Origin of the sequence: Chryseobacterium tongliaonense, from assembly GCF_041224435.1 — a bacterium.
GTDB classification, from domain to species: domain Bacteria; phylum Bacteroidota; class Bacteroidia; order Flavobacteriales; family Weeksellaceae; genus Chryseobacterium; species Chryseobacterium tongliaoense.
Window position 1 is genome coordinate 180,772 of sequence record NZ_JBGFFD010000004.1, and the last position, 57,671, is coordinate 238,442.

63 protein-coding genes (1 of these 63 running past the window's edge) are annotated in these 57,671 nt (G+C 37.4%); 39 read left to right on the forward strand and 24 right to left on the reverse strand.

The genetic code is table 11. The annotated features are described in order from the left end of the window. Positions 1-512, forward strand: a 512-nt coding sequence (locus AB8P06_RS10750) for an isocitrate/isopropylmalate family dehydrogenase (RefSeq protein ID WP_369841392.1), incomplete at its 5' end; no start/stop codon positions are given. Positions 513-569: 57 nt separating this feature from the next. Here AB8P06_RS10750 and AB8P06_RS10755 read toward each other — a convergent pair. From AB8P06_RS10755 to AB8P06_RS10795, 9 genes are all read right to left on the reverse strand, one after another. Next, positions 570-761 carry a hypothetical protein gene (locus AB8P06_RS10755; protein WP_369841395.1) on the reverse strand — a complete coding sequence of 64 codons (192 nt, stop codon included), beginning with the start codon at positions 759-761 and terminating at the stop codon, positions 570-572. A 12-nt stretch (positions 762-773) separates the two neighbouring features. Then, complete coding sequence (locus AB8P06_RS10760; protein WP_369841398.1) at positions 774-1,379, reverse strand: DUF4230 domain-containing protein; 606 nt, start codon at positions 1,377-1,379, stop codon at positions 774-776. A gap of 3 nt (positions 1,380-1,382) precedes the next feature. Then, positions 1,383-1,949: a thioredoxin family protein gene (locus tag AB8P06_RS10765; protein ID WP_369841400.1), complete on the reverse strand. Its 567-nt coding sequence runs from the start codon at positions 1,947-1,949 to the stop codon at positions 1,383-1,385. A gap of 1 nt (position 1,950) precedes the next feature. Further along, the gene (locus AB8P06_RS10770; RefSeq protein WP_369841403.1) at positions 1,951-2,418 is read right to left on the reverse strand and encodes a pyrophosphohydrolase domain-containing protein; all 468 of its coding nucleotides are present in this window, start codon (positions 2,416-2,418) and stop codon (positions 1,951-1,953) included. Positions 2,419-2,562: 144 nt separating this feature from the next. Next, positions 2,563-2,982 carry a hypothetical protein gene (locus AB8P06_RS10775; RefSeq protein WP_369841404.1) on the reverse strand — a complete coding sequence of 140 codons (420 nt, stop codon included), beginning with the start codon at positions 2,980-2,982 and terminating at the stop codon, positions 2,563-2,565. A gap of 10 nt (positions 2,983-2,992) precedes the next feature. Further along, positions 2,993-3,700, reverse strand: coding sequence for a hypothetical protein (locus AB8P06_RS10780; RefSeq protein WP_369841407.1), 708 nt, complete (start codon positions 3,698-3,700; stop codon positions 2,993-2,995). Positions 3,701-4,134: 434 nt separating this feature from the next. Beyond that, positions 4,135-7,065, reverse strand: coding sequence for a reprolysin-like metallopeptidase (locus tag AB8P06_RS10785; protein WP_369841410.1), 2,931 nt, complete (start codon positions 7,063-7,065; stop codon positions 4,135-4,137). 203 nt (positions 7,066-7,268) lie between these two features. Beyond that, entirely contained in the window at positions 7,269-7,766 is a 498-nt protein-coding gene (locus AB8P06_RS10790; protein ID WP_369841412.1) for a DinB family protein, read from the reverse strand. Between the two features lie 16 nt (positions 7,767-7,782). Further along, positions 7,783-8,922 carry an acyl-CoA dehydrogenase family protein gene (locus AB8P06_RS10795; protein ID WP_369841415.1) on the reverse strand — a complete coding sequence of 380 codons (1,140 nt, stop codon included), beginning with the start codon at positions 8,920-8,922 and terminating at the stop codon, positions 7,783-7,785. A 191-nt stretch (positions 8,923-9,113) separates the two neighbouring features. On the opposite strand from AB8P06_RS10795, the gene AB8P06_RS10800 reads away from it, so the two are divergent. The 5 genes from AB8P06_RS10800 to purF all read left to right on the forward strand — a co-directional run bounded on the left by AB8P06_RS10800 (position 9,114) and on the right by purF (position 14,997). Further along, positions 9,114-10,988 carry an endonuclease gene (locus AB8P06_RS10800; RefSeq protein WP_369841418.1) on the forward strand — a complete coding sequence of 625 codons (1,875 nt, stop codon included), beginning with the start codon at positions 9,114-9,116 and terminating at the stop codon, positions 10,986-10,988. 333 nt (positions 10,989-11,321) lie between these two features. Then, complete coding sequence (locus AB8P06_RS10805; protein WP_369841421.1) at positions 11,322-11,927, forward strand: SatD family protein; 606 nt, start codon at positions 11,322-11,324, stop codon at positions 11,925-11,927. Positions 11,928-11,929: 2 nt separating this feature from the next. Beyond that, positions 11,930-12,625: a DUF3307 domain-containing protein gene (locus AB8P06_RS10810; protein ID WP_369841424.1), complete on the forward strand. Its 696-nt coding sequence runs from the start codon at positions 11,930-11,932 to the stop codon at positions 12,623-12,625. 33 nt (positions 12,626-12,658) lie between these two features. Then, on the forward strand, positions 12,659-13,378 hold the full coding sequence (gene purC, locus AB8P06_RS10815) for a phosphoribosylaminoimidazolesuccinocarboxamide synthase (RefSeq protein WP_007839969.1): 720 nt from the start codon (positions 12,659-12,661) through the stop codon (positions 13,376-13,378). 119 nt (positions 13,379-13,497) lie between these two features. Next, positions 13,498-14,997 carry an amidophosphoribosyltransferase gene (gene purF, locus AB8P06_RS10820; RefSeq protein ID WP_369841427.1) on the forward strand — a complete coding sequence of 500 codons (1,500 nt, stop codon included), beginning with the start codon at positions 13,498-13,500 and terminating at the stop codon, positions 14,995-14,997. 86 nt (positions 14,998-15,083) lie between these two features. Here purF and AB8P06_RS10825 read toward each other — a convergent pair whose 3' ends face one another. The 5 genes from AB8P06_RS10825 to aroB all read right to left on the reverse strand — a co-directional run bounded on the left by AB8P06_RS10825 (position 15,084) and on the right by aroB (position 19,971). Further along, positions 15,084-15,797, reverse strand: a complete 714-nt coding sequence (locus AB8P06_RS10825) for a porin family protein (RefSeq protein WP_369841429.1) — start codon at positions 15,795-15,797, stop codon at positions 15,084-15,086. A 410-nt stretch (positions 15,798-16,207) separates the two neighbouring features. After that, on the reverse strand, positions 16,208-16,972 hold the full coding sequence (locus tag AB8P06_RS10830; RefSeq protein WP_369841432.1) for a phage tail-like protein: 765 nt from the start codon (positions 16,970-16,972) through the stop codon (positions 16,208-16,210). A 352-nt stretch (positions 16,973-17,324) separates the two neighbouring features. Beyond that, positions 17,325-17,882, reverse strand: coding sequence for a porin family protein (locus AB8P06_RS10835; RefSeq protein WP_369841434.1), 558 nt, complete (start codon positions 17,880-17,882; stop codon positions 17,325-17,327). Between the two features lie 152 nt (positions 17,883-18,034). Further along, positions 18,035-18,670, reverse strand: coding sequence for a porin family protein (locus AB8P06_RS10840; protein ID WP_369841437.1), 636 nt, complete (start codon positions 18,668-18,670; stop codon positions 18,035-18,037). A 254-nt stretch (positions 18,671-18,924) separates the two neighbouring features. Continuing rightward, the gene (gene aroB, locus AB8P06_RS10845; RefSeq protein ID WP_369841439.1) at positions 18,925-19,971 is read right to left on the reverse strand and encodes a 3-dehydroquinate synthase; all 1,047 of its coding nucleotides are present in this window, start codon (positions 19,969-19,971) and stop codon (positions 18,925-18,927) included. Positions 19,972-20,072: 101 nt separating this feature from the next. On the opposite strand from aroB, the gene AB8P06_RS10850 reads away from it, so the two are divergent. Next, positions 20,073-21,200 carry a pseudouridine synthase gene (locus AB8P06_RS10850; RefSeq protein ID WP_369841442.1) on the forward strand — a complete coding sequence of 376 codons (1,128 nt, stop codon included), beginning with the start codon at positions 20,073-20,075 and terminating at the stop codon, positions 21,198-21,200. Positions 21,201-21,434: 234 nt separating this feature from the next. On the opposite strand, the gene pncA is transcribed toward AB8P06_RS10850, so the two are convergent. Next, positions 21,435-22,040, reverse strand: coding sequence for a bifunctional nicotinamidase/pyrazinamidase (pncA, locus tag AB8P06_RS10855; protein WP_369841445.1), 606 nt, complete (start codon positions 22,038-22,040; stop codon positions 21,435-21,437). Between the two features lie 110 nt (positions 22,041-22,150). Here pncA and AB8P06_RS10860 point away from each other — a divergent pair, with 110 nt between their 5' ends. From AB8P06_RS10860 to AB8P06_RS10875, 4 genes are read left to right on the forward strand one after another with little or no spacing between them, the layout of a single operon-like run. Continuing rightward, positions 22,151-22,687, forward strand: a complete 537-nt coding sequence (locus AB8P06_RS10860; RefSeq protein ID WP_369841446.1) for a YfiT family bacillithiol transferase — start codon at positions 22,151-22,153, stop codon at positions 22,685-22,687. Next, positions 22,681-23,142: a DUF1569 domain-containing protein gene (locus tag AB8P06_RS10865; RefSeq protein WP_369841449.1), complete on the forward strand. Its 462-nt coding sequence runs from the start codon at positions 22,681-22,683 to the stop codon at positions 23,140-23,142. Before AB8P06_RS10860 ends, AB8P06_RS10865 begins: the two co-directional genes overlap by 7 nt. Continuing rightward, complete coding sequence (gene ytxJ, locus AB8P06_RS10870) at positions 23,139-23,519, forward strand: bacillithiol system redox-active protein YtxJ (protein ID WP_369841452.1); 381 nt, start codon at positions 23,139-23,141, stop codon at positions 23,517-23,519. Before AB8P06_RS10865 ends, ytxJ begins: the two co-directional genes overlap by 4 nt. Further along, complete coding sequence (locus tag AB8P06_RS10875; RefSeq protein ID WP_369841455.1) at positions 23,516-24,109, forward strand: Crp/Fnr family transcriptional regulator; 594 nt, start codon at positions 23,516-23,518, stop codon at positions 24,107-24,109. Before ytxJ ends, AB8P06_RS10875 begins: the two co-directional genes overlap by 4 nt. 5 nt (positions 24,110-24,114) lie before the next feature. Here the strand turns inward: AB8P06_RS10875 and AB8P06_RS10880 are convergent, their stop codons facing one another. Further along, positions 24,115-25,527, reverse strand: coding sequence for an aminotransferase-like domain-containing protein (locus AB8P06_RS10880; RefSeq protein ID WP_369841458.1), 1,413 nt, complete (start codon positions 25,525-25,527; stop codon positions 24,115-24,117). An 86-nt stretch (positions 25,528-25,613) separates the two neighbouring features. Here AB8P06_RS10880 and AB8P06_RS10885 point away from each other — a divergent pair, with 86 nt between their 5' ends. From AB8P06_RS10885 to AB8P06_RS10970, 18 genes are all read left to right on the forward strand, one after another. Then, complete coding sequence (locus AB8P06_RS10885; protein WP_369841461.1) at positions 25,614-26,498, forward strand: DMT family transporter; 885 nt, start codon at positions 25,614-25,616, stop codon at positions 26,496-26,498. 162 nt (positions 26,499-26,660) lie between these two features. Further along, on the forward strand, positions 26,661-26,885 hold the full coding sequence (locus tag AB8P06_RS10890) for a hypothetical protein (RefSeq protein WP_369841464.1): 225 nt from the start codon (positions 26,661-26,663) through the stop codon (positions 26,883-26,885). 211 nt (positions 26,886-27,096) lie between these two features. Next, complete coding sequence (locus tag AB8P06_RS10895) at positions 27,097-27,693, forward strand: Crp/Fnr family transcriptional regulator (RefSeq protein ID WP_369841466.1); 597 nt, start codon at positions 27,097-27,099, stop codon at positions 27,691-27,693. A 38-nt stretch (positions 27,694-27,731) separates the two neighbouring features. Continuing rightward, entirely contained in the window at positions 27,732-28,346 is a 615-nt protein-coding gene (locus AB8P06_RS10900) for a Crp/Fnr family transcriptional regulator (RefSeq protein WP_369841469.1), read from the forward strand. A gap of 202 nt (positions 28,347-28,548) precedes the next feature. After that, positions 28,549-29,247, forward strand: a complete 699-nt coding sequence (locus AB8P06_RS10905; protein WP_369841471.1) for a KGG domain-containing protein — start codon at positions 28,549-28,551, stop codon at positions 29,245-29,247. Between the two features lie 79 nt (positions 29,248-29,326). Beyond that, positions 29,327-29,929, forward strand: coding sequence for a ferritin-like domain-containing protein (locus AB8P06_RS10910; protein WP_369841473.1), 603 nt, complete (start codon positions 29,327-29,329; stop codon positions 29,927-29,929). A 65-nt stretch (positions 29,930-29,994) separates the two neighbouring features. Beyond that, positions 29,995-30,297, forward strand: a complete 303-nt coding sequence (locus AB8P06_RS10915; protein WP_369841475.1) for a hypothetical protein — start codon at positions 29,995-29,997, stop codon at positions 30,295-30,297. After that, positions 30,294-30,698: a hypothetical protein gene (locus AB8P06_RS10920; protein ID WP_369841478.1), complete on the forward strand. Its 405-nt coding sequence runs from the start codon at positions 30,294-30,296 to the stop codon at positions 30,696-30,698. Before AB8P06_RS10915 ends, AB8P06_RS10920 begins: the two co-directional genes overlap by 4 nt. Before the next feature lie 28 nt (positions 30,699-30,726). Then, entirely contained in the window at positions 30,727-32,862 is a 2,136-nt protein-coding gene (locus tag AB8P06_RS10925) for a catalase (protein WP_369841480.1), read from the forward strand. A 244-nt stretch (positions 32,863-33,106) separates the two neighbouring features. After that, positions 33,107-33,610, forward strand: coding sequence for a CinA family protein (locus AB8P06_RS10930; RefSeq protein WP_369841482.1), 504 nt, complete (start codon positions 33,107-33,109; stop codon positions 33,608-33,610). Between the two features lie 4 nt (positions 33,611-33,614). Further along, a complete protein-coding gene (locus AB8P06_RS10935) occupies positions 33,615-34,412 on the forward strand; it encodes an SDR family NAD(P)-dependent oxidoreductase (protein WP_369841485.1) in 798 nt (265 codons plus the stop codon). 7 nt (positions 34,413-34,419) lie between these two features. After that, positions 34,420-35,172 carry an SDR family oxidoreductase gene (locus AB8P06_RS10940; protein WP_369841487.1) on the forward strand — a complete coding sequence of 251 codons (753 nt, stop codon included), beginning with the start codon at positions 34,420-34,422 and terminating at the stop codon, positions 35,170-35,172. A gap of 49 nt (positions 35,173-35,221) precedes the next feature. Then, on the forward strand, positions 35,222-35,380 hold the full coding sequence (locus AB8P06_RS10945) for a hypothetical protein (protein WP_369841489.1): 159 nt from the start codon (positions 35,222-35,224) through the stop codon (positions 35,378-35,380). Positions 35,381-35,435: 55 nt separating this feature from the next. Continuing rightward, entirely contained in the window at positions 35,436-36,956 is a 1,521-nt protein-coding gene (locus AB8P06_RS10950; RefSeq protein WP_369841490.1) for an FAD-dependent oxidoreductase, read from the forward strand. 22 nt (positions 36,957-36,978) lie between these two features. Next, positions 36,979-37,635, forward strand: coding sequence for a DUF6766 family protein (locus AB8P06_RS10955; RefSeq protein ID WP_369841491.1), 657 nt, complete (start codon positions 36,979-36,981; stop codon positions 37,633-37,635). A gap of 64 nt (positions 37,636-37,699) precedes the next feature. Then, positions 37,700-38,377, forward strand: a complete 678-nt coding sequence (locus tag AB8P06_RS10960; RefSeq protein ID WP_369841493.1) for a response regulator transcription factor — start codon at positions 37,700-37,702, stop codon at positions 38,375-38,377. Between the two features lie 119 nt (positions 38,378-38,496). Further along, positions 38,497-39,783 carry a sensor histidine kinase gene (locus AB8P06_RS10965; RefSeq protein WP_369841494.1) on the forward strand — a complete coding sequence of 429 codons (1,287 nt, stop codon included), beginning with the start codon at positions 38,497-38,499 and terminating at the stop codon, positions 39,781-39,783. A gap of 234 nt (positions 39,784-40,017) precedes the next feature. Further along, complete coding sequence (locus AB8P06_RS10970) at positions 40,018-40,803, forward strand: phosphatase PAP2 family protein (RefSeq protein WP_369841496.1); 786 nt, start codon at positions 40,018-40,020, stop codon at positions 40,801-40,803. Positions 40,804-40,808: 5 nt separating this feature from the next. On the opposite strand, the gene pdxR is transcribed toward AB8P06_RS10970, so the two are convergent. Next, on the reverse strand, positions 40,809-42,236 hold the full coding sequence (gene pdxR, locus AB8P06_RS10975) for a MocR-like pyridoxine biosynthesis transcription factor PdxR (RefSeq protein ID WP_369841499.1): 1,428 nt from the start codon (positions 42,234-42,236) through the stop codon (positions 40,809-40,811). A gap of 101 nt (positions 42,237-42,337) precedes the next feature. Here pdxR and AB8P06_RS10980 point away from each other — a divergent pair, with 101 nt between their 5' ends. The 3 genes from AB8P06_RS10980 to AB8P06_RS10990 are packed head-to-tail and all read left to right on the forward strand — an operon-like array spanning position 42,338 to position 43,950. Next, entirely contained in the window at positions 42,338-42,793 is a 456-nt protein-coding gene (locus tag AB8P06_RS10980) for a cupin domain-containing protein (RefSeq protein WP_369841502.1), read from the forward strand. A 34-nt stretch (positions 42,794-42,827) separates the two neighbouring features. Next, positions 42,828-43,712 carry a dihydrodipicolinate synthase family protein gene (locus AB8P06_RS10985; RefSeq protein WP_369841504.1) on the forward strand — a complete coding sequence of 295 codons (885 nt, stop codon included), beginning with the start codon at positions 42,828-42,830 and terminating at the stop codon, positions 43,710-43,712. Positions 43,713-43,716: 4 nt separating this feature from the next. Further along, positions 43,717-43,950, forward strand: a complete 234-nt coding sequence (locus AB8P06_RS10990; protein WP_369841506.1) for a thioredoxin family protein — start codon at positions 43,717-43,719, stop codon at positions 43,948-43,950. A 54-nt stretch (positions 43,951-44,004) separates the two neighbouring features. Here AB8P06_RS10990 and AB8P06_RS10995 read toward each other — a convergent pair whose 3' ends face one another. Beyond that, a complete protein-coding gene (locus tag AB8P06_RS10995; RefSeq protein WP_369841508.1) occupies positions 44,005-44,511 on the reverse strand; it encodes a pyridoxamine 5'-phosphate oxidase family protein in 507 nt (168 codons plus the stop codon). 212 nt (positions 44,512-44,723) lie between these two features. Between AB8P06_RS10995 and AB8P06_RS11000 the strand changes: the two genes are divergently transcribed. Beyond that, positions 44,724-45,962, forward strand: a complete 1,239-nt coding sequence (locus AB8P06_RS11000) for a Na+/H+ antiporter (protein ID WP_369841511.1) — start codon at positions 44,724-44,726, stop codon at positions 45,960-45,962. Positions 45,963-45,967: 5 nt separating this feature from the next. Here the strand turns inward: AB8P06_RS11000 and AB8P06_RS11005 are convergent, their stop codons facing one another. Beyond that, the gene (locus tag AB8P06_RS11005) at positions 45,968-47,137 is read right to left on the reverse strand and encodes a helix-turn-helix domain-containing protein (RefSeq protein ID WP_369841512.1); all 1,170 of its coding nucleotides are present in this window, start codon (positions 47,135-47,137) and stop codon (positions 45,968-45,970) included. A 255-nt stretch (positions 47,138-47,392) separates the two neighbouring features. Here AB8P06_RS11005 and AB8P06_RS11010 point away from each other — a divergent pair, with 255 nt between their 5' ends. The 4 genes from AB8P06_RS11010 (at position 47,393) to AB8P06_RS11025 (ending at position 52,975) form a co-directional block, all read left to right on the forward strand. Further along, positions 47,393-50,305: a TonB-dependent receptor gene (locus AB8P06_RS11010; protein WP_369841514.1), complete on the forward strand. Its 2,913-nt coding sequence runs from the start codon at positions 47,393-47,395 to the stop codon at positions 50,303-50,305. 9 nt (positions 50,306-50,314) lie between these two features. Then, a complete protein-coding gene (locus AB8P06_RS11015) occupies positions 50,315-51,142 on the forward strand; it encodes a tyrosine-protein phosphatase (RefSeq protein WP_369841516.1) in 828 nt (275 codons plus the stop codon). A 488-nt stretch (positions 51,143-51,630) separates the two neighbouring features. Then, complete coding sequence (locus AB8P06_RS11020) at positions 51,631-52,239, forward strand: Crp/Fnr family transcriptional regulator (protein WP_369841518.1); 609 nt, start codon at positions 51,631-51,633, stop codon at positions 52,237-52,239. A gap of 91 nt (positions 52,240-52,330) precedes the next feature. Beyond that, entirely contained in the window at positions 52,331-52,975 is a 645-nt protein-coding gene (locus AB8P06_RS11025) for an NADPH-dependent F420 reductase (protein WP_369841521.1), read from the forward strand. Between the two features lie 317 nt (positions 52,976-53,292). On the opposite strand, the gene AB8P06_RS11030 is transcribed toward AB8P06_RS11025, so the two are convergent. From AB8P06_RS11030 to AB8P06_RS11045, 4 genes are all read right to left on the reverse strand, one after another. After that, positions 53,293-53,646 (reverse strand): rhodanese-like domain-containing protein, encoded by a 354-nt coding sequence (locus tag AB8P06_RS11030; RefSeq protein ID WP_369841522.1) that lies wholly within the window; start codon positions 53,644-53,646, stop codon positions 53,293-53,295. Then, a complete protein-coding gene (locus AB8P06_RS11035; RefSeq protein WP_369841524.1) occupies positions 53,643-53,945 on the reverse strand; it encodes a DUF3817 domain-containing protein in 303 nt (100 codons plus the stop codon). Before AB8P06_RS11035 ends, AB8P06_RS11030 begins: the two co-directional genes overlap by 4 nt. Positions 53,946-53,947: 2 nt before the next feature. Further along, positions 53,948-54,406: a hypothetical protein gene (locus tag AB8P06_RS11040; protein WP_369841527.1), complete on the reverse strand. Its 459-nt coding sequence runs from the start codon at positions 54,404-54,406 to the stop codon at positions 53,948-53,950. 69 nt (positions 54,407-54,475) lie between these two features. After that, a complete protein-coding gene (locus AB8P06_RS11045; protein WP_369841529.1) occupies positions 54,476-55,066 on the reverse strand; it encodes a TetR/AcrR family transcriptional regulator in 591 nt (196 codons plus the stop codon). A gap of 196 nt (positions 55,067-55,262) precedes the next feature. On the opposite strand from AB8P06_RS11045, the gene AB8P06_RS11050 reads away from it, so the two are divergent. Together AB8P06_RS11050 and AB8P06_RS11055 are read left to right on the forward strand one after the other, a co-directional pair. Then, positions 55,263-56,477: an MFS transporter gene (locus tag AB8P06_RS11050; RefSeq protein ID WP_440132424.1), complete on the forward strand. Its 1,215-nt coding sequence runs from the start codon at positions 55,263-55,265 to the stop codon at positions 56,475-56,477. A gap of 178 nt (positions 56,478-56,655) precedes the next feature. Then, on the forward strand, positions 56,656-57,240 hold the full coding sequence (locus AB8P06_RS11055) for a 5'-methylthioadenosine/S-adenosylhomocysteine nucleosidase family protein (RefSeq protein ID WP_369841532.1): 585 nt from the start codon (positions 56,656-56,658) through the stop codon (positions 57,238-57,240). 2 nt (positions 57,241-57,242) lie between these two features. Here AB8P06_RS11055 and AB8P06_RS11060 read toward each other — a convergent pair whose 3' ends face one another. After that, a protein-coding gene (locus AB8P06_RS11060; RefSeq protein WP_369841535.1) for a PCC domain-containing protein crosses the window boundary here: on the reverse strand, positions 57,243-57,671 show its 3' portion. It continues 39 nt past the right edge of the window; 429 of the gene's 468 nt are visible here — the last part of the coding sequence; its start codon lies off the right edge, out of view; the stop codon is at positions 57,243-57,245.

Sequence of the window (57,671 nt, forward strand, 5' to 3'; positions counted from 1 at the left end):
TCTGCAGGGAAACCGCAAACGAATATCCTGATGTAGAGCTGGATTTTATGTTTGTAGATAATGCTGCGATGCAATTAATCCTTAACCCTAAACAGTTTGATGTCATTGTCACAGAAAATATGTTCGGCGATATTATTTCAGATGAAGCAAGTGTAATCGGAGGGTCTATCGGACTGCTTCCTTCTGCTTCCATTGGAAATGAAAATGCTTTGTTTGAGCCTATTCACGGTTCTTATCCACAGGCAAAAGGAAAAGGTATTGCGAATCCTGTCGCTTCAATTTTAAGCACTGCGATGATGCTTGACTATCTGAAGCTGGAACAGGCTGCCACTAAACTTAGGGCATCTGTAGAATATGCGATCGAAAATAAATATGTTACGGTAGACCTTAATGATAAGCAACCGTATTCTACAAGTGAAGTAGGGGATTTTATAGTGGATTATATTAAATTTTCAGAAAAGTCTTATTATAATTTTGAGAATATCAAGATCGGAAAATCCACCATTGTATAGTCCAGTTTTTATTTTTTATATTTTAAAAATAGTCTGCCCCTTTATGAGGCAGACTATTTATTTTTTCCGATCTGTATTATCTGTTTTTCCTGTTTTATTGGCAGAAGCTTTCTGTACATCTTCTTTATCAATATCAGGCGGATTGCTTTTTTTTGATGAAGCAGGAATGTTGGGAAAATCCTGATTCTGCTTCTTAGATTCTGCAGCATTGGCAGATTCTTTCTTTTTATCGTTCTTTTTTGAATCCATAGCTTTACATTTTTAGAGTCCTAAAATACCGAGCTGGCCGGTCTTGTCTTCTATAGTGTAATTCAAAGCCTTTGCCAAAACGAAAATATTATTAAGATTTTCCATTAATTGCTTGCGTCCTTCGTTTCTCAACTGATTCTGATCGATGGATTTTACAGCAGCATCTTTTGCCTTCTGAGTGACATTTTTGATGTCTTTCTCAGTAACCCTGTTAAAAAAGGAATCATCAAGAGACTGAATTTCCACACTTGGAGTGATTCTTATATCGGCGTTAGGTAATTCTGTGATAATCAGTTTTTTGTTAATGGAATCTACTTCCATCTTCATTTTATTCAGATCATAGGAAACCTGTGCGTTGGTTTTGGTATACGTAATAATGCTGTTGCTTGAAACCTCATTACCAAAAAGCTCATAGCCCATCTTTGTTTTCTGCATGCTTGAAACATTCTGCTCAAGCACCACCATTTTGTTCATTTTGGAAATCTGGTTGGTCAGAATATAATAATCTGATTTTTCCGTTTTTCCGCCAAGATTAAAACAGGATTTAAGACCAAAAAACAGGAACAGCATGACCAGTATTCCTGCTACAAATGATAAAATTACTTTACTATTTCTCAATATTTATTTTTTAAATATTTCTTTCAGTACAGAGCTGTCGTCTTTTTTAAGAATTTCAACCAGATCTCTTTCGATATAGCCTGTTTTAGGCATTTCTATAATTCGTCCAAGTTCCTCGCCATATTTTTCAACGATAATCGTAGGTACTTTTTGAATGTTATAACGCCCTTCATCCCCGGTAGGAGATTCCTTTTTACGGTTTACGGCAATGATCGTCAGCTTATTGTCCGGATATTTTACTTCTTCCAAAATTTTCATCAGTCTCGGAAAATCCCTGTGGCTGTCTTCACACCATGTTCCCATGAAAACAATAATATTATAAGAAGCCAGCTTAAGTTTTTTCAACTCGGCAACTGCTTTCTCATCAATCGTATATTCATCATGTTCCTTTACATACCAATCGGCGTAAGGAGCTTTCAGAAACTGATCTTTTAACTGATTTCCCAAAAGCATTTTCCCGTCATTCTGGGTTTCTACCTCGCGGTTTACCACTACTTTCTGAGCGCTGTATTGCTGGGCAGCTAAAATAAGGCTTGAAACGGCAACAATATTTGTAATAAATTTTTTCATATTATTTTTCGATAATTGTTTTTAAATCGGCAGGGGAGTAATATTTATTTTTAAGGACTTTATGATCTGTCTCTCTGTAAACATTAAACTTTTCTCCCGATTTTTCATAAAAAGATTCTACTCCTTTTTCTCTGTAAAATTCTGAAGTTTCTTTTGCCTGCTCTTCATTATCGCAAGCTTTTGACATATTAGAACGCTGAACTTCATTGAATAACTCTACAAATTTATTGCCAAGTCCGAATTCAAGGACAGCACCGCTTAAAACATACTGCAGATCACAAAGGGCATCAGCAATTTCCACGATGTCATTATCTTCAATTGCCTGCTTTAATTCGTTTAATTCTTCCTGTAAAAGCTCAACTCTCAGGTTACATCTTTCCTGGGAAGGGATTTGTGGAGTTTCTAAAATAGGGGCTTTAAAAGTAGTATGGAATTCTGCTACTTGGTTCAGACTATCAATTTTATCCATGAATTTTTTTAATTTAAGCAAAGATAGAAAACGATTTTGGAAAATTTATAATACACATGGCATATTGTAACACAAAAAGTATAAAAAATCCACAGCTCAAAAACTATGGATTTTTTTATTTTAAATGTCAGGTTTCTGTAATAATTATTCGAGTTCCTCATATTTCCAGATCCCGGAGATGGCTAAGACCGTTAATCCCGGCTGCTTTTCTCCGTAACCGAATACACCTAAATATTTTGAATGACAGAATGTACAGTCGGTTCCAAAATATAAAGTTGGCAGATCATTGACTGTTACTTCTCCAAAATGCTGCATCCCGGGTGATGTTTCGGTAACCATTCCGTTTTCTAGTAGTTCATTCTTTGACAGTATTTTATCTTCATGATACATCTGAAAGATCGGAAATCCTGATTGGTAGGGTATTATTTCAATAGTATTTTCATGACCGCAATCACAGCATGTAAATTGTGTTACTGCAGACTTCGCAATTTCATCATTACTGAAAATATTTTTTACGATATTAGCTTGTCGACTGATCTTTATTTTTTTTGATATTGAATACATCTGAATTTATTTATTGCTGAATAACCGTACCTACTAAGTTATTGTATTTTCCGCTCGGGCTTTTTTTGATCGTAATTTTTACATATCCTTCTGCGGCTAATTTATTCCATGTTTTCTGATAGCCTGTTGCCGGATCAATCGGGATTTTCCACATGGTCTGTTTACCGTTACCCACCTGATTAAACCAGGGAATAACATCGGCCGTTTGAGACTTGAAAGGTAATGAATTATTCAGAACATCTATTTCATAATAAAAATCGTAAATGTTTTCAGGCTGATTCAGGGCTCTTTGTGAGAAGGTATAAACATATCCGTTTAATATAGGGCTTGTAAAGCTGCCTCCCAGAGTAGGAATCCCGGTTCCGTCATAATTCCCGATAGCGCCACTGTATCTGTCAAATTTTTGTCCGGCCTGGAATGGGACATCGTCGACTATGTTATATCCGCCATTTGCAGGAGGCCATCCGCCATTCAGGTTATTAGCTTTAAAAAGGATTTCCAGTTCGCTCCATTTACCTTGTTTGTATAAATCAAATACCTGATCCCTGATGGTTTGGCTTACTGTTCCTGCTGCATCATAGGTTAAAGCAAGCTCATCAGCATTTTTAAAAAATACAGTTGTAATGTTCGTGTTGTCTGTCTCATCCCTGTCTGAGCTACAGCCCATTGAGAAAAAAGCAATTGCTAAGAAAAAGATAAACTTAAATAAATGTTTCATATAAATATTTTAAATTATGTAGGTGTTTTATGAGCTTTCCGGGGATGATCCATACTTTTTGATCATATAAAATATTTTATGATCTGGATTTTATTCACTAATGTTTTTGGTAGCGAGATTAATTCGGTTTATTGTAAAACCGGTTTCCATCAAAGAATAATTTAAGGGGATTATCTGCTGCCAAAAGAATCGTTGCCGGGAATCTCTTCAGATATAAATTGGCTCAACGGGACAACAGAATAATTCGAATGATAAATTTAATCAAAAAATCAAATACTAAAGAATTATTTTAAAATAAAACATTATTAATGAATTAAATGTGTTTGTAAATATGTTTTTAACAGTATTTTTTCATAAAATACTTATTTCAAAAACAGCAATAAAAAAAGACTGCCTTGTTACGGGCAGCCTTTACATAGTTTACTTTAAGGTTATTAATTTTTAATGAATCTCTTGGTAATTTCTCCAATCTGAATCATATAGGCACCTTTGATAAGATGACTTACATTCACAGCTCCTCTTTCAAGCTTTCCTGAGTTGATTAGTTTTCCACCCATGTCGAAGATTTTGTATTCTTCTGACGTCGTATTTGAAATATTCAGAATATCTCTTACAGGATTCGGATACAGTTTGATATCTTTGATCAGACCTTTCGTATCTAAAAGATCTCCTTTTCCTGAAGAAACGATATTAAGTGTATAATCTTCTACCTGGCCGTAAGTATATGAACCGCAAGATGAAGTAGGTAAGCTACTGTATTTCATCATTACTCTCATTCTTGTATTTCCAAGTGTTGCAGTCGTTGGAATGGTAATACTTCCTGTTGCAGGAGTAGTCGTTGATCCTGCTTTAGACCATGCAAGCTCGCCGCTGTCTGCAAAATCACCATCCTGGTTATAATCAATGTAAACAGCATATGCTTCGCTGTAAACAGTTGAAGTCCACACCGGAGTTACAGAAACCGTATAAGCGCTACCTCTTGTTACATTGCTTGAAACTGAAGTGAAATCCTCGTATCCTGCAGTTCCTGTTGAAGTATTGTTGATGGTTCCGAATTTTACATTTCCGATTCTCTCATCACCGGTATTGGTTGCAGCAGCTGAACAATAGGTAACTGTACTACCTGTAAGAGTGGTTACACTTACTGAATTGCTTGCTACAGAAACATTTCCCGCTGCGTCTTTCGCCTTAACAGTGAAGCTGTACGTGGTTGACGGACTTAAGCTTGTTACGGTATAAGTTGTAGAAGCAGTAGAACCGATCAATGAAGCTCCCTGATATACATCATATCCTGTAACGGCTACATTATCCGTAGCTCCGCTCCATGAAAGGTTGGTGCTTGTAGAAGTAGTTCCTGAAGCTGAAAGGGTAGGTGCTGTAGGAGCAACCGTATCTGTTCCGCCTGAACCTGCATTTACAGTGATGTTGGCATTATTTACGTCAAAGAAAATATGATTGGAACCTTTTACCATAATTCTTCCTGTCGAAGTATTTGAATTCGGAATGGTTACTGCCTGAGTTCCGTCATTAGGAGTTCCGGCTAATAGGGTAGTCCATGTATTTCCGCTGTCGGTTGACCAAAGGATATCTACATTGGCAGCATTTACACCATTGGCTGTAGTTCCTGCTACATTCCAGGTTACGGTTTGAGAGCTTCCTCCGGCATAAGTGGTTGCAGAGTTTTGTGAGCTTACACTGAAAGGACCGGCTGTGGCGTTTACAGTGATTACCGCATCGTCAGAATTGTTTCCTGATCCTCCGGCTCTGTTGTCACGTGTTGTAAATCTGAAGTTTAATGTTCTCGCTACGTTTGATAAAGCTTCAACCGTAATTTCTGATCCCGCAGTGGTTGTAGCGCCAGTAAGTACAGAAGACATTCTGGGGAAGTATCTTACAGGTGAAGTAGTAGGAGTCCATGATCTGAATGTAGGACCTGATGCTTTGGTAGCACTTGCTGCAGAGCTCGCTCCTGTCTGGGAAGAAGAAGCATTATCCATCTGCTCCCAGATATAGGTTAAAGAATCTCCGTCGGCATCTGCTCCCGCTCCGGTCAACATAAACGGTGTACCTTTAGGAATTGTGTAATCCAAGCCTGCGTTAGCCGTAGGAATTGAATTTCCTGTTGCTGTGCTCACCGGACATGTTTTAGCTTTGATGTTATTGGTGATCTGCTGAATGCTGATCGCATGGAAGAAAGCGTCTGAATGCGGCTGGATATCCTGGGATGTAATTCCCGCATACCCCATAATCGTAGATCCTGAACCTGGCTCCATATTGACTCCTGTTCCTTCATTACTCATTGAGAAAGTATGATTTCCGCCAAACTGATGTCCCATTTCGTGGGCTACATAGTCAATATCAAAATTGTCACCTGAAGGAATGGCATCAGCCGGTGAGGTATAACCGCTACCTTTTGAACCGTTGGTACAAACGCAACCGATACAGCCTGCATTTCCACCACCTCCGGAAGCTCCGAATAAGTGACCGATGTCATAATTAGCTTCCCCGATTACAGAAGTAAGGGTAGACTGTAACTGAGAATTCCAGTTGCTCATTCCTGAAGCCGCAGAATAAGGGTCGGTAGAAGCATTGGTATAAATTACCGCATCATTGTTAGCAATAAGAACCATTCTGGCAGCGAAGTCTTTCTCAAAAACACCGTTTACACGGGTCATTGTATTATTCATGGCTGCTAAAGCATTAGCTTTCGTTCCCCCAAAGTAAGTTGTATATTCTCCTGTGCTGGAAAGGGCTAATCTGAATGTTCTCAGTTTAGCATCATCTGCATTGGGTCTTGCAGCAAGATTAGTGTTGGTTACCCCTTTCTGGGCAACATCAATCACGGTACATTCAAATTTATTAAGGTCATCTTTTTTGTCAGACTTTTTATATACTACATAAGTTGACAGATCTTTAGTATAAGGCTCAATGAAAACGGCTGATTTATCACCATAAATTTCCATTGATGACAGTCCTAGCGGAGAAACACTGAAATAAACTGTAGAATTGGAGTCACTCAGACCTTCGCCTACATAAGACTTAATGTCCGGGTATTTTGCGGCAAGGATAGGATCAAAGTTTGAGTTTTCTCTTACTTTGAAGTTTTCCATTTTCCCTTCAGAATTAGGAAAAGAAATAATGATTTCTGATTTTTGACCTGCGGCTAACCTTTTAGGAGCTCTTGCAAGTACACTTTTTAATCCGTTGATGTCAAGACTGTAGATCTTCGGATTGTTGATGTTAGTTTTGTTTTCAAAAACGCCTGTGGATGGCTTTTGTGAACCTTCAGACCAGAGACGGTCGGTCTGAGCGAAAGTGATGCCTGAAATCAGAAGCATCCCAATCATCGATAATTGTCTTTTCATATAAAAATTTGTTTGATTGTGGAATATCAAAGCTAATAAAAAATTTATAACGAAAAATAAAATTTTTTAAGAAATTTTTAGACTTTAACGTTAAAACATTATGCGATACATTGAATATAATTAAATTTATATTGTATCAAAAAAAGAAAATAGCATACGTAAAATACGTATGCTATTCAGTTATTAATGATATAATTCTAAATTTACATTTTATCGTTGGCAGTGGGTCCGTATAATCCGGGAACTTTATTTCCTGTCGATCTCAGATAAACGACCAGCTCACCTCGGTGATGGTATAAATGATTAAACAAAAAACCACGTATCACCTGTACTCTTGGCGTTGGAGGGAAAAGTACGTTTCCGTCCATTTCAATTTTCCATTCGTTAAAGTAGGTGCTTTCATCCGAGTTTTCCAAGACCTGCTGGGCTTTTGCAGCATTTTCTTCAAATTTAGCTACAATATTCTCTGCTCTGGAAATATCACCTTTATCATATCGGTATGCTCCCATATCGAAAATATCCTGATTAAAGGTAGATTCATACCAGTTATAGACTTCTGCAATATGAGAGGCCAGTTGACCGGTTGTCCAGTTTTTTTCAGACGGCTTCCAGTCAAGAGCGTTATCAGGAATCGCCTTTAAAAGTTTTCTGGTGTTTTCAGCTTCATGCAGAAACTCACCCAAAAGCCCTTGTTTGAACATTTTTATACGGTTTAGATTATTTTGTGATATCTCTTCCGATCACCAGTCTCTGAATCTCAGAAGTTCCTTCCCCGATCGTACAAAGTTTAGAATCTCTGTAGTATTTTTCAGCAGGGAAATCTTTGGTATATCCGTAACCTCCGAAGATCTGAACTGCATTGTTTGATATTCTTACACAAGCTTCAGAAGCATATAACTTAGCCATTGCCCCTTCTTTTGTCATTTTCTGCTTAGCATTCTTTAAGGTTGCCGCTCTCTGGATAAGAAGCTCTGCAGCATCAATTTCAGTTGCCATATCAGCCAACATAAAATTAATAGCCTGGAAATCAGAAATTGATTTTCCAAACTGTTTTCTTTCTTTAGCATATTTCAAAGCAGCTTTGTAAGCTCCTCTTGCTGTACCCAAACTCAATGCAGCGATAGAAATTCTTCCTCCGTCAAGGATTTTCATGGCTTGTTTGAAACCTTCTCCTACTTCTCCTAAACGGTGAGAATCCGGTACACGAACGCTGTCGAAGATCAATTCTGCCGTTTCGGAAGCTCTCATTCCTAATTTGTTTTCTTTTTTACCGGAAGTGAAACCAGGCATTCCTTTTTCCAAAACAAAAGCGGTAGAGTTATTTTTAGCTCCTATTTCTCCCGTTCTTGTCATTACAACGGCAATATCACCTGAAATGGCGTGTGTGATGAAGTTTTTAGCTCCATTAATGATCCATTCGTCTCCATCTTTTACAGCAGTAGTAGACATTCCTCCTGAGTCTGAACCTGTATTATGCTCAGTCAGTCCCCAGGCACCGATTACTTTACCCGTTGCCAGTTGAGGAAGCCATTTGTTTCTTTGTTCTTCGTTTCCGAATTCGTAGATATGATTGGTACAAAGAGAATTGTGTGCTGCTACAGAAAGCCCGATAGAAGGATCTACCTGGGAAATTTCATCCAAAATAGCAACATATTCATGATAACCAAGACCAGAACCACCATACTGCTCGGGAACCACAATCCCCATGAAACCCATATCTCCCAACTGATGAAATAAATCTTTTGGAAAAGTCTGGCTTTCGTCCCACTCCATAATATTGGGTCTGATATTTTTTTCAGCAAATTCTTTTGCCGTTTCCGCTATCATTTTAATGTTGTCAATTGTCTCTGTGTTCATATATCTAATTGTTAGTTCTCAAAGATAACCAAATTGTATAAATACAAAAAAAAATTATTGCTGTCATAGGGCTTGATTTGCAATAAATTAATTTTCAATTTATTATATTTCAACAATTAATGTTTTTTTAATAATAATTTCAGAACTTTAAGGAAATTGATTTACTAATTTAGCCTCCCAATTTTTAAGGCATGAAAAAATATCTACTCCTTATTATTCTATTTTCATCATATACCGTTGCGCAGGTACCGGCCGGATATTATGACGGAACAACAGGACTTACAGGATATGCTCTGAAATCAAAACTTCATGATATTATCTCTGAGAAAAATATCAGCTGGCATTATGGTGATCTCACCAATTATTACAACCAGACCGACCTGGATAAATATTATGACCATGATGCAACCAATACAACGATCTTATTGGATATCTATTCTGAGAAACCGGATGGTGCTGACGCTTATGAATATACTACAGCCAATATCATAGGAAGTGCCGGTTCCGAAGGATTGGGATGGAACAGGGAACACATGATGCCGCAAAGCACTTTTTACAGTAATTACCCAATGTATTCCGACCTGTTTTATGTGATTCCTACAGATGCAAAAATCAATCAGCTAAGGAGTAATTACCCATACGGAATCTCGACTACAACTCCCTCCAATGTATTTTATACTTTTACCAATACCTCTAAAATAGGGCTAAGCGCAATTCCTAATTATGTGTATGCAGGCCGTGTTTATGAGCCGATTGATGAATTTAAAGGTGATGTAGCGAGAAGTATATTGTATTTTGCGGTAAGATATGAAGGTAAATTAGGGACTTTTAATTTTAACAACAATCCTAATCCCGCTTCAGACACCAATCCTTTGGATGGTACAGAAGAAAGGGCTTATGACAGTGCTTATATCACAATGCTTCTTCAGTGGCATGCTCAGGATCCGGTTTCCCAAAGAGAAATTGACAGGAATAATGAAGTATATGCGATTCAGAAAAACAGAAATCCATTTATTGACAACCCGCAATGGGTTAATGCAATCTGGAACCAGGTACCGGATAATGTTGCTCCTCAGACGCCGTCTAATTTAACTTCAATACAATCCGGCTCTTATTTTACCACGTTAAGCTGGTTTCCAAGTCCGGATTCAGATGTGATAGGGTATAAAATTTATCAAAATGGAACTTTGGTTGCTTCAACAAGAAGTACTTCCATCAGCATCGACCATCTTGCGCCGTCCACAACGTATAATTTTACCGTTAAAGCTTATGATAACGGCTATCTGATGTCTCCGGACAGCAATACGGCTTCTGTAGCCACTCCTGTTTCTGATACCTATGCCAAAGACTTATTTATTTCTAAATACCTGGAAGGAACCGCCGATAATAAAGCGATCGAAATCACCAACAGAACAGGACATCCCGTAAACCTGAGTAACTACAGATTGTCTATTCAATTTTATGGCAGTGGAAATTATTATTTTCCGGCACCTTATGAACTGGAAGGGATTATTCAGAATAATGAAACTGTTGTGATTGTAAATCCTAATGCTAATTTCTCATGCTTTACTGTCGATCAGGTCAGGTTTGCAACAGCCGTACCACAAATGACATTTACCGGAAGTCAGTATCTGGAATTAAGATATAAATCGGGGACAACGGTTGATGCCGTAGGAATTAGCAGCCAAAATAATTCTTCAACATTAAGCAATGTCTCTTTATATAGAAAACCTAATATCATGCAGCCTTCCACAACATTCAATATTGGGGAATGGGATACTTACGCGAGCAATTACTGTCAGAATGTAGGTGTATTATCTACATCAGATATTTTAGCAGGGAATAAAAAGCTTAAAATCTATCCGAATCCTGTTAACGAAAACATTTACGTAGATGGTGAAACAGAAAATGTAAAATCCGCTCAGATTGTAGACTTTTCCGGGAAAATTATTTATACTGAAAAATCTCCGTTTAAGAATAAGAAAAATATATCCCTACAAAACCTGGCTAAAGGTTCATATTTATTAAAACTTGATGAAAAGGTTTATCAGTTTATTAAGAAATAGGGTGAATAGATTTTGTTTAAACCCCAAATGCCCCAAATGATTTTCACAAATAGCACAATAATAATTGATATAATTTGTGTGAAAATTAATTTTATGTGGGATGAAAACTTATTTAAACACAAATATTACGGATGATATTCACAAATAATACAAGAACAATTAATAAATTCGTATAAAAATTGTGGTTAAAAAGACAAAATTAATTGTTTGCAAACACCGCAAAACCTTTCTGTTAACCTATAATTGATATAAGCAGATTCACTAATAATCAATATCTATAAGTGTTTTGGCTTATATCTTTTATTTATAAGTATTTATGCTTATATTTGCAAAATGATAGCGGTCATTACCGGTGATATTATAAATTCGCAGCACGCAGACACAGAGGTTTGGATCACCAAACTAAAGAATCTTCTGGAAAATTGGGGAAGCTCACCGCTCGTATGGGAAATCTACCGGGGTGATGAGTTCCAGTTTAAATGCGCTATTGATGAAGTTTTCTGGCATTTTTTAGCCATAAAATCCCTTATAAAAAGTCAGGAAAATTTAGACGTAAGAATCGCCATAGGAATTGGTGAGGAAAATTTTTCATCCGAAAAAATCACAGAATCAAACGGAACCGCATACGTACACTCCGGGAGACTGTTAAACGACATTAAGAACGATGGCCACACGGTTGCCATTAAGACCTCCAACGATACGGTAGACAGAGACCTTAATATTCTTTTAAAATGGTCATCCAAAGATTTTGATAACTGGACAATGGCAACTGCTGAGATTATTCATGAGATGATTATGAATAAAGATATTACGCAGGAAGATTTAGCCAAGAAATTTACCATTTCACAATCATCGGTGAGCCAGAGGCTGAAACGGGCCAACTATGACCTTATCGTTGAAACCAATCAATATTTTAAAAAGAAAATTTCGGAACTTTAAGCATGATTTTTATTCAACTCATATTGGCACATTTACTCGGAGATTTTGTTCTTCAGCCAAATTCTTGGGTTGCAGATAAGGAAAGCCATAAGCTGAAAAGTAAATTTTTATACCTTCATATTCTGATCCATGCAATATTGAGCTTTATTTTCCTCTGGAATGCAGAGCTTTGGTGGGTTGCCGTTTTAGTGGGAGTTTCTCATTTTATCATTGATGCTTCCAAACTGATTTTTCAGAATATTAAAACAAAGAAAAGATGGTTTTTTATTGACCAGGCACTTCACATTCTGGTTATCCTGGGAATTTCATTTTATTTTAATGAATATAATCTGGAGTTTTTGAAAGACCAATACTTCTTAAAAATAGCGATGGCTGTTTTATTTTTAACAACTCCGTCATCCATTATCATTAAAATACTTTTGTCTTCATGGACTCCGGTAGCTGAAGCGCAAAATAATATTCAAACCGAATCTCTAACGAGTGCCGGAAAATATATCGGAATTTTAGAACGTTTACTGGTATTCACTTTCATTTTAGTGAATCACTGGGAAGGAGTAGGTTTTATGGTCGCTGCAAAATCGGTATTCAGGTTCAGTGATCTGGCACAGGCCAAACAAAGGAAGCTGACCGAATATGTACTTGTCGGAACGCTTCTGAGCTTTGGAATGGCTGTATTAACAGGAATTTTAATAAAATAATTATAAATCTAACTATAAAAGACAATTTAGAAAATGGAAAAGAAAGAAATGTTGTACGAAGGTAAAGCAAAACAAGTATTTGCAACCGATAATCCTGATCAGGTAGTAGTGCGTTTCAAAGATGATGCTACAGCATTTAATGCTCAAAAAAGAGGATCTGTTGATCTTAAAGGTGAAATGAATAACGCCATCACCACTTTGATTTTTGAATATTTAAATGAAAAAGGGATTAAGACTCATTTCATTAAACAATTGAACGAAAGAGAACAATTGGTAAGAAAAGTTTCTATCATTCCTTTGGAAATGGTGGTAAGAAACTATTCTGCAGGAAGCATGGCACAAAGATTGGGAGTAGAAGAGGGAATCAAATCTCCGGTGACCATCTTTGATATCTGCTACAAAAAAGATGAGTTGGGAGATCCGCTTATCAATGATCACCACGCAGTTTTCTTAGGAGCAGCTACGTATGAAGAGCTTGATGATATGTACGAATTGACTTCAGATATCAATGACATCCTGATTGATCTGTTTGACAGAATGAACATCATCCTGGTTGATTTCAAAATCGAATTAGGTAAAACTTCAGACGGCGAAATCATCCTTGCAGACGAAATCTCTCCGGATACTTGCAGACTTTGGGATAAAGATACCATGAAAAAGCTGGATAAAGACCGTTTCAGAAGAGATCTTGGAGAAGTAACCGAAGCCTATGTTGAGATCTACAACAGATTGAAAAATTTACTTGGTAAGTAATTTAGGCTGGAAGCCAGAAGTTGGAAGCTGGAAGTTTATATAAAATCAAAAGAGGTTTAACAAGAAACTTCGGACTTCGATCTTCCAGCTCCCATCATTATAATTTAGAAAAAATAGAAATGAAAAGTTTAGACATTCATAAAAGTGAATATTTAAAACAGTTTAAAGACCAGACCTACGGAAGGAATCTTTTCAGAACGCAGGAAGAAGAAAGACTGGATGCTCCCAATGAGGAGTGCGGTATCTTCGGAATGTATTCTGATAATGACCTTGATACGTTTTCTCTTTCACAGTTCGGGCTTTTTGCATTGCAGCACAGAGGGCAGGAAGCTTGTGGTATTTCCGTTCTGAAAGACGGAAGAATCACCAATATGAAAGATGAAGGCTTGGTTTTGGATGTTTATAAAGAGATCAAGGATCCTGAAACTTTTATGGGAAATTCTGCAATCGGGCATACCCGTTATACCACTGCAGGAGATAAAAAGAAATATAATTTTCAGCCGTTTTTCGCGAAGAACGAATATGATCAGATTATACTTTCTATCGCTCATAACGGTAACCTTACCAACGCAAAGGAACTTAAAAAAGAACTGGAAGCGGAAGGCGTTGTTTTCAGGGCAACTTCAGACTCTGAGGTTATTTTAAGATTGATTCAAAAAAATCTTGATTTAGGCTTACGAGGTGCTATTAAAGCAACAATGGAGAAAATCGAGGGTGCTTATTCTGTAGTGGGAATGACAAGAAATAAATTCTTTGCATTCAGAGATTTTAACGGAATCAGGCCTTTGGTTTTAGGAGCTGTCGACGAAAAAACATACGTTGTTGCTTCTGAATCAGTAGCTTTAGACGCTGTAGGAGCGCAGTATGTAAGAGATGTTTTACCCGGGGAAATCATTTATACCAATGAGAACGAACCTGGTAAATTGAATTCTTATATGGCCAATGAAGAGAAAGGAAGACAAAGAATCTGTTCTTTTGAATATATTTATTTTGCAAGACCTGACTCTACTTTAGAAAATATCAATGTTTACGAAATCAGAGAAAAATCCGGTGAGAAAATCTGGGAACAGGCTCCTGTAGATGCCGATGTGGTTATCGGAGTTCCGGATTCCGGGGTTCCTGCTGCGATCGGATTCTCAAAAGCGTCGGGAATACCTTTCCGTCCGGTCCTGATCAAAAACAGGTATATCGGAAGAAGTTTTATTGTACCTACTCAGGAAATGAGAGAAAGGGTAGTGAATCTTAAACTGAACCCGATCATCTCTGAAATTAAAGATAAAAGAGTAGTAATCATTGACGATTCTATCGTTCGCGGAACCACTTCTAAAAGATTGGTTAAAATCCTGAAAGATGCCGGAGTAAAAGAAATTCACTTCAGAAGTGTTTCACCACCGATTATTGCACCTTGCTATTTAGGAATCGATACGCCTTCAAAGGATGATCTGATTTCAGCCAATATGAGCACGGAAGAGCTTAAAAATTACCTGGGGGTTGATTCTTTAGAGTTTTTAAGTACCGAAAATTTAAAAGAGATTTTAGGTTCTTCAAACCATTGCTTCGGATGCTTTACGGAAGAGTACCCTGTAGGAAAAGGAGAAGAATTGGAATTATTTAATTAATTCAAAATACCATAAAAAAGAAAGGTCAGGTTTAATTGCTTAAACCCGACCTTTTCTATTAAGGTTAAAATAATGGTTGATTGGTTTTAAAATTTATAGTTTACTCCTAACTGGAATACCCTGTTGTTATTAGCATTAATCCCTTCAGGTGTATCTTTTGCAATATCCGTCAGGCTGTTAACGTATCTCGCATTGATGCCGATGTTTTTAGTGACATCAACTCCCAACCCAAGTCCTAAACCGAAATTGAATTTATTGATCGCATCTTTATCTATGCTTTCAGAATTCGACTGGGTTTGTGTAGCGGTATTGTTCCCGGTTGTGGTTGTAATGGTAGATTCACCCTTAGTTTTTCCACTCAAAAAATAGCTGAACTCAGGGCCGGCTTCAAAATAAAAGTTTTTTAAAGGCCTGAACTGTACCATCAAAGGAACCGAGATATAATTTAAATTCACTTTTTCATCTTTCTGCATCTTCACCGTGGTATCTCCTGTGGTAACGCTTGATGAGGAAATTACACTTCTTGCTCCCATTTCATTGTATAAAACTTCCGGCTGTAAGCTGATTTTCTCAGATAAAGGAACATTCACAAAAGCACCTGCATGAAATCCTATCTTCTGATTATTGGTACTCAGTTTCTGCTCACTGAATGAGGCGGCATTGGCTCCTGCTTTAATACCGAATCTGATGGGATCTTTTTCTTTATTAACAGTAGTGGTTGTAACAACGGTTGTTGTCGTTTCCTGAGCAAAGGCTAATGAGCCAGCGACTATTGCTAGTCCTAGAAATAACTTCTTCATAATTTCATTTTTTATTTTACTATTTTTTGCCTAATCGTTTAATCAGACCATGAATACTTTACAAAAGACTTGCCAAAATCTTTATATAGTGAATTATAAAAAAAGGAATAACGAGAGCTGATTAAAGATCAACATAAGTAATTGTTTTATGTTGTAAAAAATTAATCATATTAATAAAATTGATTAAAAAATTATGTTAAAAACAGAAAAATAAAGCCGGCTTAAAATTATATTAAAATTAAAGCAGAAATGATAATAAATCTAAAAATAGAAAGATTTAGCACAGATTTACCGACAAGAATTAAACGAAAAGATCAGGCTTAAATCAATTAAACCCGACCTTTTCGATTGAAACTAAAATCTGTTACTTAACAGGCATGATAAGTATTTGCATATTTTGAAGCACATTTCTACTGTCTCTGCAAATGAAAAAAAGTATATCCCGTCGCTGTAGTAGCAGTGATAGGTACATTTGTACTACAATTTACAGGATAAGCATATCCTATAATTTTTACCTGGTCTCCTTCATTTAGAAAATAGGACGCGGAAGTATTGGCCGGTCCCATATCAGGAACACTGCCGTTTATTTGTCCTCCATTTACACCTATATAAGAATTGCCTATTGCTATCGTGTTTCCGTTTACTTGTATATAAACCGCATTGTTATAAGAACAGCCTGTACTATGACGGAACGCCGCACTCATATTATACCATCCTTTTTTGCCTGCCGGTACCGTGAATATTCCATTACTAAATGCCGAACCGAAATCATTTCTTTGTGCCACCCAATCAGAAATTGTAATGAATTGTCCTGCAGATATAGGTTGAGTACCCGCAGAAAAAGCAGAAAACCCCATAGCAGTATCAGCTTTAAGAGGGATCCACTGACTGCCATTATTATAATATAATCCAGGGGCAACATTGTTAGGTGCTGTTCCGGCTGTAGCTGTATTATATACTACCATACCTTCTACATGGGCAGTAAGTGGGTTAGGAACATTGGTACTCGCTAAAGCTACGCGGTTGGGTAGAAGCCCTTTATTGGATGAACCAAGATCGAGGCTTGCATTCAGATTGGGGTTTGCAATACCAATTCCTACACTTCCGGATTGAGCAAATACGGAAAAAAAATTAAAGACAACCAATACTAAAACAAAAAACAATTTTTTTTTCATTGTAAAATATATTTAGGATTTATAATTTCAGGAATCTTGATCTTATGAATAATTTTGTCTGATTATTCGAACACGCTTTATCTATTGCAGTTGCTTAACTTCAGGTCGATAAAATTAATTAAAATTTTTTCCGATAAATTTGAGAATCTGTAGAAAGAAAGATAGGCTCGCGTAGAAATTTTTCTATAAGATAATCGGTAGAAAGTATTTCAGAATTGCATACTAACCCCAATTATTCGTTAATATGAAGGAATAAAATATCAGCTTTGAGAAAGTTTCCTATCAAAAAATAAAACGAAAAGGTCAGGCTTAATAAATTAAACCCGACCTTTTCTATTGAAATCAAAATCTGTTACTTAAACTTATAGGCAAGACCTACCTGGAATACATTATTTTTTCCGTCAGCCTGTACACCGCCTGTTTCTTTAGCAATATCTATTACACCGGCAACATATCTTGCGGTAACACCAATGTTATCCGTAAAATAATAACCGGCTCCAAGACCGATACCGAAGTCAAATCCTTTGATATAATCGTTTCCGCTTACTGATACTGACTGATATTTGAATTTGGAATCTACCAGGAAGCTGAATTGTGGCCCTGCTTCAAGATAAAATTTCGGAGTAGCATTATACTGGAACATTACAGGAACCGAAATATAACTTAAATTGACTTTAAGGTCATCATTTCCGTCTGCTTTTGCTCCCACGCCATTGTATAAAATCTCAGGTTGGATGCTGAAAGTTGAAGCAATCGGAAGGTTCATAAATGCACCACCATAAAATCCGGCTTTAGCTTTAGAATCACCTCCTGAAATCGTAGAAACGTTAAGACCTGCTTTTACTCCAAATTTCTGTGCAAATGTAAAAGAACCGGCAACTATTGCTAATCCTAAGAATAATTTTTTCATGGTTATAATTTTATTTATTTGAACTTGTTTTATACAAATATCCTACCAAAAAATGTTAATTTATGAAATAATTACTAAAAAAGGCTAGATTTAATTAAAATCTAACCTTTTTCTATTGAAACTTAAAATTTGTTAATTGAATGGGGTATTCCTTAGAATTTATAAGCTAAACCTACCTGGAATACATTGTTTCTTACTGCATCAGATCCGTTAGGTCTGTCTTTAGCAACGTCTGTTAAACCTGCTACATATCTTGCAGTAATACCGATGTTATCAGTGAAATAATATCCTGCTCCTAAACCGATACCAAAGTTGAATGTTTGTAAATCATCTTTGTAGTTATCAGAGGTAGATGAATTACCTGTACTTTCATTTTTCACTTTATTTTTTGCGCTTACCATGAATCCGAATTCAGGACCTGCTTCTAAATAAAGGTTTGGAATCACATTATACTGGAACATTACCGGCACTGCGATGTAGTCTAATTTACTTGAAGCTGAAAATTTAGTTCCTGCTACAGTGTAATCTGCTTTGCTACCATACTGAGAATACAATACCTCAGGCTGGATGCTGAATGAACTAGCAATTGGGATATTTGCAAATACTCCGGCGTTAAAACCTATTTTAGATTTTTGATCATCTAAGCCCTCATCTTTAGAAAGAGAAGAAACATTCATCCCACCCTTAATACCGAATCTGATCGGAGAAGCTGATGAAGTAGAATTTGTTTGCTGAGCAAAAGCAAATGTACCTGCTGTAAGTGCTATTCCTAAAATTAACTTTTTCATAATTTTGATTTTTAATATTTACTATTCTAATTTTAAATTTTACTACTGTCAATTTTTCGATTGACGCAGAGTATCTTTCAAATTGCTTGCCAAAGTAAGTATTATGATAAATATCAGTAAAAAACCACCCGTTAAAACAGATGGTTTTATTTTAAAATTACTTATAAATCAATTGATTGCATAACCGATTAAACGTTTGTTTAGAAAAAGTCTAAATTATTGAAATTATGAAAATCAGACCTGTTTTTTATCCATTAAGCGTCATTTAATTTTCTGTAAAAGCTCAAAGATCCGGCTATATTTTGCTGACTGCATTCATAATCATAGGTACAGAAACCGATTTCCGTAAGTAAGGAAAAGTTGATTTTACTATCCGTATTCTTTTTATCATTCAGTAATAAAGCAAAAATATCCTCATCTTTAAAATCAGTAATATCCAGGTACGGATAATATCTCTGGATATTTTCGATGATGATCTGAGCATCTTCTTCGGAAATTAAATTTTCAAGATAAGCAAGATGAGCTTCACAGATCATTCCTGCTGCTACAGCCTCACCATGTAAAACAGGATTTCCCTGTTCCAGGCACAGGCTTTCAATAGCATGACCGATTGTGTGGCCGAAATTCAGGGTCTTTCTGATATTTTTTTCATGAAAATCTTTTTCTACCACATCCTGTTTAATATCCATAGAAGTCTGAATATGGGGAATAAGAGCTTCCGTATCAAGTGTATGGATCTTAATAAGGTTTTCCCAATGGGCTTTATCGGCAATTAACCCGTGCTTGAGCATTTCTGCAAAACCACTTCTTAATTCTTTAAACGGGAGAGTATCTAAAAATTTAGGATACACAAAGATCTGTTCCGGAAAGGTAAAAGTTCCGACCATATTTTTATAATGCATCAGGTCAATTCCTGTTTTTCCGCCGATAGATGCGTCACACATTGATAAAAGAGTGGTTGGGATATTGATAAACTGGATTCCTCTTTTATAGGTGGAAGCCACAAAGCCACCCATATCTGTAATAACACCACCACCGAGATTGATAACTAAAGCCTTCCGGTCTGCTTTCATTTCCGTCAGAATTTCCCAAAGCTGGTTAGCTGTCTGAATATTTTTCATTTCTTCACCGGCTTCGATCTCGAGAATCTCAAAAGCCAGATCGGTTTCCATATTTCCTAAAAGAATGGGCAGACAGTATTCATGTGTATTTTCATCAACCAATATAAAGATTTTGCTGAAAGATTTTTCGTGTAAAAAGTCATTTAATTGAGAAAAACTATCGTTTAATAATGTTATCATTTTCGGATTTTCTATAAATTTAATTATAAACTATACTGCAAAGTTATGATTCTTAATTTTTAACTCGTAACTAAATTACTATCTTTGCAGAAATATTTAGAATGAGCAGAGACAATAATAATTCAGGAAGACCTAAAAGACCCAGAGTTTCAACAAGAAATTCCGGAAGTTCTCGCGCTCCTAAATCTGGAAATTCTTCAGAGTCAAAACCTTTTAAAAAGCCGTTTTCAAAAAGTGGTGACAAGAGTTTTGGTGAAGCCAATTTTGATAACCGCGATGAAAATCAAAACTCAAAATCAGAGAGAACCCCTTACGTTACCAATAAAAGTAATGATAAAAAACCTTTTGGAAGATCAAATTCAAAAAGAGGCGGAAGAGATTTTGACACCAGGGATAAGTACGAAAGAGGCAGCTTAAAATATGGTAGAAGACCTTCTAGTGGAGACGGCAGAGATGAAGACAGGGCAAAATCTTTTGTACAGAAGAGAAGATTAAACAAAATAGAGAAAGATGTACATAAAGACACGATTCGTCTTAATAAATACATTGCAAATTCCGGAATATGCAGCAGGAGAGAAGCTGATGAGCTGATCACCCAGGGCTTGGTAGAAGTAAACGGAGTGGTAGTAACTGAAATGGGATACCAGGTTCAGAAAACCGACAAAGTAGTTTTTGACGGCCAGAGCATTACCCCGGAAAAGCCTGTTTATGTACTTCTGAATAAGCCTAAAGGCTATATTTCAACTACCAAAGATGATAAGGCAAGAAAAACCGTAATGGATCTGGTAGCAAATGCTTCCCCATACCGTGTTTTTCCTGTAGGAAGATTAGACCGTTCCACAACAGGGGTTATCTTATTAACCAACGACGGGCACATGACAAAAAAACTGACGCATCCTTCTTTTGAAGCGAAAAAGATTTATCATGTGACTCTGGATAAGAAATTAACGCATGAAGATATGAAGCTGATCGTAGAAGGAATCCGTCTGGAAGAAGGAGTGGTAAAAGTAGACCAGATTTCATTCATTGAAGGAAAACCGAAAAATGAGATCGGAATTGAAATTCATATCGGATGGAACCGTGTGATCAGAAGACTATTCCAGAGATTAGGATATGAAGTGGAAGCTTTAGACAGAGTAATGTTTGCAGGCCTTACCAAAAAGAACATCAAAAGAGGACACTGGAGAATCCTTTCGGAACTGGAAGTGAATAACCTGAAAATGCTTTAAGAGTTATAAGTTTTGAGTTATGAATGATGAGTTATATGAGTTATGAGTTTTTAATTTATTCTTAAACATTCAGCAAAATATAAAGCGTGGTAATTTAATTATCACGCTTTTTTATGGTCTTAAAATTTTTTTGTCTAGCTTTTTCTATAAATAAAATGATCAGTAAATAGTTGGGATACCTTTACAATAATACCCAACTCATAACTCATCATTCATAACTTATAACTCAAAAACCTATCCCAGAACAGTTACCCCTTTCTGAATCATTTCATAGATGGCATCCCTGCCGTTATCAGGTTTTACGTTCACAGCGCGAGTTCCGTTGAAATGCAGACAGGTTACATATCCGTTGGCTACTGCATCGGTAGAAGTAAATTTTACACAATAATCCAGAGCTAAACCAACAATTTCCAATAGCTGGATATCATGGTATTTCAGGAAATCATCAAGACCGGTTTTCATGAAGTGATTGTTATCCTGGAAACCACTGTAACTGTCAATTTCAGGGTTCTTGCCTTTTTGTATAATATGAGTTACCTTGTCTCTGTTCAGGTCCTTATGAAATTCGGCTCCGAAAGTTCCCTGTACACAATGATCAGGCCACATAAACTGTGGAACGCCATTCAGAATAATACTTTCACCTACTTTTTTGCCGTTATTGCTGGCAAAACTTTTATGATCGGCCGGATGCCAGTCCTGGGTAAGAACGATCTGATCATATTCATTTTCTTCCATCAGAAGGTTGATATAAGGAATTATTTCGTTTGCTCCCGGAACCGCCAAAGCACCGCCTTCACAAAAATCATTCTGTACATCTACTATTATTAACGCTTTTTTCATATTTAGATTTCTCGAATTTTTGATAAATTTACAAAAAACTAATGCGCAAAAATTTGTCCAAAACAGAATTATCGGACAAATCGGCCATATTAAAATCTAATACTAATATAATGAATGACTTGGAGCAAAAGAAATACCCTATAGGAAAGTTTGAACCCTCTGAACCTATCTGTGACGTCAAACTTGATGAGCATATTAAAGTAATCAAAAACTTTCCGGAAAAACTTAAAAATCTTATCGAAGACTTTAATGATGACCAATTAGATACCCCATACAGAGAAGGTGGCTGGACGGTAAGACAGCTTGTCAATCATATTGCCGACAGCCATATTAACAGTTTTATCCGTTTTAAACTGGCGATCACTGAAGATAATCCTACCATCAAACCTTATGACGAAGCCAAATGGGCAGAGCTTCAGGACAGTGTAAATATGCCGGTAAAACCTGCGATGAGAATGATCAAAGGAACTCATCAGCGATGGACAGCCCTGCTTAAAACCCTCACCAATAAACAATTTGAGAGAACTTTTCATCATCCTGAAATGAATAAGGATTATGACCTGAGGTATTATCTTGCTTTCTATGTATGGCATTGTGACCATCATTTTGCCCATATTCAAAATCTGAAGATAGAAAAAGGTTGGTAAAAAAAAGTCTTCATAATCCTGTCTGTTTCGGGGAAATTATTACCAGGATTTCCATGTTATCTGAAAATTCTCCAAAAAAATGGGGCCAGATGAGTGTTGCCCAGATGCTGAAACATTGCGATTTTGTCCTTCAGATTGCACTTAAAAAAATTCATCTTCCGCCTATTAATGCTCTTTTTGGGACAATAGGAAGGGTCACTAAAATAGAAATGCAGATTTTCAATAACGGAATTCCCCGAAATATGCCTACTTTTCAAAAACTTATCGTTAATTTTGAATGTAATTTTGATGAAGCAAAAGAAAGCCTTCTGAAAACATTGGACGATTATCAGCTGGCCTATCAAAACAACTTACTCCCGGATTATCATGTTCTTTTTGGAAAAATGAAAGAAAAGGATTGGGGATTTCTGGAGTATAAGCATCTTGATCATCATCTTAAACAATTTAATGTATGAGTTTTTTTGATAAAATATTTGGTGGAAAAGAAGAAAATCCCGAACAAAAATCTTTCTGGAAAAAAATAGAATCTGAAGATGATTTAGCAAAAGCTATTGAATATTCTTTTCATCATAAAATTGCGATTTTTAAACACTCAACGAGTTGCTTCATCAGCAAAACCGTATTGAGAAATTTTGAAAAAGAAGTAAATAACAGTGATGAGAAAGCTGATTTTTATTTCCTTGATTTATTAGCATACAGACCGCTTTCAAACAAAATAGCAGCAGACTTCGGGATCAGACACGAAAGCCCGCAGTTAATTGTCATAGAAAACGGGAAAGCTGTCAGTAATGCTTCACATCAGCACATATCCTTAAGCCAGATCGTATCATGAAGAATATCAATAATTATTTAGCAAAAGTTTTAAATGTTCCTATTGAAAAAGTGAACATGTGCAGTCTGCATTATGAAGTAAAGAAAATCCCTAAAAACCAGTTTCTTTTACAATACGGTGAGATCTGCAGATATATATTCTTTGTGGAAAAGGGCCTTTTAAAAATGTATTCCATCGATAAAAACGGAAAGGAACACATTATACAGTTTGCCCCGGAAAGCTGGCTGATTTCAGACAGAAGCAGCCTTTATTTCAACGAAAAATCAATTTACTATATTGAAGCTGTTGAAGACTGTGAGATCCTGTTTTTGCACCCTGATTTCTTTAATAAGCTGGTTGAGCAGTTTCCAAACAGTATTGAAAGAAGCGATATCCTGCTGCAGAAACACATCAGAAGCCTTCAGAACAGGATCAATTCTTTATTGGGAGAAACGGCAGAAGAAAGATACCTGAAATTCATCAAAATGTATCCCGATTTGTTGTTGAGAGTCCCGCAATGGATGATTGCTTCGTACTTGGGAATTACCCCTGAAAGTTTAAGCCGGGTAAGAAAAGAACTGGCAAGAAAGAATTTTGTAGCCGATAAATAATCAGATCAAATCATTTTCGCAAGACTCCCGATCTGCCTTAATTTTGTCTGGGTTTCCTCCGACCAGGGAAGGCCGATGCAAAGCCGCATACAGTTTTCAAACTGATCCTGTAAAGTAAACATTCTGCCGGGAGCAATGCTGATATTTTGTTTGATCGCAAGATCATATAAAGCTCTCGTATCAATCTTTTTATCAAATTCCACCCAAAGAGAAAGCCCTCCCTGCGGCCTGCCTGTTTTTGTACCTTCAGGAAAAGATTCAGCTATGGTCTGCACATAATTCTGGTAATTGCTCTGTAGGGTTCTTCGCAGTTGCTGCAGATGCTTTTCATATTTTCCGGTTTTCAGGAAATTGGCAACCGCTTCGTTTACAATTGAAACAGAAGAAGTGGAATGAAGCAGTTTAAGCTTCAGTATTTTATCTTTGTATTTTCCGGGAGCAATCCAGCCCACACGATATCCCGGCGCCAGTGTTTTTGAAATCGAGCTGCAGTACAGAACGTTTCCTTCCTTGTCAAAAGATTTGCAGCATTTAGGCCGGCTTGCCCCAAAATAAAGATCTCCATAGACATCATCTTCAATCAGGGGAATCTCATTTTCTGCCAGAAGTTTTACCACTTCTTTTTTATTCTCATCCGGCATACAGCTGCCTAAAGGAGTATTATAATTGGGAATCAGCAGGCATATATTGATTTCAGGGATCATTTTCTTTAAGGCTTCAATTTCAATGCCTGTAGTAGGATGGGTAGGCAATTCCAAGACCTTTAATCCCAATCCGTTGGCCAGTTGTAAGATCCCGGGATAACATGGGCTTTCAATAGCAATCGTATCACCGGGTTTCCCTAAGGCCATCAGACAGAAAGCCAGGGCATTCAATCCTCCGTTTGTCGTTACCAGATCATTTTCGCTAAAGTTTCCGCCCCATAATAATGACCGTAATGCAATTATCCTTCTGAGTTTCAGATTTCCCTGTAGCTCTTCATATTCAGTTCCGCCTTCTTTCAGTTCACGGGTTGCATTCACGATTTCCTTTTTGAGTTTTGCCTGTGGCAGCAAGTCTCCGGAAGGAATTCCTATCGAAAAAATGGTCAGCCCTTTTTTACCCATATTTTCATATACTTTACTGATCAGCTCATCCGGTTCATCATTATTAGCCATTAAAGAAGGACGGCTTACATCAGGCAAAGGAAGTTTTATAGAGAAAAAAGGGCTCACAAAATACCCTGATTGCGGCTTGGATTCTATTAATGATTGAGATTCCAGTTCCAGAAAAACACGTTTTGCCGTATTCATACTGATCTGATATTCCTGACAGAGCATTCTCACAGACGGAAGCTTGTCTCCCGCCTTCAATACGCCGTTTTTGATCTGGAAAGCAATTCCGTTTGCAATCTCTGTATATAAAAATTCTTTGCTCATACTCAAACTGTGTCCATGCAAATATACAAAACTGAGACTGTGATAATTTAATTTTCTGTTCTAATTTTGAACCATAAAAAAATAGAATGGCAACAGATACTTTATCAAAAGATCAGACGATAAACGGATGGATTAACGGTTTTATAGGCGTATTGCTTTTCAGCGGTTCTTTACCGGCCACGAAACTTGCCGTAACGGATATGGATCCTGTTTTTGTCACCATCGCCCGTGCAGGAATTGCAGGAATATTGGCTTTGTCGGTTTTATTAATCTATAAAGAAAAGATACCCTCCAAAAAACAGATATTTCCATTGGTACTTGTATCAGTTGGCTGTGTCATCGGGTTTCCGTTGCTTTCTTCACTGGCTTTGCAGTATCTTACTTCGGCTCATTCTATTGTATTCTTAGGAATGTTGCCTCTTGCTACTGCTGTATTCGGTGTTTTCCGAGGTGGAGAGCGTCCGCATCCTATATTCTGGTTTTTTTCTATTATCGGAAGTCTTCTGGTGATCGGCTATGCTGTCTTTCAAGGGATTTCTGCATCTCCAACTGGCGATATCTTAATGCTTGCGGCCATCATTTTATGTGGACTGGGATATGCCGAAGGAGCAAAACTTTCAAAAGACCTGGGCGGATGGCAGGTTATTTCTTGGGCCTTGGTAATTGCATTACCTCTGATGCTTCCGTTATTCTTTTTTTATTTTCCGGATTCTGTTGAGCAGGTAAGCACAGGAGCTTGGCTGGGATTAGCTTATATTGCACTATTCAGTATGTTTATCGGGTTCATATTCTGGTACCGCGGGCTTGCTCAGGGCGGGATCACCACTGTGGGCCAGTTACAGCTGCTACAGCCGTTTTTTGGATTAGGTTTAGCGGCCTGTTTGCTTCATGAGCCGGTAAACATCGGGATGATCGGCGTAACAATCGGAGTTATTCTGTGCGTTGCCGGTACAAAAAAGTTTGTTAAATAATGACTTTTTCAAAAAATAAGGCTTATGACCCAAATCATAAAGTTTTGTGCGTTTTATTTATAGTTTTGTCATATAAATATGAATTTTTCATTTAAATACAAATATCAATATCATTTATTCATGAAAATTTCATAAAAACACCACACGACAAAATAAAATAGTATGAAAATTATCACATCATTAAGCCTTATTATGGTACTTACAGTTCTGAGCTGCAAAAAGGAAAAAGAAAATCAGGTAAACAATAGCATTGACACTATATCCACCTCTGATAACACAGTAACTCCTCCGGTAACTTCTGATACCATAACTACGGCAATTCCTCCAAGAGACAGTGCCTATACTGTTACTACACCAGGATCTTCCAAAAAGGATTCAATAAAATAATAATTTTCATTCAGATTCTTTGTATCATCCAAAGCGCATTGGATGTATCGGTGTAAAATATTGAATACCAATGCTTTATTAACTCATTTTAACTATCGTATTATTAAAGTCGGTGCGATTTTTGCACTAACAAAATACTGTTCTATAAAATTTTTTACTAAGATCTGTTTTGTCAACTTTTTTAACATTATTAATTTTAAAAGCAACTATTATGGTAATTAGTGAAAAAATCTTATTCTCTACAGGAGGGATTATCGGGGAATATAATCCCTCTGAAATAATTTTCAGCGAAGGTGATTTACCTCATTTTTATTATCAGATTATTGAGGGAGAAGTAAAGCTCAATAATTACAATGAAGAAGGAAAAGAGAGCATTCAGGGTTTGCTGACAGACGGGCAAAGTATCGGTGAATCTTTACTTTTTACAGATAATCTTTATCCCTTCAATGCAGTTTCCCTTAGTCATTGTAAAATTATAAAGCTTTCAAAACATCTGTTTATTGGGTTATTGAAACAACACCCTGAAATTTGTTTTGATATAAATAAATTCCTTTCTCAGAGATTGTATTTTAAACATGTCATGGCACAAAATATTTCGTCTCAAAACCCGGCCAATAAGCTTAAAACCCTCCTGGATTATTTTAAAAGCCAACAGTCAGAAAATAAGCCTTATTCTTTTCTGGTACCTTTAACCCGTCAACAAATGGCCAATTTTACCGGCTTATGTGTAGAAACGGTTATAAGAGCTTTAAAAAAAATGGAGCAAAATAATTTGCTGCAAATTGAGAACAGAAAAATTTTGTATTAACACTAATCATTCTTATTTTTCTTACTAAAACCAAAAATATGAAAACGATTAGCTGTATGAATATTGACCCGGAACTTTTATACTCGTTCGGTGCTGAAGATAAGAGTTATAAATCCCGGGAATTGATTTTCAGAGAAGGTGATCACGCACTGTATTATTATCAGATTACTGAAGGAAAAGTAAAACTTAATAATTACAATGAAGAAGGAAAAGAGTTTATTCACAATATATTAGGTGAAAACCAGAGTTTTGGAGATTCATTGCTGTTTCTGGAAAAACTGTATCCAACTAACGCCATATCTCTGAAAGCCTCTAAAATTATAAGAATCCCTAAAAACAGATTTCTGGAATTACTAAGAATACATCCTGAAATTTCTTTGAGTATGAACGCCTGCCTTTCCCAAAGGCTCTACTATAAGGTTTTAATGACAAAATACATGGCATCTCCAAATCCTGTATTAAGATTGAAAGGCCTTATGGATTATTTAAAAAGCTATACAGAAAACGACTGTCAGTTTTGCTTTCATGTAGAGCTTACCAGACAGCAGATTGCCAACCTGACCGGCTTGCGGGTAGAAACTGTCATCAGGACTTTGAAAAAAATGAACGAAGAGAACTCATTAAAAATTGACAAAAAGAGAATATTATATTAGTAACATGACTCCAGTCATAAAAAATCTATATTTTCTCACTTATTTTTGATATACCAATTTATCATTACTTTATCTGGATAAAGTACACATTTAACGGTTTCGATTTAAGAAAGCATCAAATTATTAATTGTTGTTCAATACTAGTCACGCTCAATAATTAATTAATAAATCACTTAATATTAATTACAAAAAATTTAGAGTTATGAACACTAGAAATTCAAACAATCGTAGTTCAAGGAGAAATTCTTCGGATGAGTCAAGATCAACGCTTGAGGAAGTTTATCAATTAGGATATGACCACGGTTACAGCGACGCGTCGGAAGAAGAAGAATATGATGATGATTTCTCAGACTTTGAGGATTATTATGATGATTACAATGACGACGACGATGATGATTATGATGACGAAGAATATGACGATGACTACGATGATAATGAAGATGATGAGAACAGCAACGGCCGCGGAGGCCGGAGAGGAGGTTCCCGTGGTGGAAACCAACAAAGAGATGATCAGGGAAGATTCACTTTCGGAAGCGGAAGAGGTCGTTCTAATTCGGGATCAGGTTCTGGGAGAGGAAGATCCGGAGGATCAGGGAATGACTCAGGCTCAAGAAGTTCAAATTCAAGATCCGGTGGCAGCAGTCGTTCAGGGCGTAGCTCCAACTCAGGATCAGGTAATAGCAATGGTACATCAAAAAGAGGTTTTGCTTCCATGAGCAAAGCTGAACGTACCAGAATCGCCCGTATGGGAGGCCAGGCTTCTCATGGTGGTGGAAGATCCTCCAGCTCAAATTCCAACTCCGGTTCGGGAAGAGGAAGATCCGGCGGAAATGGCGGTTCAGGTCGTGGTTCCAATTCAGGTTCAGGAAGATCCGGATTTGGAGGCAGACGTAATTCATAATTATTAATGATTGCCTCTTTATTATTAAATGTAAAGAGGTAATCTTTTCAATTCAACACCAACACATATCTAATATATTATGGCAACCAAAACAACAGAAAACAACAGTATAAACACTACAGGTGCAGCAACTGCTGAGAAAAAAATACCGGTAGACAATGCTTCCGTAGATAAAAATGAAATGAAAAACTCTTCCCTGCACAAATTTTTTGTAAGCTCTTTAAAGGATATTTATTATGCCGAAAATGCAATTATTGATGCGCTTGAAAAAATGCAGGAAGCTGCTACAACTGAAGAATTGAAAGATGCTTTTGAAGATCATCAGCTACAGACCAAAAAACACATCAGCCGTCTGGAAAAAGTCTTCAAATTAATTGATGAAAAGCCTGAAAAAAAGGAATGTGAAGCAATTAAAGGAATTATCAAAGAAGGAGAAGAAATTATAAAATCCACTCAAGACGGCTCTATGACAAGAGATGCTGCATTGATCATTGCTGCTCAGAAAGTAGAACATTATGAGATTGCAACCTATGGCGGCCTTGCCCAGCTCGCTATCACAATGGGACATGACAAAGCTGCCGATCTCCTGGAGAAAACTCTCGAAGAAGAGGAAGATACCGATTATAATCTCACTGAAATTGCCGAGACATTTATCAATTTCGATGCAGAACAGGAAGATTAAGATACTCTATCATAAGCCATATAGAATATACTGTATGGCTTATTTAACCATGAAACTAATTATATATGGATTGTCGAAAAATAGTAAGATCATTGAAATCTGACCGCTTCATAAGAGTTACCAATCAGGGGAACTGGTTTGAAAACGGAGCTACGATTTATGCAAAAGAAATAAAGGAAAATATTTTTCTATTATTTGTCATCCTTAAAGACGTAGATATTGAAAATGTACGGGCTCTGATCGCACATTTTGATTGTTTTAAAAGTATCGGACTGAAAGAACCTGAACAGATCATGTTTTATCTTTCGATTAAAGACAAAGAAGACCTTCATTATTTTGAAAAATATTTAAAAACCCTGTCCGTATGATATTTGAAAACGACACTTTAAAATATTCAGGTCTCTATGACAAAAACAACCCGATAGAGAATGAATCTTTATTTCCGAGTGAGATCAATTCATACGGAGTAATGGCATTTCTGATCAAATCTCTGGAAAAGATCAAAAATAATGCACAATGTGAAGTCCTTAAAAGGATAATCGACGCCCATATCAGCGAATACCTTCTTCATATCAGTAAGTACCATAATGAAAACTCAGGAAAAATAATGAATTCGGGTACAGAAACCTCATTTGAAGAACCCTATTTCACTCTATATGCCAAAACAGCTTATTATAAAGTTTTAAAAGAAGAAGAATATCTGAATAAATTATTGAGCACTTTAGAAACAGGACAAACATCTGATACCGGTGCACCAACTTTGATTTGATCGTTTAATCCACAAAACAAAAAATAATATGAAAGACCAGAAACAAAATAATAAAAAGTCAGACCAGCTGGAATCATTAACCACTTCCAATGATAATGAAATGCTTACCACAAACCAGGGGCTCAAGATTAATGACAATCAAAATTCATTAAAATCCGGCGACAGAGGCCCTACCTTATTGGAAGATTTTATTTTAAGGGAAAAGATCACCCATTTTGATCATGAAAGGATTCCTGAAAGGATCGTTCATGCCCGCGGCTCAGGTGCTCATGGCGTTTTTAAGCTTAACAAAAGTCTTGCTCAATACACCAAAGCCGGGTTTTTAAGTGAGGTCGGAAAAGAAACACCGGTCTTTGTAAGGTTCTCAACCGTTGCAGGGAGTAGAGGAAGTACCGATCTGGCAAGAGATGTAAGAGGATTTGCCATTAAATTTTATACTGACGAAGGAAATTATGATCTGGTAGCGAATAATATGCCCGTTTTTTTCATTCAGGATGCGATTAAATTTCCGGATCTTGTACATGCCGTAAAACCGGAACCGGACAACGAAATTCCACAGGCAGCTTCAGCTCATGATACATTCTGGGATTTCATCTCACTAATGCCGGAAAGTATGCACATGATCATGTGGCTGATGAGCGACAGAGCCATTCCAAGAAGCTTAAGAATGATGGAAGGATTTGGGGTACATTCTTTTAAGTTTATTAACGAAGAAGGGAAATCCCATTTTGTAAAATTCCATTTTAAACCTAAATTGGGAGTACATTCCGTTGCCTGGGATGAAGCCCAGAAAATTTCGGGAGTAGATCCGGATTTCCACCGCAGAGATTTGTGGGAAGCTATTGAAGCCGGAAGTTTTCCTGAATGGGATTTCGGAGTGCAGCTTATTCCCGAGGAAGACGAAAATAAATATGATTTTGACCTTCTTGACCCTACCAAAATCGTTCCTGAAGAAGTAGTACCCGTAGAAATTGTAGGAACCCTGACTTTAAATAGAAATCCGGATAACTTTTTTGCAGAAACCGAACAGATTGCATTTCATCCCGGACATCTTATCCCCGGAATTGATTTCACTAACGACCCATTGCTGCAGGGAAGATTATTTTCATATACAGATACCCAGCTTTCAAGACTGGGATCACCAAACTTTCACGAAATCCCGATCAACAGATCAGTTAATACCGTTCACAACAACCAGCGTGACGGGCATATGAGACAGCAGATCGTAAAAGGAAAAGTAAGCTATGAACCCAATTCTATCGGTGGTGGCTGCCCTTTTCAGGCTATGATGAAGGAAGGCGGCTTTACCTCCCATCAGGAAAAGGTTTCGGGAACTAAAATCCGTCAAAGAAGCAAAAGTTTTGTTGACCATTATTCGCAGGCTAAATTATTTTACAACAGCCAGTCGGCCCCGGAAAAACTGCACCTTCAGAATGCACTTATTTTTGAATTGTCAAAAGTTACCATTCCTGAAATCAGGGAAAGAGTAGTAGGACAGATTTCATTTATTGATAAAACTCTAGCTTCAAGGGTAGCTGAAAAATTAGGAGTAAAAGTTAAAAAACCTGATCTTCCCAATCAAAGTATTCCGGCAGACGCCAATCCTGCAGATCTGCAAAGTGAGGAAAGAGAACCAAAAACAAAAATCTCTGATGCGCTGAGCATGAAAGATACTGTAAAAGACACCATTAAAACAAGGAAAATAGGCTTTATTACAGCCAACGGAGCTGATGCAGGTGCCCTTACCACATTGAAAGATAAACTTGAAAAAGAAGGAGCAAAAGTAGAGCTCATTGCGCCAAGCCTTGCCCCGGTAAGAATCAATGACGGGACAAAGCTTACCCCGAAACATTCTCTTACCAGTACTGCAAGCGTATGTTTTGATGCTTTATATATTTCTGCAGGTGAAGATTCTGCAAAAGAACTCTTACTGCCGGAAAACAAGCACCAGGCTTTACATTTCATCAATGAGGCTTATAAGCACTGTAAGGCGATCTATTTCGGGGCAGGTACCGAAGGACTTTATAAGAGCAGCAATGTGGCTTTGAAAAAACATGAAGACCCGGCCATCATCACCTGGTCAGAGAACAAGCCGCAAAACAAATTCGTAGATGCAATTGCCGGCCACAGGGTCTGGGATCTGGAATTAGAAAGAAATTCCTAATCATTTTCAACATAATCAGAAACACCTTCACATCACATTTAAATATAAAACCATGAAAGCTTTAATTTTTCATCCACAGATTCAAGATGCTAATGATGCTACTTTAAAAGTACAGAAATGACCATCACATTTATTCGGGCGGTGTCCTTAAAACCCGCCCCGGGATAAATGGAGTATAAATTTCCTCTCAGAATTTATCCGGATATAATACTTAATTCTTTTTAACAGCTTAAAACAAAATGCTATGGAATTTCAAAAAAATCTTTTAGAATACATAAGTCATTCATTGATCACGACAAATGAAACCATTTCAATTGTAGAAAGTGTGACTTCCGGATGTCTGCAATTGGCCTTCTCACAGATGCCGAATGCTTCATTATTTTACAAGGGCGGAATGACCGCTTATACACTTCCGGAAAAAGTAAGATTACTGAATGTAGACAAAACAGAAGCCGAAGAATGCGATTGTGTTTCAGAAAATATCGCGGAAACAATGGCTCTTAATATTGCAAAGTTATATGAAACCGATTGGTCCATTGCCACAACAGGTTATTGTACACCCATAAGAAATTCTGCATATAAAATTTTTGCCTATTTCTCTTTTGCTTACAAGGGTGAAATCATTCTTACCAAAAAACTTGAACTGCATCCCAAAACACAGGCCCTGAATGCCCAGTTATATTACACAGAATTTATTTTAGGATGCTTTAAAAGTGAAATGAATAAACAGCTATTAATTTTAGAATAAATCTATGGAACGTAAAAATCAATATGTACTGGTAACAGGAGCAACCAGCGGAATCGGCTACGAGCTGGCAAAATTATTTGCAAAAAACGGCTATGACCTGATTATCGTTGCCAGGGATCATGAAGAATTAAAAAACAAATCCCAGGAATTTAAAAACTATGGTGTCAACGTGATCAGTATTTCAAAAAATCTGTTTCTGCAGGATGAAGTCTATGCGCTTTATTCTGAATTAAAATTAAATGGCATAACCCCTGAGATCCTTGTCAACAACGCAGGGCAGGGTGTTTACGGAAAATTTACGGATACCGACATCCACAGAGAAATAGATATTGTGAACCTGAATATTACTTCGGTTATCATACTGACCAAATTATTTTTAAAGGACCGCATGGCTAAAGGATCAGGGAAAATTTTAAACCTAGCTTCCATAGCCAGCAAATCTCCCGGTCCGTGGCAGTCGGTTTATCATGGGACTAAAGCTTTCATACTGTCGTGGTCTGAAGCCATCCGTGAAGAGCTGAAGGATACCGGAATTACGGTAACAGCACTTTTGCCGGGACCTACCGATACTGATTTCTTCAATAAAGCAGACATGAACAAAAGTAAAATCCTGCAGGATAAAGATAATCTGGCATCAGCTGCAGAAGTGGCATTAGAGGGTTACAATGCGTTGATGAACGGAGATGACCAATTGATTCCGGGATTTAAGAATAAGCTTAATGTCGCTATGTCAAACTTCACGACAGACAGCAGGGCAGCACATACTATGGGAGAAATGCAGAAACCTGCAACTGAAAAATAAAAATACAATGAGTGGATTGAGATTAAAAGACAAGTCTGTTCTTATCACGGGAGCTGACAGTGGAATAGGTAAAGCAGTCGCCCTGCTTTTTGCAAAAGAAGGAGCCAATATTGCCATTATTTATCATGAAGATGATGAAAGCGCCGAAACCACCAAAAATGAAATTCTGAATCTGGGACGGGAATGCATTATTTTTCCCGGAGATATCAATGATTATGAATTTTGTGAAGAAACAACGGCAAAAGTGATTATGGAATTCGGTGGAATTGATATTCTGATCAACAATGCAGGCATTCAGTTTCCGTCAGACAATATCGGAACTCTTGAAGAAGAAAACATCAGGAAAACTTTTGATTCTAATATTATCGGGATGATTCTGCTGACCAAAGTCGTATTTCCTTATCTGAAAGAAGGCGGAACGATTGTTAATACCACATCAGCCGTTGCCTATCAGGGACATGCCGAGCTTCTGGATTATTCCGCTACCAAAGGGGCCATCGTTTCATTTACACGCTCTCTGGCTTTACAGGCAAAACCAAAAGGCATCCGGGTGAATGCAGTCGCACCGGGACCTGTAGCGACACCTCTTACTAAAGAAACCTTTGGCGAAGAAGAGGAAAACTCCAATAAACCGCCTTTTGAAAGAAACGCAACTCCGGAAGAAGTGGCCGCCAGTTTTTTGTTTCTGGTAAGCGAAGATGCCGCACAGATTACAGGACAGGTGCTGCATCCCAATGGCGGACTGATTGTAAACGGATAAAAGGAAATTTAGATAAATAATGAAAAACAACACTTAAAATTATCACAATATGAAAGCAACAGCAACTATTCTTTTAGGAATCTTCTGTCTTTTTTCTTCAGCTTCATGCAGATGTAATCTTGATGAAGAAGAACCAAAGACAAAATATAAGAACAATAGCAAAAGTAACGGATCTGCCGAAAGCGATACGATATCTGTGAAAAGATAAAATACTATGGCTCCGGTTATTCAGTATTTAATTATCATCATTTAAAACAAAAAATATGTTCAGAGACGGCGCAAAAAAAAGTATCTGGCAGGAGGAGATCAAAAGATTTTCTTCGGAAGCCGGTCTGGAGACCGTGTTTGATGTAGCAGTAATTGGTGCAGGTATTACGGGCACATCAACAGCCTTAAAATTACAGGAAGAAGGAAAAAAATGTATTCTTCTGGAAGCAGCCAATATCGGTTTCGGAACCACCGGTGGTACTACCGCACATTTAAATGATTTTTTTGATACGACTTATTCTGAAGTCATCAGTAATTTTGGGCAGGAAAGTGCTGAGTTACTCTATAAAGCAGCTGTTGAAGCCTTAAATATTATCCGGATAAATATTCAGAAATACAATATAGATTGTGATTTTGAAGACAGAGCAGGATATCTTTTTGCTTTGGATGAGAAACAGCAAAAACAATTAAAATCCATTGTGGAAGGAGCTTTGAAAGTAGGGCACACCATGTCTTATACCCATGAGATTCCGTTTCCCATTCCATTTGAAAAAGCCGTAATAATTCCCGGGCAGGCACAGTTTCATCCCATAAAATATATCAGGGGATTGTGTGAAGCTTTTTTAAATTTGGGTGGACTTATCCTCGAAGATTGCCGCTGTAAAGAGCACACGGAAGAAGATGGGATCATCAGCTTACAGACCGAAAAAGGAGTAATAAAAGCCCGAAACCTGGTTTATGCCACCCATATTCCGACAGGAGTTAATATTCTTCACTTTATGAATGCTCCGTATCGCAGCTATGCATTGAGTTTCACATTAAAAAGCGGCAATTATCCCAATGCGCTTGGATATGACCTCTATGATCCTTACCGGTATTACCGTACTCATGAGATCAACGGCCGGAAAATGATTATTGCCGGCGGAGAAGATCATAAATCCGGTCATGCAGACGATACCGAACAGTGTTTTAAGAATCTTGAGAACTATTTACGGCAATATTTTGACATTGATGAAATCGTTTACAGCTGGTCCAGTCAGTATTTCGAACCAGCAGACGGTTTACCTTATATCGGCAGAATGCCAGGAAGCCGGGAAAACGTTTTTGTTTCAACAGGTTTCCGGGGTAACGGGATGATGTTCGGAACCATCACTTCGAAAATCATCACCGGCCTCATTACAGAAGGGAAAAGTGAATATGAAGAATTATTTGATCCTAAAAGAATAAAACCCGTCGCCGGATTCGGAAATTTTGTGAAGGAAAGTGCAGATGTGGTATTCACCTTTATTAAGGATAAAATTTTTAAAGATAAGCTTGAATCTCTTACCAAAATCAAAGAGGAGGAAGGCGAAGTGGTAAAATACGAAGGCGAATCTTATGCCTTATACAAGGAAGCCAACGGAAAATTACACATTTTAAAAAGTGCCTGTACTCATACTCAATGTGAAATTCGCTGGAACAATGCAGAGAAAACCTGGGATTGCCCCTGCCATGGCTCAAGATTCAATATCAACGGAAAAGTACTGAATGCTCCTGCCGTAAAAGATTTACAACGGTTGGATCCTGAAGAATTATAAAGAAACCTAAAAACACACTGCCATGTCTAAAAAAAGTTTTTTTTACCGGAACAGTCTCAGCATTGTTTTAATCATACTGATGTTATCCTGTCTTGCAGGGCAGTTTTTCACAGGCTGGAAAACCGAGAACAAAGAGCTGACCGAAAACGGTGAAACCGCGTTAAATATAGGGCAATATGTACACAGCGGGCATTTCATTCAGGCTACATTTGAAAATTGGGAAAGTGAATTTCTCCAGATGATGCTCTATGTACTGTTAACCGTTTCTTTACGTCAGAAAGGCTCGAGCGAATCAAAATCCCTGGAAGAAAAAGAAGACGTTGATAAAGAGCCGGTTCCGCATCCGAACGCTCCGTGGCCCGTTAAAAAAGGCGGAATATGGCTTACCATCTATAAACATTCGCTGTCAATCGCATTTGCCATCCTGTTTATCGTCAGCTTCTCGCTTCATTTCTATGGAAGCCTTAAGGATTTTAATACGGAACAGATCTCGAAAAACCTGCCTCCAATCGATGCCCGGCAATACCTTTTTGAATCAAGGTTCTGGTTTGAATCGCTTCAGAACTGGCAAAGTGAATTCTTAGCTGTTGCATCGCTCGTAATTTTATCCATCTGGCTCAGGGAAAAAGGTTCACCGGAATCAAAGCCTGTTGACATGGCCCATGATGAAACCCCTTAATTATAATAAATGCTATTTTTATGTATTCAAAATTTCTTCAAAATTGAATATGTAAATTAGCAGCATGAAAATACTGATCATAGAAGACGAAACAGAACTGGCGAAAAGCACCGCAGAATATCTTTCAGAAGAAAATTATCTGTGTGAGTTTGCGACGACTTTTCATGAAGCCATGAATAAAATCGAAATGTTTGACTATGACTGTATTTTATTAGACATCATGCTTCCCGATGGCAATGGTCTTAAAATCCTTGAGGAACTGAAAAAACAGAATAAACAGGACGGTGTGATTATCATTTCCGCCAAAAATGCCCTGGATGATAAAATCAACGGTTTGAAAATGGGTGCCGATGATTATCTTACAAAACCTTTTCATCTTTCTGAGCTTATGGCAAGAATCTATTCTATCATTCGCCGCAAGCAATTCAACAATTCAAATGTCATCAGTCAAAATGAGCTGCAGATCGATCTTTTAGCTAAAACGGTCAGCATTGATCATGAACCCATTGCACTTACCAAAAAAGAATTTGACCTTCTGATCTATTTTATAGGAAACAAAAACAAGGTGATTTCCAAAAGCACACTGGCAGAGCATCTTTCCGGTGATTTTGCCGATATGCTCGATAATCATGATTTTGTATATGCCCACGTAAAAAACCTTAAAAAGAAGCTGTATGACGCCGGTTGTGAGCATTATTTAAAAACAGTTTACGGAACAGGATATAAATGGGTCTCGCAATGATCATCGATAAGCCATGATTGATCAATGAAATATGATATATTTTCCACCAATATTCTCTAACTTTCAGCTCATAACTCATAACTCATAACTCATAACTCATAATTTATAACCCATCCCTCTTGAAACCTCTATTAAGCAAAACCACCAAACCATTCCTGATCTATGTACTTATCGTACTGATCATCAGCATTCCCGTATATTACTGGGTAGTAGATTCGATATGGAAAGATGAGCTTGATAATCACAACAGGGCTGTCGTAGAAAAAACGGCGTATGAATTTAACAGGCTTAAACTTTCCGATGAAGAACTTGAGAGGAGCATTGCCTTATGGAACAGTATTCAGCCTGCAACCAATATTGAAAAAGTTCCGTCTAATACTTTAAAGAGAGACCATGTTTTCATTGTTGAAAAAAAAGAATCATTCTCATCCGATCCGGAGCTTGAGCGTTACCGGTGTCTCAAAAAGGTTGTCAATATTAATAATCAGTCTTATCTTTTTACAGTAGAAACAAATATTGAAGAAACTCATGAGACGATTGCCGTACTTGCCGTAACCACGGTTTTCTTTTTTATTCTTATTGTTTTGGGCCTGTTATTTTTGAACAGAAAACTTTCCGACAGCATCTGGAAGCCTTTCCGGAATACGCTGGAAAAATTAAAAACCTTCAATCTGAACAGCCAGAACAAAATCGTATTTGATACAACAGATACGATAGAATTTGAAGAACTTAACCGGTCTTTAAGTAAATTAATAGAGCATACGGTTTCCGTTTACAAAACCCAGAAAGAATTTACAGAAAATGCATCACACGAGTTGCAGACGCCTTTAGCCATCATTAAAAATAAGCTGGATATTTTAATGCAGGATAAAGATCTTACCCAGAATCAATACCAGATTGCAGAAGAGATCAACAAAGCATTGACAAGAAGTTCAAGGATCAACAAAAACCTTCTGTTACTGGCTAAAATCGATAATAACCAGTTTGATGATTCCGAACTGATCTCCCTGGATCTATTGGTACGCCAAAGCATGGAGACTCTGGAAGAACATTTTCAGCAAAAAAATATTTCCGTTGAATCTTATATTTTCCCTGAAGTAATGGTGAATAAAAACAGCAGTTTAACCGAAATCCTGATCAACAATCTTCTGCTGAATGCCATTCGTCATACTCCAAACAACGGCTTTATTTCTGTAAAGCTGACCGAATCATCATTCGTCGTGATGAATTCAGGAACCGAAACGTTGAATGCAGAGCTGCTTTTTAAAAGATTTTCCAGACAATCCGCCAACAATAGCGGAAGCGGTTTAGGACTTTCCATCATTAAAGAAATAGCCAGATACCAAAAATGGACCGTCGATTATAAATTCGAAAATAACAGGCATATTTTTACGGTTTACCTGTAAATTATTCAGGTTGATCAATACAATACTTTCTTTCATTTGAAAATTCCGGAAATCCTACATTGAATTTGGCTTCACAGATCAATCTGCTGACTGTTTTATTCGGTTATCTGAACCGGATTTAAAACCCGGAAAATGAAAGACCTTTAAATTTTAAGGTATTCTAAATCTTTTATTCCAAATTTCTTCTAAATTGAATGGCAATTTCGTGTTATTAATTTTTATTAAAGACACTCAATGAAAGGTTTAATTTCCGGCTTGATTCTAATGATGATAAGCTTTCAAAAAGTTGATGCACAGGATAGTTTGTCAGTCAGCAACATTCAGGATACTGCAGTAGTTTCAACATTAAAAACAGAAGATAAAACCCATCAGTTCAGTTATAAAAAGCTGATCGTTCCTGCCACTCTGATTTCCTATGGTGTGGCAAGCTTAAGCATTAAAGGATTGAAACAGCTGAATTTTTCAACTCAATACGAAATCAGTGAACATCAGCCTGACCACATAAGATTAGATAATTATACCCAATTTGCACCTGCCGTATTAGTATATGGTTTAAATGCCGCAGGGGTAGAAGGAAAGCATAATTTCCGGGACAGAAGTATTATTTACGGAACTTCTTTATTAATCACTTCTGCATTTGTGCTTCCGTTAAAACATATTACCAATGAAGAACGACCGGACCGCTCCAATAACCTGTCTTTTCCATCGGGTCACACGGCTATGGCTTTTGCTTCTGCCCAGTTTATGTTCAGAGAGTATAAAGACACCAATTTCCTGCTGGCTATTTCGGGATATTCATTGGCTGCTTTCACCGGAATTTACAGAATGCTGAATAATAAACATTGGTTTGGCGATGTTATAGGTGGGGCAGGTTTCGGGATTCTGTCAACAGAACTTGCCTATTGGTTATATCCTAAAATCAATTCGCTGCTCGGTGGTAAAAAAGAAAAATCCCAAACGGTGATCATGCCTTATTACCAGAAAGGAAATCTGGGGATAGGCTTCGTTAAAAATTTTTAGCAGATTTAAGCATTAAAAACTTCTGCAATGATTTTTATGCTGTTCTCCAGTTGCTCTTCCGAAAGAGAGCCATAGCTGAGCCTGAAACCATTAACCGTTTCTCCAAAGCTGTATTGTTCCGGATGAATTATTTTAATGCTTTTATTTAACAATAAACCAGTTACAGCATCCCAGTTCAATTTCGCTTTAGGGGTAATCCAGAAGGCAAGGCCACCGTCCGGCAATGAATAATCTGCAGTATTTTTAAGGTGTTTTTCCAAAAGCTGATACACAAAATCTCTTTTGTTTTTATAGTGAATCGTCGCTTTTTTAATATGCTTTTTCACAGCTCCGTCTTTGATCAGCTGTAATACCGCATGCTCCATAATAATATCTCCCTGCACATCAATTATTTTCCTCAGGTTTCCGATTTTAGCCAGCAATTCCTGGTCTTTACAAACCAGATACCCGATCCTTAAAGCAGGAGCCACGACTTTACTCATGGTTCCCACATAGACATAATTTTTAAGTTCCGGAAAGCTTGAAACCGGAAGAATGGGGCGGTACCCGAAATGAAATTCATTATCATAATCATCTTCAATAATAGTAAACCCATACCGGTTTGATAATTCAATCAATTTCAGCCTTCGTGTTAAACTTAAAGTAACTGTTGTAGGATATTGTCTGTGAGGTGTTATATAAATAGCTTTGATCTTTTTATTCTGTTTTAAAAGCTTTATAATATCGTCTATAGATATACCTTCTGCATCCACGGCGACAGGTAAAAGTTTTGCACCGGCATGTTTAAAAGCATTCCAGGCCGGCTGATATCCGGGGCTTTCTACAATCACATAATCGTTTTTAGCGATAAGGCTCTGAGTGGTAAGATACATTGCCATCTGGCTTCCGCGGGTGATTGAAACCTGATGTGCATCAATATGCATTCCTCTCTGATGATTCAGCATATGTGAAATGGCTTTCCTGAATTCAGAGGAACCATGCTCATCGCCATAACCCATCATCTGCCATTTCGCTTTCCGGTTGAATATTTGCCGGTAAGCTCTGGCCAGCTCAGTAACCGGAGCAATTTTACTGTCCGGATGCCCGTCATCAAAATTAATTAAAAACAGATTTTCAGGTTCTTTTGTTTTCAAAGAGCCGGATTCAGTTTCGTCAGGTTTATTCTGTACTGCCGGTAACTGATCCGACACAAATATTCCTTTTCTTTCTTTGGCAAAAACCCATTCTTCATTAATCAGGACCTGATAGGCTTCAACTACCGTATTCCTGTTGATTTTCAGCATTTGGGCCAGATTTCTGCTTCCGGGAAGAGCTTCTCCGGCTTTAAGCCTTCCGGATTGAATACTATTAATAAACATATCCGCAATCTGTAAATAGACCGCCTTATCAAGCTTTTTATCAATCTCAAATTCCAATTTCCAAGGTCTCAACATCTGGACTACTTATTTATATAAAAACTGAATCATTAAACCAGTCCAAAGATACTCTAATTTTGTCTCGCAATAAAGCACAAAACCATTAAAATTTTAGAATCATGGACCACAAACAATTCAGTTCAAAAGATTTTCACAAAACTTTCGCAAGACCGGAATATGTAAAACCCAGCCATCTTATTCACAGAAACGTAGAAAATGCAGGTGAACATAATCAGTTTTCAACAGAACGGAAACATCCCGTTTTCTTTGTAGACCTGCCAAGCAAAAATGTCAGCATGACGATCGGAGGTTTATTACCCGGACAGCAAACCAATAAACACAGACATACCTATGAAACGGTTTTATATGTGATCGAAGGAAAAGGCTGGACCGAAATAGAAGGTGAAAAAGTAGATTGGCAGGCAGGAGACGCCGTTTATATTCCTTCATGGGCATGGCATAAGCATCAGAATCTGAGCGATACGGAATCAGCCAAATATATTGCCTGTGAAAATGCTCCACAACTTCAAAACCTTGGGGTTGCATTAAGAGAGGAAGAAGGAAGAGATCTGTAAATAACAAATTCGTTTCATAATTTAAATAAAAAACATGAAAAATGCACCGTTTAAAGGAATTATCGCTTACCCGATAACCCCTTTTGATCACAATGAAAAAATAGATATTCCGCTTTTCAAAACATTAGTCGAAAGATTGGTGGTTTCAGGAAATCATGGTATTGCCCCATTGGGAAGCACGGGAGTTTTGCCTTATTTATCGGACGAGGAAAAAGAAGCTGTCACTGAAGCAACCATTCAGCAGGTAAATAAAAGAATTCCCATTCTGGTTGGGGTTTCCAATCTCACGACTGAAAAAACGATTCATCATGCAAAATTTGCGGAAAAAGCAGGTGCAGATGCCGTTATGATCATTCCGATGAGCTACTGGAAGCTTACTGATGACGAAATCGTTGCCCATTACGATGCTGTTGCTTCAAAAATTTCAATACCGATAATGGCTTACAATAATCCGGCGACAGGTGGAGTAGATATGTCTCCCGCACTGTTGAAAAGGCTTCTGGAAATCCCTAATATTACCATGATCAAAGAGAGTACGGGTGACATTCAGAGGATGCAATACCTTAGAAAAGAACTGGGGGAGGAAGTGGCATTTTACAACGGCTCAAATCCATTGGCACTGGCTGCATTTTCTGCAGGAGCCAGAGGATGGTGCACTGCAGCCCCCAATCTTATCCCGGAACTGAATCTTGCCTTATACAATGCCATTGACAATAATCGGCTTAATGAAGCCCGGGAAATTTTTTATCAGCAGGTAAACCTGTTAAACTTTATCGTTGCTAAAGGTCTTCCGAGAGCTGTGAAAGCCGGTCTGAATATATTAGGCGTAGACGGCGGAAAACTCAGAAGCCCTCTAAAGCCTTTAACAGAAAATGAAATTCAGGAATTAAAAAATATTATAACAACCCTTAAAAATTAATCAGATGAAAAAGTCAGTTTTTTATCATGCAGGTTGTCCTGTATGCATCAGTGCCGAGCACGATATTGTTAACCTTATCGGAGCTGAAAATGTAGAAATCATTCATTTAGGTGAAAATAAAAGTAAGATTGATGAAGCCGAAAAAGCAGGTGTACAATCTGTCCCGGCTTTAGTAACTCCCAATGGAAATGTACTGCACATTAATTTCGGAGCATCAATGGAAGATGTAAAAAGCTAAATTAAAAGAGGCTGTCTCAATAAGGACAGCCTCTTTTCTTTTATTTAAATTAACTTATACTGTTGCATTACCTTCCACACCGTCGGAATTATTGGTTTTATTTCCTGTAACCGCTGCGGCAACAAAGCTCAGTAAACTTACCAGCTTTCCGGCTTTCGTATCCCAATAGTAGCTTTCTTTTGGCTCTACACGGATAATTGAGACATTGGGATCGTCCTTACCGTCAAACCATGCTTTGGCCATCGCAGACCATTTTTCTTCAATCGTAGCCTTATCCTTATAAACAGATGCATCACCAAACACTGAAAGGTATTGTGAATCACTGTTGTTCATAAAAAATAACTGTACTCTCCGGTCTTCTTTAATTTCAAAGTTTTTATTGCTTGTATCGCTGCTGATAAACCACAGGTTTCCGTTGTCATCCGTTTCCTGTAAGGTCATTGGCCTTGAATTGACAGGAACATTTTCTAATTCCGTACAAAACATACAGATTCTGGCACTCGTTGAAAGCTCCTGAATTTTTTTAATTGCCTCGAGATGAGTAAGATTTTGTGTTGACATAATATAATATTTTAAGTGATTGGGTTAGAAACAAGAATAAAATGAATAATACATTCAATCATTCTTTGATTTGCATGATAGTTCAAAAACCTGACCAAAAAATTCGGTTGACTTTTCTGCAGACCAGAAAACACGATTATACTTTTTTTTGTTACTTTTAAAGTAACGATTACCGGGTTATCCGTTAATCTTAATACAGAAACAGAATTTTAATGGAAAACTATACTGTCATCTTAATGATTATGGCCCTGATGATCGGGGTATCGGGTCTTGCCGGTAAAATTAAAATTCCAGTACCGATGCTTCTCCTGATTGTCGGGATACTGATAGGCTTCATTCCTTCTATGCCTGAAATTGAGATCAACCCGGAAATTATTATGCTCCTTTTCCTGCCGCCTTTGCTGTATGATGCTGCATTTAATATTTCATTTCAGGAATTTAAAACCAATCTTAACACGATCGGTACACTAGCAATTGGCCTTGTGTTTATTACCACTGTCGGGATTGCTGTTTTAACTCATTATTTAATTCCCGGAATGACGTGGCCACTGGCTTTTGTTTTGGGAGCTATTCTTTCTGCAACTGATGCTGTGGCAGCTGTCGGGGTTACTAAAGGATTAGGTCTTCCTCATAAAACAGTGACGATACTGGAAGGGGAGAGTCTGATTAATGATTCTTCGGCATTGGTGGCCTATCGTTTTGCAGTAGCTGCCGTCACCGGAGTTGCCTTTGTAACCTGGAAAGCCTCTTTAGAATTCATAGTTGTATTAGGCGGCGGTTTTTTAATCGGCTGGATTATTTTTAAAGCATTATCCCTTATCATCAGGTTCTTTCGTACCGATGCGATGGTGGTCAACAGCCTGATTCTTTTAATGCCGTTTGTCACGTATCTGATTGCAGAACATTTTAAAGTATCCGGAGTGATTGCGGTTGTTGTTCTGGGTTTAGGAATGTCAAAACTCAGCAAAAATAAGTTTCCGGATCATGTGAAAGAACAGTCCCGTAACTTCTGGGATATCATCATCTTTCTTTTGAACGGGTTGATCTTTCTACTCATAGGCCTTGAATTTCCGATTATTTTAAAAAGAATGCCACATATAGAAGTCTGGACCTACACCGGATATGCCGCGATCATCGTATTGATCACATTACTGATCAGAATGGCAAGGGTTTATCTGCAGCAGTTCAATCTTCAGAGAGCTTTCCAGGGGAAACGCCGAATCAGTGAAGATGCCTTGTTCGATTCTAAAACCAGCTTCATTATTACCTGGTCGGGAATGCGGGGAATTGTCTCCCTGGCCATCGCTATTGGTATTCCGGCCACATTGGATAATGGCGAACCTTTTCCGATGCGTAACGAAATTATTTTTCTGTCTGTGGTCGTAGTATTGATTTCTTTGTTGGGCCAGGGCCTTACTTTACCCTGGATTGTAAAAAAGTTTAAAACATAAAAGTTTTAAGCACTTCCCCGATACAGGTTTTCAAAAGCTGATTCTTTGCTCTCATTGATCAGGCTTTTGTAATATTCTGAAGGTGTTTTTCCTATAATCTCTTTAAAATAACGGTTAAAGGAAGACTTAGACTTAAATCCTGCTTCATAGGCAAAAGAGAGAAAATTGATATGTTCATTCTTTTCTATAGCCTTTTCAACAATTTTTTTGAAATATTCTATCCGGTATTCGTTGATGTAGCGATAGAAAGGCTTATGCTTGTAACCATTCAGCATTTCGCTGATCTGGTATTTATTGATTTCGGTTTTAATGGCCAGCTCATCCAGATTTAAATCGCAATTCCGGAAAAGCTGCTGCTGCTTCACAGAATCATCCATTTTCTGCCATAATTCATTGAATTTTATATCATAATCAATGATGTTCAATGGCAGGCTGCCTTCATTACTATTTTGATTGACAGAGATCTTCGGATGATAATCAGAATCGATTTCGGGAATAGTAATTACTTCTGTTTTAAGGCTTTTTCTTACAATTAAAAGACAGATTACCAGTAATAAAAAGTAAGCCACGCTTCTTATCGAAATATTAATAAGCTGCGCTTCATCAGGATAAATATATAATAAGGTTTTGGAAACAATGACGCCAAGTTCCATCAGCAAAATACAATAACAAATCCTGGTAATAACATCATATTCAATCTTTTCAAGGCTTTTGAATCGGGTTTTCCGGGCGATTAAAATGCTTTTTACAGGATAATATAAATTGATGATGAAAATTAAATTTAAGCTGAAATTATTATACAAATCAAGCAGCTTCTGATCGACATGATTTAGAATAATAAAGACACAGGAAATCGTGAAATAAGCAATCATAAGTAAAAAAAGCGGAATAAAAATATACCATTTGGTGGCTACGGAAAATCCTTTTTTTGTTTTGCTTAAAGTATATAAATAAATCAAAGGGCCATAACAGACTCCGATAAACGTATTCATCTGCTGTCTGATACTTTCGTCAGGAATAAAATTGAAGATAACAAACTTGATCGTCAGGTGAACGGCAATCGCAGAAAGCAGGAAAATAAACAGATAATTCGAAGGTGACTTTCTCTCTCTGAACTGTAAAAGCCAAAGGGCCACAAGGGCCTGAAAAGCCCCGATGATAACTATATATTGCATTCTTCCTTAGGTTTGTACAAAATAAATACAAAATCTGCATTTTACGATTCTCAATCCTGTTATTTATCTATTAAAAATTTGATTCGCTTATTAATATAGGGTTCATAAATAAATAACAAACAGTTAAATTAAATTAACAAACTGATAATCAGTATAGTATTGGTATTAATCCAACGAGTGACACGTTTTATTCGGTGATTTTTTCTGAAGGACGAAACAGAATAACAATCTTCCCAATTTTGCTGAAAAAAAATTATGAACAATTCTATTGGTTTTTCAAAACGAAGGTCAGGAATCATTCAGATATCCGCTTTTTTCCTAATGGCTTCTTTTGGAACACTACAGGCTCAAACCATAAAAGGAACTGTTGTCGGTAAAACAAACGGTGCACTTCCCGGAGCCAATATTTCGATTGTAGATACCGATGCCAAAACAGCTTCATCTTTAGACGGAGATTTCAATGTACTTTCACCAAAACTGGGTGATATTATGATTAAAGTTGAATACATCGGATATGAAACCCAGACATTTCCGGTTACCGTAAAGGAAGGAACCAACGATATCGGTTATATTACGATAATTCCTGAAGATAAGGTTACAAAAGATAAGGTCGGAAATATTCAGGAGGTGGTTTTTACAAGACCTAATGCTCTAACCCAGGCCAAAGCATACGAAATCAAAAGAAATAACAACGCCATTATGGAAGTTATTGCAGCCGATGCCATTGGAAAATTACCGGACAGGAACGCTGCAGAAGCCGTACAGAGAGTTCAGGGTGTTGCTGTAGCCAGGTATCATGGAGAAGCAGACCAGGCCACTGTAAGAGGAACTCCTTTTGCATGGACCTCGGCTTTATTTAACGGAAACCGTCTTCCGAGTGCCAATGTTTTAGGTAACAGGTCTTTCGTTCTTGATGTGGTTCCTTCAGAGCTGATTCAGTTTGTGCAGGTTTCCAAAGCCATTACTCCCGATATGGATGGTGATGCCATCGGCGGAAGCATCAATTTTATTACAAGAACAGCTCCGGCAAAGAAAACACTGAGTGTGAGCGGAGCCGGTGGTTACAATACTTTTTCCCAGGACGGAACTTATAATGCTTCTCTTGTGTATGGTGACCGTTTTTTCAAAAACAAGCTTGGGGTCCTTTTATCAGGAGCGATCTGGGACAGACAGTGGGGTGCCGATTCATTTGATGTGACTTATAATACCGGTGTGGCAAATGATGTTCAGAAAAAATCGATCAGTACCATCATGATGAAAAGATATATGGGAACCAGAAGAACAATAGGCCTGAACGGTGGGCTTGAATACAAGTTTAATGCAAATAATAAGCTTTATTTCAGAGGAATGTTTAATAAGTTTGATGATATCCGTCCTGTTTATGAATCTTATGTAGACTATACCAACAGCCGTTATCAGTATAACTTCAGATATTCGCATTATCAGACCGAATTATATGGGATGGAATTAGGCGGTGAGCACAGTATCTCTCAAAAATTAAGCCTTGACTGGATGCTGAGTGATTATCAGGCCAAATATTTCCTTGATACACCATCAACCAATGATATCAAAGGGCTTCCGATTTCCACTTTCAGGCAGAAAATTACCGGTGGGTTTAATAACCTTTCAAGTGATGGTAAAAGATACTGGGGCTTTGATTCTCCGGATGGAACGGGAGGTGAATACCTTAATTACGGATCTGATGTAAAAGATCCTAATGAAGTAATGAGTGCTAATAAGCTCTTATTATCCCAGCTGGTTATTTCAAAACTGGATAACAATGAAAGGGACAAGATCGCAAGATTAAACCTGAAGTATGATCTCAACCCGAATATCACCTTAAAAGTCGGTGCAAAATACCGCGACAAAGACCGTACAAGCACATTCGGATATAATGCCGTGTTTCTTCCGGGCGCTTCTGTCGGAATTCCGAATTCTCCGGCATTGTTGACTCTTTCTCAGCTGGCAACAACAAATCCGCCAAAAGGAACAGAGTTTTTAAACGGAATGAATGGAAACTACAGTTCATATATTATGAATCCGCCGACAAAGGATCAGCTTTTCCAGATGTATTCACCTGAGTTTTTACAGCAATACGGCTTCAGGGATTTTTCAAATGCAGAATCTAATGCTACGAGTGTTTATACCGGGGAAGAATCTGTTTTTGCAGCCTATGCAATGGCCGAAATCAAAGCCAGTGAAAAGTTTAAAATTGTCGGTGGTTTCAGAAATGAATCAACAAGACTTACATTAAACGGTTCCAAAGCAACAAAAGAGGGAACTCCTGCAACTACCGTGATCAGCCCTTCAGTTGTGGAAAGTAATTACAATGCATTTCTTCCGATGCTTCATTTACGGTATAATTTTTCACCTAAATCAAGCTTGAGATTTGCCTATACAAAATCATTTATCAGACCGAATTTTGGAGATATGTCTCCGGGATCCAGCATAGACAATACTTCAAATCCGTTCACGATTACAAGAGGTAACCCGGATCTGCAGCCTACTTTCAGCCATAATTTTGATATGATGGGAGAGTATTACTTCAATAATATCGGGATTCTTTCCGGTGGGGTATTTTATAAAAAGATCTCAAATATTGTATTCTCCGATACCTCAATGTTGAATATCGGCGGAACAGATTATATGGTTACCCAGTCTAAAAATCTTCAGGATTCCAATCTGTTTGGTTTTGAAGCAGGAATCAATAAGCGTTTTGATTTTTTACCGGGATTCTGGAGTGGTTTCGGAGTTGAATTCAATTATACCTTCATAGATTCAAAAGTTGAAGTTCCGAGAACGGTTGACGGGATTCAGTATTTTGATAAAACAACATTACCGAATCAGTCTAAAAACCTGTTCAATGCTATTTTGTATTATGAAAATAAAAAAGTAATGATCCGTCTGGCAGGAAATTACAGAGGAAAATCAGTAGAAACCATCAATCAGAAACTGGGACCTGATTATTACATCTGGTCAGACAAAAATTTTACGGTTGACTTCTCGGCAAGCTATGATATTAATAAAAAGATTAAGGTCTTTATTGAGCTGAATAACTTAAGCAATGAAAGCTTAAGATTGTACATGGGTGATAATAAGAAAAGAGTAACATCCAATGAATGGTATGGAAGCAGAGGACAATTAGGAATCCGTTGGCAAATATTTTAAAATAAATACATGAAAAAATTAGTATTAACAATGACCGTGATGGTTGCGATGGGAGCAACGGCAAATGCACAGATCAGCGACAGCCTTCGTCGCGTTGTAAAAATGGAAGGCGCTTATAACTTCAGAGATGCGGGAGGTTACAAAACAACCGACGGAAAAGAAGTCGTTTTAGGAAAAGTATACCGAAGCGATGCTATTGATAAATTATCCGACAAAGATTTAAAGACTTTTAAAGACAGAAAAATTGCATCAGTAGTCGATTTCAGAGGTATTGAAGAAGCTAAAAAAGCACCGGACAGACTACCGCAGAATACAAATTATCTTCTATGTCCTGCAGGAAGCAACAATCTTCCGACGGCACAGGATATGGCCAAATTTTTAAAAGATAAAAATTTCCTGTTTGATATGTACGGAGAAGGCGGACTTCCATATTTCGGAGAAAGATACAGACCTTTATTCGTACAGTTACTGACATTGCCGTCTGATGAAGCGCTTTTATTCCACTGTACGGGCGGACGTGACAGAACAGGTATGGCAACAGCATTATTCCTGAATATATTAGGAGTTCCGCAGGATGTGATCGAAAAAGATTATGTAGCCTCAAATTTTTATTTAGCTAAAAATCCTACCATGAAAAACATGTATTCCGGTCTTTCAAAAATGGCAGGAATGAGTGAAGCTGAAATAAAACAACAGATGGAACTAAGACCTGAGCTGATCAGAAATTTCTTTGGAGCCATCAACAAAAAATACGGCAGCGTTGAAAACTTTTTCCAGGTGGAAATGGGAATAGGGCCTAATGAAGTGATGATCCTGAAACAGAAATATACAAAATAGTGATAGAAGTGAATTTTGCTTTGCAAATCAATGGTCAATTCGCTTCGCTTGTGAATTTTTAAATATCCAAAATATTTATTGTCCAATGTGTTGATTGTAAATATTAACAATTCACTTGCAAAGCAAAAATTCACCACTCACTTTTAAACCATTAAGTTGATTAAGGTTTTAAGTTGAATCAAGACTGATCTGTTGACTATCAATATTAACAATTGACTTACAAAGCAAAATTCACCACTCACTTTTAAACCATTAAGTTGATTAAGGTTTTAAGTTGAATTAAGACTAACCCATTGTTTATCAATATTAACAATTCACTTGCAAAGCAAAATTCACTATTGACCATTCATCATCATCTTTTACACTCAGTTAGATTTAAATAGAATAAGCTGTCTCAACTTTTGAGGCGGCTTATTTGTTTTTAGTTTCCGTTAAAAAATTACATCAGTTTATTCAGGAATTGTAAATTTGTTATAAGAAACATTCATATGAAAGAAAATCTGATACAGGCCTCGGTAGAACCGTTAATTGAATATTTCAATAAGGTAATTCCTTTAAACAATGAAGAACGTATGCTTGTAACGGAGCTTTTCAAATCAAGGCTGTACAGAAGAAGACAATATGTACTTCAGGAAGGAGATCTTTGTAGCCAGTTTAATTTTGTGATCCGCGGTTGTCTCAGGATGTACAAAGTAGATGAAAAAGGGAATACCCACATTCTTCAGTTTGCCCCGGAAAACTGGTGGATAAACGATATCGGAAGCTTTCATAAAAGAACACCGTCCGAATTAAATATTGATGCCCTGGAAGACACGATGGTTCTTCAGATCAGTCATGAAAACCTGATCAGGCTTTACACCGGCGCACCGAAATTTGACAGGATATTCAGGGTTTTAATTGAAAACAGTTTTGTGGCCCTTCAGGACCGTTTGTTGCAGAATATAAGCTCTACGGCTGAAGAACGTTATCTTTCTTTTATGAAAATCTATGCTCACTTATCCAATCGGCTTCCGCAGACCCAAATTGCTTCCTTCTTAGGCATTACCCCCGAATTTCTCAGCAGAATGAGAAACAGGCTTGTGAAACCGAAATCTTAAACCAGGTCAATACTATTTCTTGATGCAGTTTATTGGAAAGAAACCACTTTTCATGAGATATTTGCAGTATAAATTTAAAAAAGAAATCGTTATGACAACATCATCAAAAGTAGCCGTAATCGGCTTAGGAAATATCGGACAGGCAGTTGCAGGCAACCTTGCAAAATCTAACCGCAGCTTCATCGCTGCCGACCGGAATGTAGAAAAAGCAAAAGAGCTTTCCGAAAAATGGAATGCGGAAGCAAGTGACATCCCGAATGCTGTAAAAAATTCAGATATCATAGTGTTAGCAATTCCATTCGGAACCATCGGAGGGTTCATCAAAGAATATTCTGCTGATCTGGAAGGAAAAATTATTGTGGATCCATCCAATCCTATCGCTCCGGCGGAAAACGGAGGTTTCAAAAAAATTATCGGAGAGAAAGAATCGGCAGGAGAGATCAATGCAACATTCTTACCTGCTCATGCAAAATTGGTCAAAGCATTGGGTACTTTGAGTGCGGGATCATTAGCAAACGTTGCTTATCAGAGTCCTGAAAAATCAGTATTATTTTATGCGACAGATGATACCGGTATTGATTCTGAGGTTGAAAAACTAATCCACGACAGCGGCTTTGATGCATTAAGAATCGGTGGGTTGGATCAATCGATCAGAATTGAGGTTTTCGGAGATCTGCATGAATTTGGTGCGTTAGGGAAAACTGTGACTTTAGCTGAAGCAAAACAAAAAATTTAAAATTATTTAAGGTAACTATATACTATTTTACCCTTATTATTTCTGGTTTCTTTCAATGATAGATTTTATATCGTAAAGAAAGATTATGATCGGACATATAAGTTTTTTAATCTATAAAACAGATTTTCAAAAAGAATGTTTCATAGCAGTTTTGCTGCTTCTCTTTGCTTTTCTTAAAATATAGCAGTCGGATTTTAAAAGCTCTGCATTGATAAAAAATGATTGAGTGTAAAATAGCATATAGTTACCTTATTTATCCTCAATCAAAAACAAATGATTCAAAATATCGAAAGAGATTTCCGCTCTTTCGATATTTTTTATTTTAAGCTTTTCTGCAAATCACTCCAGGCGCCACCATTATAAACGTGCTTAAAACCTTTTTCTTTTAAAATCTGCTCAACTTTCACACTTCGAAGCCCGTGTGAGCATACCGTAATATAGGTTTTATCCGGATCCAGTTCCACATATCTTTCTCTGATGGTTCCTAATGAAATATTTACCGAACCGGCTATATGTCCCGTTTCATATTCCTTCTCCGTTCTTACATCCAGAATAACAGCACCTTTCTTAATGAGCTGATCCAGGCCATTATCCAGATTCTGGTATTTGTAAACACGGTAAGCACAATATATTACGAGGATAATTCCACAGACAATTAACAGGTTCTTCATAATTTACTCAAAATTTTTCTGTCAATATAGAATGTCCCAAAAGGGATAAAGCACGCCACAAGCACTTTCCAGGTTGTTTCTTTAAACTTCCATTGCTGTTCAACTCCTACACTCAATGTATTGAATAGAAAAAGCAAGAACAGGGTTCCGTGAACAGGTCCCATCAGCTTGACAAAAGAATGATTTCCCATCCAGTATTTTACAGGGACAGCAATGAAAATTAAGACTAATAATGAAATTCCTTCAAGAAAGGCGAGGATTCGTAAACGTCCGGTTTTTGACTGTAATAAATGCATCATAATTATCTGAAATAAGGTCTGTTAGCAAGAGGAGAGAAGGGCCATGGAATAGCAATGAAAATGACAATCAAAGCCACTGTAAACCAGATCATAAGGGTTTTAAATTTCTCTTTATCCGTAGTTTTTCGTTTGGTTATCGCTGACCCAATCGTGATGATCACAATGGAAAACAGCATCAGGAAAATATGGATCAATCCGAAAAATAACAGGTCAAAAGATTCTTTAGCAGTAGTAAAATTCTTCCAGAAGTATTTAATGATCGGACTTTGAGAATATAACGTGATACCGAGCACCAATTGAATATGAGCAATTGTAGCCGTCCAGTGCCTCACCGAATCATCGGTTTTTGAAAATTCTTTATTTGAAAAATAACCTTTATATGCTCTGAATAGGACATATAAAAGACTTAATAAAACCAGCCAGCGAAAGGTTGAGTGCAAAAAAGTTAAGGTTTGGTACATGATTTATTTTTATCTCGTGACAAAGGTATAACAAAAACATACTAATTAGTATGTTTTTAAATAAAAAAATTATCCTATCATTTCAAAATAAGTCTTAAGCTGCTTTAAATAAACAAGATAAACTGATTTACTGTTTTCTAATTTTCCTAGATTTCTTATTCCCCAATACCCGGACATCACGAAAATTGCAACGCCTTTGGCATTTACATCACTTTTCACAGTTCCGTTTTTCTTTCCTTTTTCGATACAATCGATCATCGCATTTTCCCACTGTAGCGAAAGACTGTTTAGAGCTTTGGTAAATTCAATATTCCAGGGAGCCATTTCCTGGGTAAAATTAGAAGCCGGGCATCCGTATTCCACCTTTAAAAATTCATTTTCCATGAGGATGGAATACATTAACTGATAGATGCTATCTAACGGATTCACTGCGTTTTCCAGCGAATCAATAAAAGTTGTTTTGAAGGTCGGTCTGAGAAGCTCATTAACGATTGCCAGTCCCATATCATCCTTGGTTTTGAAGTGATAATAGAAGGCTCCTTTCGTTACCTGCGTTGTGGCAATAATCTCATCAACACTTGTGGTCTGATATCCTTTTGTGTAAATCAGGTCAAATGCTTTCTGAAGAATATTCAATCTTGTGGATTCAGACTTTTTCATAAAGATACCGGTTGGTCTTTTTTACAAAGGAACAATTTTTTATCATCATATCAAATTTTCAGATTAATTGGAAAAAGATAGCGCAAAGATTAAACTATCATTATTATAATAGAATACTACTATTTAAATAATTTTCATAATACAATATTTCACCGGAAATTTGCAGTGTTGAAACAACATTCAAAAACATAATACAATGAATTATCAAAAAGAAATTTCCACTACTATGGAAAACAAAACCATAAAAAAAGGACTGCCTGCTGCACTCTGGGCACTAACCATCAGTGCATTCGGAATCGGGACTACAGAATTTGTCATTGTCGGCCTTTTACCGACTGTAGCAGGAGACCTGGGAATATCTATTCCGTCTGCAGGATTATTAGTAAGCCTTTATGCTATCGGCGTGGCTATCGGAGCTCCTGTACTTACAGCACTTACAGGAAAAGTTCCCCGCAAAATTCTCCTGATCTCTATCATGCTTTTATTTGTGATCGGAAACGGGCTGGCTTCAATAGCACCCGGGTTTATTACTTTAATTCTGGCGAGAATACTGACAGGTTTTGCTCATGGGGTTTATTTTTCCATCGGTTCTACGATTGCTGCGTCGTTAGTGCCTGAAGAAAAGAGAGCAACTGCCATCTCCATCATGTTTGCAGGGCTTACCCTTGCCATTGTTACGGGTGTTCCGCTGGGAACTTTCATCGGACAGCATTTCGGCTGGAGAGCCACTTTTATCGGAGTTGCCATTTTAGGAATTATCGGATTACTGGCAAGTATGATCCTCGTTCCTGCTGATTTACAAAACGGAAAAACAGCTTCCTTGCAGCAACAGCTGAAAGTGCTGGCAAATAAACGTTTAATTTTGGCCTTCTTAATGACTGCGATGGGATACGGGGGAACATTCGTTGTTTTTACCTATCTTTCTCCGGTTTTACAGGAAATTACCGAACTGAAAGAATCACTGGTAACCTTTATCCTGCTGATCTATGGAATTGCCATCGCCCTGGGAAACCTGATAGGTGGGAGAATAGCCAATAAAAATCCCCTGAAAGCCCTGTTGTGGATGTTTATCGCACAAGGTCTGGTATTATTTATATTTTATTTTACCGTACACAGTTCTGTATTGAGTATCATAACATTATTTTTCCTTGGAGCCTTATCTTTTGCATCAGTTCCCGGGTTACAGCTTCTGGTGGTGCAGATCGCAGAAAAAGAACTTCCCGGAACCGAAGACGTAGCTTCAGGAATCAATATTGCAGCGTTCAACATTGGGATTGCGATAGGTTCATACACCGGAGGCCTTATTGTAACATCTTCTTTAGGATTAGGAAGCACACCATGGATCGGAGCTTTATTTCTGGTGGTTACTGTGATTATTACGTTGTACAGCATTAAGCTTAGTAAGTTATGAGTTAGAAGTTATGAATTATGAGTTAAAAGTTGGAGGCTGGAGGCTGGAAGTTTTGATAGGTCGTTTTATAATTAAGACCTTTCTCATTAATATCTATTTTTCTCAACTCTCAACTCATAATTCATAACTTCTAACTCCTAACTAATCTTTATATTTGCAGCACAAAATTGACTGATCAATGATAAGAATTAATGATGAATCCGTGTATGCAGTTTCGGATATCCTTTTTGTTTTTGCCCTGGAATCTGAAGCAGGAGAATTTTTTCATGAAAATCATAAATTGATCACCGGAATCGGTAAAGTAAATGCAGCATCGGCTTTAATGAAAGAAATTCTTCTGAACCGGCCAAAGCTCATCGTTAATCTGGGTTCGGCTGGGAGCAAAAGTTTTCATAAAGGAGAGGTGATCTGCTGTACCCAATTTATCCAGCGTGATATGGATGTACGCGGGCTTGGCTTCAAAAAATTTGAAACCCCGTTATCAGGAATCCCTCCGGTACTGGAATACGGTTTAAAAATTGATCATCTTAAAACCGGAATCTGCGGAAGCGGTGACAGCTTTGAGATGGATCACACGGAAACCGACTACAATATCGTTGATATGGAAGCATATCCATTAGCTTTGATTGCCATGAAAGAAAACATTCCGTTCCTGTGCCTGAAGTACATTTCAGATGACGCAGGAAGTGATGCAGCCGATGATTGGTCGGTACAGGTACATCTGGCCGGTGAAGCATTCAAAAAAATATTGTTTTCAGAATAATATCAATTCCTGCTCCAATAATTAAGTTTCGTAAGATCAGGCTTCTTCGCTTTATTTTTAGAAGGTTCAATATGATCTTCTGAAGGATAAAAAAGGAATTCGGCTTTACCGGAAACCGTTGCATCCATCATATGCCCGGATAATACAGTATGGTTTTCGCTTTCCAGTCTGATTTCCAGAGCCAGGAGAGATTTTCCTTCAAATTCAGAAACAACTCCTGAGATATCATACACTTCTATGAAATCTGACAATTCACCATACAAATACTTCTTTAACAAAGGATCAAAGAAACGAAGGATAACGTTATCGAGAACACCAACACCGGATATTTTTCCGGCCCTTATTTTTTGGTTCAGCATAAAATCGGTTAGTGTATCGATCACGCTTGCCCTGTCTTCAAGGCTTAGAATGTAAGCATTCTCTATTTTCCG

Bases quoted from the DNA above. Each gene is read 5' to 3' on its own strand.
- AB8P06_RS10790 (WP_369841412.1), bottom strand. From the start codon at position 7,766: ATGTTCAAACAAGGGCTTTTGGGTGAGTTTCTGCATGAAGCTGAAAAC.
- aroB (WP_369841439.1), bottom strand. From the start codon at position 19,971: ATGATAACATTATTAAACGATAGTTTTTCTCAATTAAATGACTTTTTA.
- AB8P06_RS11040 (WP_369841527.1), bottom strand. From the start codon at position 54,406: ATGTACCAAACCTTAACTTTTTTGCACTCAACCTTTCGCTGGCTGGTT.
- purC (WP_007839969.1), top strand. From the start codon at position 12,659: ATGGAAAAGAAAGAAATGTTGTACGAAGGTAAAGCAAAACAAGTATTT.
- AB8P06_RS10960 (WP_369841493.1), top strand. From the start codon at position 37,700: ATGAAAATACTGATCATAGAAGACGAAACAGAACTGGCGAAAAGCACC.
- AB8P06_RS11050 (WP_440132424.1), top strand. From the start codon at position 55,263: ATGAATTATCAAAAAGAAATTTCCACTACTATGGAAAACAAAACCATA.
- AB8P06_RS10935 (WP_369841485.1), top strand. From the start codon at position 33,615: ATGGAACGTAAAAATCAATATGTACTGGTAACAGGAGCAACCAGCGGA.
- AB8P06_RS10835 (WP_369841434.1), bottom strand. From the start codon at position 17,882: ATGAAAAAATTATTCTTAGGATTAGCAATAGTTGCCGGTTCTTTTACA.
- AB8P06_RS10755 (WP_369841395.1), bottom strand. From the start codon at position 761: ATGGATTCAAAAAAGAACGATAAAAAGAAAGAATCTGCCAATGCTGCA.
- AB8P06_RS10895 (WP_369841466.1), top strand. From the start codon at position 27,097: ATGGTAATTAGTGAAAAAATCTTATTCTCTACAGGAGGGATTATCGGG.
- AB8P06_RS10980 (WP_369841502.1), top strand. From the start codon at position 42,338: ATGGACCACAAACAATTCAGTTCAAAAGATTTTCACAAAACTTTCGCA.
- AB8P06_RS10800 (WP_369841418.1), top strand. From the start codon at position 9,114: ATGAAAAAATATCTACTCCTTATTATTCTATTTTCATCATATACCGTT.
- AB8P06_RS10785 (WP_369841410.1), bottom strand. From the start codon at position 7,065: ATGAAAAGACAATTATCGATGATTGGGATGCTTCTGATTTCAGGCATC.
- AB8P06_RS10875 (WP_369841455.1), top strand. From the start codon at position 23,516: ATGAAGAATATCAATAATTATTTAGCAAAAGTTTTAAATGTTCCTATT.
- AB8P06_RS10780 (WP_369841407.1), bottom strand. From the start codon at position 3,700: ATGAAACATTTATTTAAGTTTATCTTTTTCTTAGCAATTGCTTTTTTC.
- AB8P06_RS11045 (WP_369841529.1), bottom strand. From the start codon at position 55,066: ATGAAAAAGTCTGAATCCACAAGATTGAATATTCTTCAGAAAGCATTT.
- AB8P06_RS10810 (WP_369841424.1), top strand. From the start codon at position 11,930: ATGATTTTTATTCAACTCATATTGGCACATTTACTCGGAGATTTTGTT.
- AB8P06_RS11030 (WP_369841522.1), bottom strand. From the start codon at position 53,646: ATGAAGAACCTGTTAATTGTCTGTGGAATTATCCTCGTAATATATTGT.
- AB8P06_RS10910 (WP_369841473.1), top strand. From the start codon at position 29,327: ATGGCAACCAAAACAACAGAAAACAACAGTATAAACACTACAGGTGCA.
- AB8P06_RS10990 (WP_369841506.1), top strand. From the start codon at position 43,717: ATGAAAAAGTCAGTTTTTTATCATGCAGGTTGTCCTGTATGCATCAGT.
- AB8P06_RS10925 (WP_369841480.1), top strand. From the start codon at position 30,727: ATGAAAGACCAGAAACAAAATAATAAAAAGTCAGACCAGCTGGAATCA.
- AB8P06_RS10920 (WP_369841478.1), top strand. From the start codon at position 30,294: ATGATATTTGAAAACGACACTTTAAAATATTCAGGTCTCTATGACAAA.
- AB8P06_RS10915 (WP_369841475.1), top strand. From the start codon at position 29,995: ATGGATTGTCGAAAAATAGTAAGATCATTGAAATCTGACCGCTTCATA.
- AB8P06_RS10765 (WP_369841400.1), bottom strand. From the start codon at position 1,949: ATGAAAAAATTTATTACAAATATTGTTGCCGTTTCAAGCCTTATTTTA.
- AB8P06_RS10950 (WP_369841490.1), top strand. From the start codon at position 35,436: ATGTTCAGAGACGGCGCAAAAAAAAGTATCTGGCAGGAGGAGATCAAA.
- AB8P06_RS10850 (WP_369841442.1), top strand. From the start codon at position 20,073: ATGAGCAGAGACAATAATAATTCAGGAAGACCTAAAAGACCCAGAGTT.
- AB8P06_RS10985 (WP_369841504.1), top strand. From the start codon at position 42,828: ATGAAAAATGCACCGTTTAAAGGAATTATCGCTTACCCGATAACCCCT.
- AB8P06_RS11020 (WP_369841518.1), top strand. From the start codon at position 51,631: ATGAAAGAAAATCTGATACAGGCCTCGGTAGAACCGTTAATTGAATAT.
- AB8P06_RS10940 (WP_369841487.1), top strand. From the start codon at position 34,420: ATGAGTGGATTGAGATTAAAAGACAAGTCTGTTCTTATCACGGGAGCT.
- AB8P06_RS10830 (WP_369841432.1), bottom strand. From the start codon at position 16,972: ATGAAAAAAAAATTGTTTTTTGTTTTAGTATTGGTTGTCTTTAATTTT.
- pdxR (WP_369841499.1), bottom strand. From the start codon at position 42,236: ATGTTGAGACCTTGGAAATTGGAATTTGAGATTGATAAAAAGCTTGAT.
- AB8P06_RS10775 (WP_369841404.1), bottom strand. From the start codon at position 2,982: ATGTATTCAATATCAAAAAAAATAAAGATCAGTCGACAAGCTAATATC.
- AB8P06_RS10930 (WP_369841482.1), top strand. From the start codon at position 33,107: ATGGAATTTCAAAAAAATCTTTTAGAATACATAAGTCATTCATTGATC.
- AB8P06_RS10955 (WP_369841491.1), top strand. From the start codon at position 36,979: ATGTCTAAAAAAAGTTTTTTTTACCGGAACAGTCTCAGCATTGTTTTA.
- AB8P06_RS11035 (WP_369841524.1), bottom strand. From the start codon at position 53,945: ATGATGCATTTATTACAGTCAAAAACCGGACGTTTACGAATCCTCGCC.
- AB8P06_RS11015 (WP_369841516.1), top strand. From the start codon at position 50,315: ATGAAAAAATTAGTATTAACAATGACCGTGATGGTTGCGATGGGAGCA.
- AB8P06_RS10770 (WP_369841403.1), bottom strand. From the start codon at position 2,418: ATGGATAAAATTGATAGTCTGAACCAAGTAGCAGAATTCCATACTACT.
- AB8P06_RS10995 (WP_369841508.1), bottom strand. From the start codon at position 44,511: ATGTCAACACAAAATCTTACTCATCTCGAGGCAATTAAAAAAATTCAG.
- AB8P06_RS11005 (WP_369841512.1), bottom strand. From the start codon at position 47,137: ATGCAATATATAGTTATCATCGGGGCTTTTCAGGCCCTTGTGGCCCTT.
- AB8P06_RS10945 (WP_369841489.1), top strand. From the start codon at position 35,222: ATGAAAGCAACAGCAACTATTCTTTTAGGAATCTTCTGTCTTTTTTCT.
- AB8P06_RS10900 (WP_369841469.1), top strand. From the start codon at position 27,732: ATGAAAACGATTAGCTGTATGAATATTGACCCGGAACTTTTATACTCG.
- AB8P06_RS11055 (WP_369841532.1), top strand. From the start codon at position 56,656: ATGATAAGAATTAATGATGAATCCGTGTATGCAGTTTCGGATATCCTT.
- AB8P06_RS10795 (WP_369841415.1), bottom strand. From the start codon at position 8,922: ATGAACACAGAGACAATTGACAACATTAAAATGATAGCGGAAACGGCA.
- AB8P06_RS11000 (WP_369841511.1), top strand. From the start codon at position 44,724: ATGGAAAACTATACTGTCATCTTAATGATTATGGCCCTGATGATCGGG.
- ytxJ (WP_369841452.1), top strand. From the start codon at position 23,139: ATGAGTTTTTTTGATAAAATATTTGGTGGAAAAGAAGAAAATCCCGAA.
- pncA (WP_369841445.1), bottom strand. From the start codon at position 22,040: ATGAAAAAAGCGTTAATAATAGTAGATGTACAGAATGATTTTTGTGAA.
- AB8P06_RS10805 (WP_369841421.1), top strand. From the start codon at position 11,322: ATGATAGCGGTCATTACCGGTGATATTATAAATTCGCAGCACGCAGAC.
- AB8P06_RS10885 (WP_369841461.1), top strand. From the start codon at position 25,614: ATGGCAACAGATACTTTATCAAAAGATCAGACGATAAACGGATGGATT.
- AB8P06_RS10825 (WP_369841429.1), bottom strand. From the start codon at position 15,797: ATGAAGAAGTTATTTCTAGGACTAGCAATAGTCGCTGGCTCATTAGCC.
- AB8P06_RS10860 (WP_369841446.1), top strand. From the start codon at position 22,151: ATGAATGACTTGGAGCAAAAGAAATACCCTATAGGAAAGTTTGAACCC.
- AB8P06_RS10905 (WP_369841471.1), top strand. From the start codon at position 28,549: ATGAACACTAGAAATTCAAACAATCGTAGTTCAAGGAGAAATTCTTCG.
- AB8P06_RS11025 (WP_369841521.1), top strand. From the start codon at position 52,331: ATGACAACATCATCAAAAGTAGCCGTAATCGGCTTAGGAAATATCGGA.
- purF (WP_369841427.1), top strand. From the start codon at position 13,498: ATGAAAAGTTTAGACATTCATAAAAGTGAATATTTAAAACAGTTTAAA.
- AB8P06_RS10890 (WP_369841464.1), top strand. From the start codon at position 26,661: ATGAAAATTATCACATCATTAAGCCTTATTATGGTACTTACAGTTCTG.
- AB8P06_RS10880 (WP_369841458.1), bottom strand. From the start codon at position 25,527: ATGAGCAAAGAATTTTTATATACAGAGATTGCAAACGGAATTGCTTTC.
- AB8P06_RS11010 (WP_369841514.1), top strand. From the start codon at position 47,393: ATGAACAATTCTATTGGTTTTTCAAAACGAAGGTCAGGAATCATTCAG.
- AB8P06_RS10840 (WP_369841437.1), bottom strand. From the start codon at position 18,670: ATGAAAAAGTTAATTTTAGGAATAGCACTTACAGCAGGTACATTTGCT.
- AB8P06_RS10970 (WP_369841496.1), top strand. From the start codon at position 40,018: ATGAAAGGTTTAATTTCCGGCTTGATTCTAATGATGATAAGCTTTCAA.